This is a genomic window from Paraburkholderia sp. FT54, assembly GCF_031585635.1.
GTDB lineage: Bacteria > Pseudomonadota > Gammaproteobacteria > Burkholderiales > Burkholderiaceae > Paraburkholderia.
The window spans coordinates 2,288,418-2,344,967 of the sequence record NZ_CP134196.1; the positions used below are offsets into that span (position 1 = coordinate 2,288,418).

Here is a 56,550-nt window from a genome sequence, read left to right on the forward strand (position 1 = left end):
TCGTCGATGCGCAATGGACCTTCGTGCGCGGCGGCGCGGCGCTGATCGACGAGCCGCTCTACCGCTACCCCGCCGTCGCGTATCAGGCGCAGGTGCACGCCGCCGTCAACATCGGCCTCGCGCGTGCGGCGCTCGATCTGCTGACAGGCATGTCCGGCTCGACCAAAACCACTACCGGCGCGCCGCGCCTCGCCGACCGTGGCTATTACCGTTCGGGGCTCGCGAAAGCGGAGGCCAACTGGCGCAGCGCCCGCGCGTTCTTCTACGAATCCGCCGAGGCCGCATGGCAAACGCTGATCGACGGCGATCCGGTCTCGCAGGAACAGGCCAATCTGTTGCGTCTGAGCGCGACGCATGCCGCGCAGATCGGCGCGGAAGTGGTGATGCAGGCGTATCAGATGGCGGGCGTCGCCGCGATTTATCGCGAGAACCGGTTGCAGCGTCTCGTGCGGGATTCGATCGTCGTGACGCAGCACGCGTTTCTGGGCGAAGGCACGTATGACGCATCCGGCGCGTTGTTCGCCGGCGTGCCGCCGGTCACGCCTTTTCCGTGACGCAGCGCGCCCTGCCCCTTGCCATGCAAAAGGAAAAGATCGTGACGACCGAAGACACCAGAAAGCGTTTCCGCGATGCGATGGCGTGCCTGCCGGCCGCCGTCAACATCATCACCACGGACGGACCCGGCGGCCGCTGCGGCATCACGGCAAGCGCGGTGTGCTCGGTGACCGACGCGCCGCCGACCATGCTCGTCTGTATCAATCAGGCCAGCTATGTGCATGACGTACTGCATCGCAACCGCAGCGTGTGCATCAACGTGCTGGCCGCCGAGTGCCAGGAACTCGCGCGTGATTTCGCCGGCATGACAGCGTGCTCGATGGACGAGCGCTTCGGACGCCACGCATGGACGGACGGCGCGTCGTCGGCGCCGGTGCTTGCGGATGCGATCGCCAGTCTCGAAGGCGAGATCGTCGACATCAAGACGGTCGGCTCGCACTCGGTCATGTTCGCGCAGATCCGCCACATTGCGCTGCGCTCGGATGGCGACGGACTCATCTATTTCGGCCGGCAGTTTCACCGTCTGACACGTCCGCAAGCGGTGGTGCCGTCGGTTGCCGCGCAAGGCGCGAGGTGAGCGTGGAAGTCTGCTTCTTTCTAATTGGGCACGGTGCGACTGGGCTTGAAACACGATCTCTCGATCTGTCGGGCTTCCACGCAGCATCACGCGATACAGAAGGATTACGCCGTTTCGTGATCCACGTGCCCGCGAAATCGGACGACTGCGATCCTCTGTCGAAGACCGACGCTTCCGCGCGACCTCGCTGCGTGCTGCAATGGTATTTCGACGACCTCGGACTGCTCGAACAGGCACTGCAACCAGAAGGTACGATGCATGACATAGTGGACGGATCTGCTAGCACGGGGCTCGCCTTCACGCAGCAAGCCATGGCAGTCAGGAGCTTCGCAACCCCGGATCCAGTCGACCTCGACACTCCCACCGAACGCTGCACCTACCTCGTCAGCTACGAAGGCGAAGCGCAAGACTTCAACGCGTGGCTCTCGCATTACCTCGCGCATCACCCACCGCTGATGGCGCAATTGCCCGGCATTCGCGAGCTGGAAATCTATACGCGGCTCGATTACCGCTCTGGTCTCGGCATCGAACGCGCCACGGCCATGCAACGCAACAAAGTCGTCTTCGATCATGCCGCTTCGCTAAGGGCTGCGCTGGCGTCGCCGATTCGCGCCAGCATGAAGCGGGACTTCAACGCCTTTCCGCCCTACAGCGGCGCGACGCTGCATTTCCCTATGCGCAGCATTTACGGTAATCTGAAACCCAAATAAACGCCCGCCCTCGCCGCGATCCGAACGTCATGACCAAGTCGCACCCCGGCATTACGGATTTGAACCTGCTGCGCGTGTTTCTGGCCATCTCCGATCTGCGCAGCCTGACCGCCGCGGGCGAGCGTCTCGGACTCACTCAACCGGCGGTCAGCCACGCCTTGCGCCGGCTACGCATCTTGTTCGACGACCCGCTGTTCGTTCGCACGCCCACCGGCATGGTGCCCACCGACGCCGCCTTGCGCTTGCACACGCCGCTCACGCAGGCGTTCGGGATCATCAACCTCGCGGTCCAGCAAATCGCCAAGTTCGATCCCGCCACGGCGCAGCGCGCGTTTCGCGTGTCCATGTCGGATATGTCGGAGTTCTATTTTCTGCCGCCGCTTCTTTCCATGCTCGACCGCAGCGCGCGCGGCATTCGCCTGGAGATTGCGAACGTCTCCGTCGACTCGGTGAGCTCCGCGATGCGCAGCGGCGAGATCGATCTTGCGCTCGGCTATGTGCCCGGTCTCGATCCGGGTTGCGTGAGCAAGACGCTCTTCGTCGACGAGCATGTTTGCGTGGTGCGGGCCGGCCACCCGCTGCGCAAACAGAAGCCGACCAAAGAAGACCTGGCGAGCCTGCGTTACGTGTATGCCAGCACGAACGCGACCGGCCACCGCATGGTGGAACAGTGGCTCGAAGAGTTGAATCTGCGCCGGGATATCGTGCTGCGCCTGCCGCATTTCGTGGTGGCGCCGGAGATCGTCCAGCATACCGACCTCGCCGTGATTTTCCCGCGCAGTATCGCGCAGCGCTTTAACCGCAACAAAGCCTTTCGCATTCTGCCCTTGCCCTTCGCGCTGCCGCCCATCGAAATTCAGGTCCATTCGCATTCGCAATTTTCGGCTGATCCAGGCATTGCCTGGCTGCTCAATGAGATTTACGACATGTTCCACCAACCATCGGTTAGCGATAAGACGCGAGCGGGAACACCGCTATGAACATCAGAGCGCTGCAGTGCTTCGTGATTCTCGCGGAGGAGCTCAATTTCAGCCGCGCCGCCGAGCGCCTGCATATCGCGCAGCCCGCGCTGAGCCAGCAGATCCGTTCACTCGAAGAACGGCTCGGCACGCAACTGGTCGATCGGGCACGACGTCCGCTGAGTCTGACCGAAGCGGGTCATTATCTGTGCAACGAGGCACGCCAGATACTCGGTTCGCTGGAACAGGTGACGCTCGTCGCCCAGGAAATCGGCGTCGGCCGGCGCGGCTGGCTGAGCGTCGGTTTCACCCGTTCGTCGATGTACAGCGTTTTGCCGCCCGCGCTCAAGGCATTTCACAAGGCGTTTCCGCAAGTCGAACTCAAACTCTTCGAGATGCTCACCGAGGAACAGGCCGATGCGCTGCGCGACATGCGCATTCACATCGGCATCGGCCGGCAGCCGCTGATGGTCGAGGGTTGCACCTCGTTTGCGCTGCTGCGCGAGCGCGTCGTGGCCGCGCTCGAACCCAGCCACCCGCTTGCAGCGCACAAGAAAGTCAGCATTGCCGATCTCGCCGATACGCCGCTGATTCTCTATCCGAAACATCAGAACGCCCAGTTCAAACGCTCGGTGCAATCGCTCTATCGCGATGCGGGCATCACGCCGCTCGTCGCGCACGAGGCTTATGAAATCCAGACCGCGATCGCCCTGGTTGCGGCAGGGCTGGGCGTGACGTTCATCGGCGAATCGGTGGCGCGGCACGGACGCACCGACGTGGTTTACCGCCACCTTACGGGGCCGGGCTCGTCGTATCGCTCCACGCTTGCGGCCACCTATCGCACGGACGACGCCTCGCCGCATCTGCGGGCCTTTCTCGCTTGCCTTCCCGCGCCGCTCAAAGACGGCACACTATAAGCAAAAAATTATAGAAGCATAAGCAAGCGGTCTTGGACTCCCTCTCCATGCGTTCTTATCATTGACCTCACACATGATTAGAACGCAGCCATGGCTACGGCCGTCGCCGCAAGGTAGGAGACAGGATGACCACGATCAACGAAGCCGTAACCATGCGAAAAGTCTACGGGCGCCTCATGCCTCTGCTCTTCGCCATGATGTTCTTCAACTATCTCGACCGGATCAATATCGGTTTCGCCGCGCTGGACATGAACAAGCAGCTCGGTTTCAGTCCGGCCGTGTTCGGCTTCGCGGGCAGCATCTTCTTCGTCGGCTACATGCTGCTGGAGGTGCCGAGCAACCTGCTGCTGCATCGCGTCGGCGCACGCCGCTGGATCGCCCGCATTCTTCTGACGTGGGGCGCGGTCGCCGCGGCCACGGCCTTCGTGTTCAACGATTCGAGCTTCTACGTGCTGCGCTTTCTGCTCGGCGTCATGGAAGCGGGTTTTCTGCCGGGCGTCGCGGTCTATCTGACGAAATGGTTTCCCGTGCGTTACCGCGCGCGTGCGGTTGGGGGCTACATCATCGCCGGTTCGTTTTCGGCGGTGCTGGGCGGCCCGATCTCGACCGCGTTGATGACCTACGCGAACGGCATTCTCGGCTTGCAGGGCTGGCAGTGGATGTTCATCCTCGAAGGCGTGCCGGCCATGCTGCTCGGTCTGTTGACCCTGCGCATCATGACCGAACGCCCCGCAGACGCCGACTGGCTGTCCGACGACGAAAAGCGCTGGCTCGAGACGACGCTCGCCGCCGAGCGCGAGGCCGTGGGCGGCAACACGCATTTCCCGCTGCTGCGCGTGGCGGGCGACATTCGCGTATGGAGCCTTGCGTGCCTGTTCGGTTGCGCGCTGGTCGGCATTTATGGCCTCTTTCTCTGGCTGCCGCAGATCGTCAAGAGTCTCGGCCATCTGAGCAATCTCGAAGTCGGTTTTCTGTCAGCCGCGCCGCCCTTGCTCGGCGTGTTGGGCACCTTCCTCATCAGCCGCAGTTCCGACCGCACCGGCGACCGCAAGAAGCACCTCGCATTCGTGTACGGCATGAGCGCGCTGGCCATTGCCGGCAGCGCGTATGCGCCGAACCCGGTGATCGCTTATGTGCTGCTGTGCGTGACCGGTTTGTTCATCTATGCGGGCAACCCGCTGTTCTGGAGCCTCGCGTCCTCATTCAGAACCGGCGCGGCGGGCGCCGCGACGATCGCGCTGATCAACACCATTGCGCAGTTCGGCGGACTGGTCGGTCCGTGGAGCATCGGTCTCGTGCGCAACGCGACCGGCAACTTCAAGCTGGCCTTGCTGACGATCGCGGCCTTTCTGATTGTCGCGACGATCATCGCGCTGGTCATGCGAGTCGCACCGGCCGAAGACGAGGCGAGCTCGCTCGCCACCGGCGACGCCGCGCCGCGCGCCTGAGAAACGACGCATCCAGACAGACAGGTTGAAAAAACAGCGGACTGAATCTGCACGCGCGCGATGTGCGCGCGCAAGGACAACTCACAGGATTTGCACGCCATGATCATCGATTGCCACGGTCACTACACGACCTCACCGCGCCAGCACGAAGCCTGGCGCACGCAGCAGATCGCCGCGCTGAAGGACGGCGGCACGCCGCCACCGCGGCCCGTGATTACCGACGACGAGATTCGCGAGAGCATCGAAGGCGGCCAGTTGCGAATTCAGCGCGAACGCGGGACCGACCTCACGATCTTCTCGCCGCGCGCCGCCGGCATGGGCCATCACCTCGCCACCGCCGAAGCCAACGCGCTCTGGTCGAGCGCATGCAACGACCTCGTGCATCGCGTGTGCGAACTGTTTCCGCGCAACTTCGTCGGTGTGTGCCAGTTGCCGCAGGCGCCTGGCGTGGCGCCCGCGAACTGCATCGCCGAATTGCGGCGCTGTGTCGAGGAGTTCGGCTTTATCGGTTGCAATCTGAATCCGGATCCGTCCGGCGGCCACTGGTCCGGCTTGCCGCTCACGGACCGCTCCTGGTATCCGCTCTATGAAGCGATGGTGGAACTCGACGTGCCGGCGATGATCCACGTCTCGTCGTCGTGCAATCCGAATTTCCATGCGACGGGCGCGCATTACATCAACGGCGACACGTCGGCGTTCATGCAGTTGCTGCAGGCCGATCTGTTCGCCGACTTTCCGACGCTGCGCTTCATCATCCCTCATGGCGGCGGCGCCGTGCCGTATCACTGGGGACGCTATCGCGGACTCGCGCAGGACATGAAGCGCCCACTGCTCAGCGAATACCTGCTGAAGAACGTGTTCTTCGACACCTGCGTGTATCACCAGCCCGGCGCCGAATTGCTCGCCAAGGTCATTCCAGTCGACAACATCCTGTTCGCGTCGGAGACCATCGGCGCGGTACAGGGCATCGATCCGGAGACCGGCCACTACTACGACGACACGCGCCGCTATATCGACGCGATCGAATGGCTCAGCGACGCGGACCGCCAGCGTATCTACGAAGACAACGCGCGCGCCGTGTATGGGCGGCTCTCGCGTCAACTCAATCGGCAACTCGCAGCCCAAGGGGCACAAGGAGCAACGGTATGAATCCAATCGGATGGCGCGAATACGACTCCGCGCCGCAGGCCGATCCGGCCACGCTCGCAGCATTGCGTGAACTGGCCGTCTCGCTGCTGAGCGACAACATGGCGCGCGCGAGCGGCATGGTGGGCTTGCGGCCTTATCATCAGCCGCGACCCATGGCCGGCACTGCCGTCACGGTCCACACGCGGCCGGGCGACAACCTCGCGATTCATCGCGCGTTCGACTTTTGCCGGCCCGGCGACGTGCTGGTGATCGACGGCGCGGGCGATCTCACGCAGGCGCTGATGGGCGACATCATGGCAAGCTTCGCGGAGAGTCTCGGCGTGCAGGGCCTCGTGATCGACGGCGCGATCCGTGACGTCGGCGCGCTGCGTCAGCGTGAGTTTCCGGTGTACGCGCGCGGCGTGACGCATCGCGGGCCGTACAAGAACGGACCGGGCGAAATCAACGTGCCCGTCACGGTCGGCGGCATGGTGGTGCATCCCGGAGATATCATTGTCGGCGACGAAGACGGCTTGCTCGCGATCGCGCCCGCCGACGTGGCAGCGGTGATCGAAGGCGCGCGCCGCCAGCACGCGAAGGAGGCGGCGGCGTTGAAGTCGATTGCCGAAGGCAAGTTCGACCGCTCGTGGGTCGTTCCGCAAAGGGAACGGATGATGAACAACTGACTGTGGACTTCATGGCGCACTATCTGAACGCTGCAACGCTCCTCGAACTCGCGCGCGACGCGCAGACGCGCGCCACCGCGCCCTGCACGTGTACAAAAACACCGTTGGACGGCTGGCAATCGCAGCCTTTGTCGCTCGATGAAGCGCAGTTCGAGGAAATCGGCACGTTGTTGCCGGAGGACGATCCGGAGCCGACGTTCAGCGAGTATCTGCCGGGAAAAACCAGCTACTGGGCGGCGGATGCGCCGATCGCGCCGCGGTACTTCCCGTATAACCGCTGCGCCGTGTGGCAATGCTCGTTGTGCGGGCGGCTTTATCTGCGTTACGTGGAAGGCGGCGGGTATTTCGTCGACCGCAGGATCCGTGCGGTGCAGGCGGCGTTGATCGAGGATGTGCCTTTGCCGGTGTGATGGTGCGGGCCAACGTGCGCCGCCTAATGCCCCGGCCTCAACGCCGCATACGCACCAGGCGTGATCCCATAAGCCCGCTTGAACAGCCGGTTGAGATGGCTCTGATCGTAGAACCCCACAGCCGCAGCGGCCGTCGCCGCATTGTGGCCTCCCGCAAGCATGCGCTTCGCCGCCAGCAACCTCACCTGTGTCGCGTAGGCGTGCGGCGGCAGTCCGAACGCCTTGCAGAAGGCGCGGGTGAGGTAATAGCGGCTTAGCCCGACCAGCTCCGCCAGTTCGTCGACCGAGATGTCGCGTTCGTAATTGGCGGCGACGTACTCGCGCACCTGCTCCATCTTGCGCGCTTCGCGCCGGGGTTCGCCCGACTCCTCACCTGAGCGCCCATGGCGCCCGACCAGCATCCCCATCGCAGCCCACCAGTTCGCCTGCCGCTCCATCAGCGAGACGGCGCCCTGTTGGTCCAGGCTCGCATGTGCCTTGACCAGCAGGCCCGCGAGGTGCGGATCCTGATACAGCCCGGGCGGAATCAGCAGCGGTTTGTCGGCGCGCGCGTCGGGAGAAAAGACCGCGCTGAGCGCGCCGAGCCCTTCCATGTCCAGATAGATCGCGCGATAAATCCATTCGCGGCCTTCCCAGACTTCGCCGCTATGGTATTCGCCCGGCCCGAAAACCAGCACGCTGCCGGGCCCGGCAATCTCGCTGCCCGCGCGCGTATGACATTGACCCGCGCCGGTCTCCGTCATGACGATTACGAGCTCGTCGTGCAGATGCCGGTCGAACTTGTGATTGCCATAGCGGGCACTTGCGAGACACGCGCCGTCGAGCGCGCCATCGCGCCAGCAGACCACTTCCGGCTCGCATTTATTCGCTGTCTCCATAGCTCGCGCCTCCATGCCCTTCAAACCAGCTCGATTCTGACCCGGCGATTGCGGCGCCCCTTGTTCTCTATCTTCGCAATGCGGATGGGCCGGGACTGCGCGGTGTTGGTCAGATGCGTGCCGCCGCACGCCTGCCGGTCCAGATCGCCGATCTCGACGATGCGCACCGTGCCGTCCGGCGTCGGCGGCGGCGCCACTGAAAGGCTGCGGATCAGACCTTGCGTGGCTTTCGCTTCGTCGGCACCGACATAGTAGACGCGCACTTCCATCGCGCTGCGGATCACCTCGTTGACGGGCGCTTCGAGCAGCCGCAGCGCGTCGTTATCCGCGTCGGGCAGATCGAAGTCCATGCGCGCGGTGCCGTCGGCGTTGATCTGCGCGCCGGTCACGAGCGCGCCCGCAAAGCGCTGATACACCAGCGCGTTGAGAATATGCGTCCCGGTATGGAGCTGGGCCACCGTGGCGCGCCGCGCCGCGTCGATGGCCACGTGCACGTTGCCGGCCAGTTCGAGCGGTTCGTCGAGCAGATGCCAGGTAACGTCGCCTTCTGTCACGACACCCGAGATGCGGACCGTGCCGCGCGCGTGCGTCAGCGTGGCCGCGTCCGACACCTGACCGCCGCCGCCTGGATGCAAGGCGGAACGGCCCAGCACGACCGCGCCGGGCCTGGCGGCGATCACGGCCGTTTCAAAGTCCAGCAGGTCCGGCTGCTCATGGCAAAGATAATGCGGCACCTTGATGTCCTCGCAGGAATTGACTGAATACGCCTAGGATACCCAGTCCCGTGGGAGACCGTCTTGGTTAAAAATGCCCTGCGGCGGCGGATCGGGGACGCACCGGGCCAACTCACGTTGGCGAATGTGGCAAAGCCACTGCCGCAAGCCGTCCGGGCAAGGCCCATCGTTCGGGAAATCCAGTATCCTGAACGTCTCGCTGAACGCATCCGACAGATCCGGCTCCTCTCCATGAATCTATCCTTTGAAGTCCTGCAGGTGCTCGATGCGATCGATCGAACCGGCACGTTCGCGAGCGCCGCCGAAACGCTGCACAAAGTGCCGTCCTCGCTGAGCTATTTGGTTCAGAAACTCGAACTCGATCTCGGCGTCAAGCTGTTCGACCGCACCGGCCGGCGCGCCACGCTGACGCACGCGGGGCGTGTGGTGGTCGAGGAAGGCCGCCGTCTGCTGGAAGCGGCGGAAGCGCTCGAATTCAAGGCGAAGCGAATCGAGCACGGCTGGGAGTCCGAACTGCGCATCGCCGTCGACGAGATCATTCCGTTCGACCTGCTCTGGCATCACGTCAGCGAGTTCTACAAGCTCAAGCTGGACACGAAGCTGCATCTGTCGAAAGAAGTGCTGGGCGGCTCGTGGGATGCGCTGCTCACTCGCCGCGCGGACCTGATCGTCGGCGCGGCGGGCGATCCGCCGCCCATTCCCAATCTGATCGCGAAACCGATCGGCTCGCTGCGGCATGTGTTCGTGGTCGCGCCGGACCATCCGCTGGCGTCGATACCAGGACCGCTCACGCTCGATATCGTCGCGCGCCATCGGGCGGTCGCGATCGGCGATACGTCACGCAAGCTCGCGCCGCGCACGATCGCGCTCGCCGTCAATCAGGAAGTGCTCACGGTGCCGACGCTCGAAGCCAAACTCGCCGCGCAGATCAAAGGCCTGGCGGCGGGCACGATTCCCGAATGCCTCGCCGTCGATGCGCTGAGCCAGGGCGAACTGGTACAAAAGGAAGTGATCGGCATGCGCGAAGTCACGCATTTCTATCTGGCGTGGCGCGACGACGAAAGCGGCAAGGCGCTGCAATGGTGGGTCGAGCAGTTGAACCGGCCGGACCTGATCGACGACGTGGTGCAACAGCGGATGCTGCACGGTTGAGGTTCGGCTAGCAGACTTGCCTGATCTCGTCCGGCGGCGGTTCGTCCAACGAAGCCGCGGCGGCATCCGCATTCATGCGCATGCGCGTCTCGATGCCGGCGCAAGGACGGCCCGGCGCGCACGCCTCGGTCGCGACGCGCAGCAATTCTTCGGCGGCTTTGAAATCGTCCCAATCGTGGCCCTCGGTGAGTCTCGCGCAGGCGGCCTTCACCAGATGCAGCGCCTCCGCGCTCCGGCCTTGCGCATGCCAAAGCCGCCCGAGGCTCGTCGCGGCCCGCAGTTGCAACGAGCGGCAACCCTGCGCCAACGATTCCTCGAGTGCCGCGCTCAGACTCGCCTGTGCATGTGTCACCGCATCGCCGAATGGTGGCTGGCCGGTGCACTCCATCAGCAGCAGTTCGGCGTGTACGCGTCTGAGTTCGGCGGCATACCACTGGTCGCCGGTGTGGTCGCCTTGCGCCAGCGCCTCGATCACCACGGCAATGCCCTCCTTCGGCTGCCCGGCACGGCCGAGCGCAAGGCTGTATTGCGCGGCGAGCATGGCGCGCGGCGCGGCGTATTCGAGCGCTTCGAGATCGTCCAACGCGGCGCGAAAGCTCTTCACACGCTGCGCACTGGTGTCGTCCAGCGAGTGCAGGTATTCGTCGAAGCAGCGGCAGCACGCATGCGACACACGCAGTCCGACGCGCGCCGACATGTCCCGTAACAGCGCGATGGCCTGAGCCGCCCGCCTTCGCTGGCCCGCCAGCAGCGCCAGCGGAATTTCCGCCTCGACCAGCACGTAGCACGTGACCATCGCCTGTTCCTGCCGGCATGCTTCGGCAACGCATGCCTCAGCGATCCTGAGCGCCTGATCGCGGGCGCCCTGCAAGCCGAGCAGGCGGGCAAACGTGGCGCGACCAACCACGCCGTGATCGATGAAATGCCCGAGCGGCAGCCGATGTTGCAAGCAGCCGGTGTGCTGCAAGAACTGATCGAGCGAGGCGCGCGCCTCCTGCTGATCGCCAGCGTAATGCGAGGCGATGCCGAGCAAGCGACAGGCGAGAATCCCGTTGGCCGTATCGCCCGTCTGCGCGGCGAGCGACGCGAAGCGCTGCGCGAACCCCAGCGCATTGCGCGCCGCGCCGGACGACTGACTCGCGTTCCACATGCCCCACAACGCGCGCGCTTCGAACGTCTGATCGCCTGACGCGATCGCGAGCGCCAGCACTTCGGCCCAGATGCCGAGCGTTTCGCGATTCGGTCCGTTCACATAGACGAGCGCCGCACCGAGCACGGCCAGCAGTTGCATGCGCACATGCAGGTGGCGGGGCGAGCGCGATCCCTGATGGGTCGTCTCAACGGCGTCGAGCGCGCGCCGTGCCCAGACGCAGCATTCGTCGACCAGCGAGAGTTCATAAAGCAACGATACGAACTTTACCGCCAGCGTTTCTCCCAGCGCAGCGTCGCCTTTGGGCGACAGCGCCCACGCCAGCGCGGCTCGCAAATCGTCGAGTTGCTCGCGCGTGCGGTGACGCCGACGGTCCGGGTCGACGCGCGCGGCGCCTGCTTCATGCGCTTGATGTGCTTGATGTGTGTCGCTCGACGAATCGCGTTCGAGCAGATCCAAAAAATAGCGCGCGTGATTGAGCGTGACGAGGCGCCGCTCGCCGTTGTCGTCGAGCTTTTGCAGCGCGTAGGCACGCGTGGTTTCCAGTAGCCGATAGCTCGCCTTGCCGCGCTGCGCCTGCATCACCACCAGCGATTTTTCGACGAGCCCGGATAGCGCCGCAATCACATCGGATTCGAGCAACCCGTCGTCGCTCACCATGGCGATCGCCGAGTCGATCGTGAAGCTGTTGACGAAGACACCGAGCCGGCGCAACGTCGCGCGCTCCGCATCGTCGAGCAAGGCGTGGCTCCAGTCGAGCGTCGCCTTCAAGGTCTGGTGGCGCGGCAACGCGGTGCGATTGCCACCCGTCAGCATGTTGAAGCGGTCGTCGAGATGATCGGCGAGCGTCTCGATACCGAGTATCGCGGCGCGCGCCGCCGCCAGTTCGATTGCCAACGGAATGCCGTCGAGGCGGCGGCACACGGTGCCGGTCAGATGGATGCTTCTGTCGTCGGACGAAAAACGCGCGTCGATCGCGCGGGCGCGTGACAGGAACAGCTGGACGGCGCTGCGTTGCAAAACATGCTGGCTCTGATCGTCGCGAGCGGGCACGTCGAGCGACGCCACCCAGTACAGGTGTTCGTCCACGACACGCAGCGGCTCGCGGCTGGTCGCGAGAATCCGGATGGCCGGACTCACGTTCAATAGCGCTTCGGCCAGTTCGGCGGCGGGACCGAGCACATGCTCGCAGTTGTCCAGCACGAACAGCACGCGCCGTTCGCCGAGCTCCTTGCTGACGCGCGCCAGCGTAAGCGGCCCGCTCGCCGTGCTCACGCCGACGCTATTGGCGAACATGGCGAGCACGCTGTTCGCGTCCACGGCGCACGCAAGCGGCACGAGATAGACACCTTCCGGGAAGTGCGCCAGCAAGCTGCGTGCGATCTCGATGGCCAAACGGGTCTTGCCGATCCCGCCGGAACCGACGAGCGTGACATGACGCGTTGAAGCGAGCGCCTGCGCAACGTCGCTGAGCGCCTGCTCCCGGCCGATCAGCGACGAGCTATTGGCAGGCAGATTGTGGGGGACGCTGTGAACGGATGCGATGTCTTCGGCGGTGTCGCGCACGGTCTTGTCCGGCGGCTGTTGCGCGCAGGCCTCTCTGGATATCAGCCGGTAGCCTCTGCCCGACACGGTCTGTATCAGGTTGCGGCTCTCGCCCAGCACCTTGCGCAAGGCGGACATATGCACCTGAAGATTGTTTTCTTCGACGATGGTGTCCGGCCATACCTGTTCGAGCATGACGCTCTTCGACACCAGCGCGCCGTTCGCGTCGATCAGCACCGCCAGCATGTCGAATGCGCGGCTGCCGATGCGCACAGGCTGTCCGTCGAGAAACAGTTCTCGGCTGGCGAGGTCCACCTGAAGCGGGCCAATGCGGATCATTGCCTGGGTATCCAAAATGCAGCGGGACGGGGAACCACTGAGAACGACCGCTCAGCGTTGTGTCCCCGCAGTCTAGATCAATCGCGAGTACGCATGCGCGGAAAAAACTGATCCTATTGTTCAATTTTTTTGTACTGCGGATCGTCGCACCGCTCAATGGGCGGTGCACGGCAATCGATGTGTCCGACGAACGCTCGAGTACTTCGATCTGAATATGTCGCGACGGCGCATGGTGCTGCCCCCGAAGCGTTTGCGGATCGAACCGGATCACTCTTCCGACACGCCTCGCCGATCATGCGGTGCCGCTACCGCATCACCAGCCGAACTTGAGTTCGGCGCCTACATAGTCGGAATTGCGCGCACCGAGGTCGCGCAGCGACGGTCCGACCTGGAAATGCACGGCTTCGAGCGCGGCGGCGAGATTCGCGGCGACCGCCCAGTCGGCGCGCAACTGCGTATAGAAACCTGTCCAGCGGCTGCCATGTCCGGCGGTCCCCGGCACGACCGCCGAGCCTTGCTGATACACCGCGTCCGCGGTGGTCTCGCGCCATTGCAGCCCCACACCCGCGAGCAGCGACAGCTTGCTGTTCGGTTTGACGATGAGCGACGGTTTGACGTGAATCACGTTCGAGTAGCCCGTATAGCCGGCGAGCGCGAAGTAGTAGCCGTTCGGAAAGAGCGGATTGAAGGTGCCGATGCGGCCGTCTCCAGGATGCGTGTCGCCCGAGGCCGCATCCACCTGCAGACCGAGACGCGGGGTCCACGGCAGCGAAGCCAGCGTGTAGCCGGCGAGCGTGCCCACCGCCCACGCGCCGATCGTCTTGTTGCCGACATGCCCCGACTGATACATCGCCTCCGCATCCCAGTCGATGTGATTGACCGAACCTGCGTAACGCGCGTCGAAGACATCGCGATGTTCGTCGCCGGTGGCGTCGAGAAAGCGCGCATTGCTGCGGTTGTAGCGCGAGTAATAGGCGGACAGATCGCCCGGACCCACTGCCTTGCGCTCCACCCGCACGCCGCTGAACGTCAGGTCGCGATTGGAAACGTCGTCGAAATCCGAGGTGTCGCGGTACTGCACCGGCTGCGTTGCATACGCGATCCAGCGCCATGGGCCGGTTTCATAGTCGGCCCAGATGGCGTCGAAGGCCTGGCGCACGTTCGGGCCGTCACGCACGGAGATGAAGCGCTGCAAGTCGAACGCCATCTCCTGCCGGCCGACGCGAAACTTGAAGGTCCCAGGTCCGAGCGGCTCGGTGATGGCGACGAATGCCTGACGCAGGTCGAGCGGATTCTTGTCGACCGGTGAGACGTTGTCCTTGCCGAAAGGCCGCGCGTCCTCGAACTGCGTGAAGATCTGCACGTGCGGGCCGAGCCGCACATCCGCGTGGACTTCCAGACGTTGCAGCACGTATGTGTCGTCGCGGCCCGAGCCGAGGCCGAAGAGAGGCGCGTCGTTCATTTCGAGCCGCTCGCGCAGCACCATGCCGAGCGAGACGTATGCGTCGGGATTGCCGAACAGCGGAATGTATTTCAGCGAGTCGAAGGGCCGTTTCGGCACGCACGGATTGGCGAGCGCCGACCAGTTTTCCTGCCAGCGATTGAACATGACAGCCGGCCGCGCGCATGAAGTGCTTGCCGCCGTTGCTGCCGTGCTGCTGGTGGTGCCGGTCGAGCTGGTATCGTCGGCGCCGCCGAGCGCGGTGTCCGCCGCCGACACCGGCAGCGCGGCCGCCAGTCCCGTGCTGATCAACAGCGCGCGGGCGGCGCGCAGCGTCCAGCGCCGCCGCGACCGCTCGCGCGGCTGTGGCGTCTGCAACGTCTCTATGACGCCTGCTTTACTGGCCATCGTGCACTTCGGCGATGTACCCGCCCGGGAATTCCAGCACGGCGCTCTTGCCCGCTTCGCTGCTGTACGGCTGCGATAACACCTTCGCGCCGGCCGCTTGCGCGCGCTCGAGCGTTTGCGCCAGATCGTCGACGGCATAGCCGGTCGTTTCACGTCCGAACGGGAACGGCAGCTTGCCGTCCGTGACGAACACCACCATGCGGCCGAAGCCCGAACTGATCCGGATCTCGCGGATCGTCTCGCCAGGCCGGCCGATCACGCCGCCATCCGCACGCGGGTTGTCCGACACCACCTTGCCATGCGAAAAGTGCACCCAGCGGCGCACGAAGTTGTTGGCCTCATAACGGGACACGTACACGCGATTGTCCGGCACGCTGTGCAACGGCGCGTAGTTCGGCGCCTTGGTGTGCCAATAGAGCTGCATCGTCAGCCCGCCCGGCCATTGGACGATCGCGTCCTTGCCGATCGGATCGTCGAAGCTATCGACGAGCACGTCGGCGCCCGCCGCGCGCGCCGCCTTCACCGCCTGGTCGATGTTGGAGACCAGATAGCCGGTCCGCTCACTGCCGAACGGATAGGGAATCGGCGTTTCGAAGCCGAACACCGACAGCATGCCGACCGGCGTCTGCACGTATTGCGACGCGGTCTTGCTCGGCGTCGGCGTCACGGTAAACACCGCGCGCGGCGATGCCTTGCCGCCGAACGTGGCGAGGAAGCTGGTGACGAACGCGTCGAGATCCGCCGACGCGACATACACGTGAGTCGTGTCGTACTGGGCGCCCACCGAGACATCGGGCATTCGCGCCGCGAGCGCGCTCTTGCCGTTCGAGACTTCCGGCGGGCCGTTATCGGCGAACGCGGACGAGACCGGCGCGAGGCCGATCAGCAAGGCTGCGCAGAAAGTCGCAATGGAACTGAAACGTCGAAGCGAAGTGAACATGTGATTACCCGATGGTGTTAGCAATTTCCGATTGGACGGCTTGCAGGATCAGCCGCCCTCTTTGGTCGCGCCGGGCGTGGCCGGCTTTTGCGCCGATGTGCTCTGCTGCGGGTTGGCGACCTGGACCGTGGCCGTCTGCGCGAAAAACTGTGCCTTGACGACCGGGATCGCGTGCTCGCCCAGCACCATCCCGAGCAGGCCGGCGAGCGCGATCAGCGGCGGCGCGGGCGACTGCACCTTGAGCAGCCAGTAGAGAAGTCCAACGCCGAAGCCGACGCCCAATGAAATGATGTAGCCCATTCTGATTTCCTTTCAATGCTCACTTGCGGCGAACCGCGTCCTTAATTCGCCCAGTCCGAACCCAGCACCAGCCCGCAGAAATTCAGCCGGCGATAGTTCGGGTCCCACCGGTCCAGCACGTCGGCATTCACGGTGCCGAAGGTCGTCTCGGGACGATGCTCCATGCCGCGCGCGTAGGCTTCGATGATCTTCTTCTTGAAGCCGGTTTCGCGCGGGCAGGCCTGCACGATCTCGTCGCGCTGTTGCGCGGTGAATTCGTCGTAGCGGGCACCGCGAAGATCCATCTGCACGCCGGCGCTCACCAGCGCGACGAGCGGCGACAAATGTTCAGGAATGCCCGGCGTGGTGTGCAACGCGATCGCCGCCCAGACCTCGTCGATCGCGCCAGCGGCGGCGCCGTACCGCAGCATGAAATCGCGCGCCGCATTCGCGCTGTCCACTTCGTAGCGATACGGGGAACGCTGATGTTGCATAGTCAAACCGATGTTGTGAAACATCGCGCACACGTACAGCAGCTCCGCGTCGAAGGTCAACTTGTCGCGCAAGCCGGTCAGCGCGCCGAACAGAAAGGCCCTGAGCGCGTGATGAAACATCAGGCCGGACTCCGTGGCCCGGATCTGAGCGGTTGCCGCCCGCGCCAACGGACTGTCGGGAATGTCGACTCCCGCAATGGTCTTCTTCATGTCATCTTCTTCCTATCCGACATCCGCTTGCGGGCGCGCATCGCCGACCGACTGTTCAGGGTCGACATGAAGGTTTTCGCATGCCTCGTGGCACGAAGCCGTGGATGTCAGAATGCGAAACAGCTACAGCCCAGCGCGCCCCAGAAGCCGTTCGAATCGCTGACCGGCACGTTCCTGCGCCATGCCCAGCCGTGCGCGTGAGCATGCACGCCGCACAGATTGACGCAGCCGTCCACGCAGGCCACCGCGGTCGGCTTGTAACGGCTGTAGCCGCCGAATTCCGCAACCGGCGACCACGACGGGCTCACGGGCAAGTCGGGCGGTGCGAGCGGCGCGAACTCGTCGTCCGCGTAGATGACCTTGCCGCCCACCACCGTCAGCACCGATTCGAGGAACCTGATGCGGCTTTCGTCGACGGTGAAGTAGTCTTCGCTGAGCACCGCGAAGTCCGCGAACTGACCGGGCAGCAGCGCGCCTTTGCGATCTTCTTCATTCGAGAACCACGCGCTGCCCACCGTATAGCGGCGCAATGCCTCCATCCGGTCCAGCCTGTTCTCGCTCGAATACATCGACGTGCCACCCACCGTCTTGCCCGACACCATCCAGTACAGCGAGACGAACGGATTGAAACTCGCGACGCGCGTCGCATCCGTGCCCGCGCCGACCGGCAGGCCGGCATCGAGCATGTGGCGGATCGGCGGCGTACGCTTGACCGCCTCTTCGCCGTATTGATGAATGAAGTACTCGCCCTGATACGCCATGCGATGCTGGATCGCAATGCCGCCGCCGAGCGCGCGCACGCGCTCGATATTTTTCTGCGTGATGGTCTCGCAGTGATCGAAGAACCAGCGCAACCCGTTGAACGGAATCTCGGCGTTCACGCGTTCGAACACGTTCAGGAAGCGTTCGATCGATTCGTTGTAGGTCGCATGCAGACGGAACGGCCAGCGGTTCGCCACCAGCAGCTTGACGACCGCTTCGAGTTCGTTCTCCAGCGCGTCGGGTAGATCGGGGCGCGGTTCCAGAAAGTCTTCGAAGTCCGCCGCGGAAAACACCAGCATTTCGCCGGCGCCGTTCACCCGCAGGAAGTCGTCGCCTTCGCCGGGCTTCGTCATCTTCACCCACCTGGCGAAGTCTTCGATTTCCTTTTTGGCGTTCTGCGTGAACAGGTTGTAGGCGATCCGCACGGTCAGCTCGCCGTGCTTCGCCATGTCCATGATGACGGCGTAGTCGTCGGGATAGGCCTGATAGCCGCCGCCTGCGTCGATGGCGCTCGTCACGCCGAGGCGGTTCAGTTCGCGCATGAAATGGCGCGTTGAATTACGCTGATCCTCGGGCGCGAGCTTCGGACCTTTCGCGAGCGTCGCGTACAGAAGCCCAGCGTTCGGCCGCGCGATCAGCATGCCCGTCGGGTTGCCGCGCTTGTCGCGCTGGATCTCGCCGCCGGGAGGATTGGGCGTGTCTTTCGTATAGCCGACCGCGCGCAATGCCGCTGCATTCAGAAGCGCGCTGTCGTACAGATGCAGGATGAACACCGGCGTATCCGGCGCAATCGCATTGATTTCTTCGAGCGTCGGTCCGCGCCGCTCGGCAAACTGGAATTCATTCCAGCCGCCCACCACGCGCACCCATTGAGGCGCCGGCGTGCGGGCCACCTGCTTGCGCAACATGTCGAGCGCATCCGCGAGCGACGGCACGCCGTCCCAGCGCAACTCCATATTGAAGTTCAGCCCGCCGCGAATGATGTGCAGGTGCGAGTCGTTCAGGCCCGGAATGACGGTGCGGCCTTGCAGATCGACGTGCCGCGTGGCGTCGTTGGCATGCCGCATCACGGCGTCGCGCGAGCCCGCGGCGACGATGCGGCCGTGCGCGACGGCGAGCGCATCGGCGAAGGAGCGCTTGTCGTCCTGCGTGGCGATCTTGCCGTTGAAGAAGACAATCTCGGCCGGCGTCGGCGCGGAAGGTGTGGAAGTCATGACGATCCTCATGGGAAAGCGCTCCGGTTTGCACGCGCGGAGCTATTTCCGGGCAAGCCCGGAAATCGGAAAACAGGGAAGCCTGAAAGCGCACGGTCGGCGCGCGCCTTCCATCGAGCATTCGATCAGGTGTTGCGGCCGGCGCGAAGGTATGGGGGATGCCGGCGCCCTGTCGCCGAACGGCGCGGCATCCATCCATACGGTTTGGCCGGCGTCATGTCATGCTGGTCGTGGCGGATCAGCCCGCTTCGCTCGCGTGCTCGCCGAGAATCGACTTGGCGTAACGCACGCCGATACCGTAAGCGCTGTGCGCCTTCAGGATGTCCATGCAGCCTTCGTACGTTTCGCTGCGTCCCCAGTCGCGTTGCAGTTCGAACATGTACTGGAACGAGGTCATGGGCACCGCGCCGGCCTGGATGATGCGTTGCACCGCGCGTTCGTGCGCTTCGGTGGTGATGTCGCCGCAGGCGTCGGTCGGCACGTAGATTTCGTAGCCTTCGTTGATCATCTGGATGGTCGGGAACGACACGCACACTTCCGTCCACAGCCCGGCGATCACGATCTTCTTACGGCCGGTTGCCTCGATGGCCTTGCGGAAATTCACGTCTTCCCACGAGTTCATCGACGTGCGGTCGATCGGCGTGTACTCGGGAAAGACCGATTGCACTTCCGGCACCATGTCGCCGCTGAACGATTTAGCGGCCACCGTGGTCAGGATCGTCGGCACCTTGAAGAGCTTCGAGGCCTTCGCGATCGCCTGGACGTTGTGCAGGATGGTGGTGCGCTCATGCGACATCGTTCCAAAGAACATCTGCGGCTGATAGTCGATCAGGGCAACCGCACATGAATCAGGGGTCAAGAGTTCTTTAGGCATTACGGGCTCCGTATTGAATGGACAAAGCAGTCTGAGAGACGTGCCGTGCTCGCTCGGGCAGCGAGTGAAACTGAACCCGAGTCTATCGACGGCGCTTTGCGGAGTCCTTGTCGAAGTCCTTAATCGTTATTAAAAAATTAACCAATGAAGGCTTGAATCGCGGCGCGCGGCGAACGCGTCCCTTCAGAATTTTTTATATTTTTTTCGCGGGACTTTTTTTGTGCGGCATTTCTGCCCTTCGTCTGCCAGATTGCGCTTGCCTTGATGTTGCAGCCGGAATCCCGCAATGCGCGAGCGCTTCGTGCATTGCATCGTTCCATGCGGAATTCAGATAGCCCCCTGAGCAGCAGCGCGCGCCGCATGAACACTTGAGCGAACGCGACGCGTAAGCGGCGACGAGCAACGCACGGGGCAATGGCGCGAGGCGTTCGATTCGATCTGCGACGCATGCGGGCGGCCTATCCGTTCCCGTCAGTGTCGATACGGACGCCACGCCTTGGTGGAGTATGCCTAACGATGACATACCGCCGCGCTCGATGGCGTGGTGCAGCGCCTCGCGCAAGCCGGCGGCAGGGTTCTCGTGTATAGCTCGCGCATGGCAAGGCCTCGTGGCCCGTCTGGAGCGGCCATGAAAATAAAACCCCGCCTCGCGGGGCACCGTCAGATGTTCAGTGAACGATTCGAGTGCACGCCGATATGCGGCGTGCATGGATCGCGCCCCTTTTTAGGAATTGCCCGATTTTCGCTCGCAGGGGCTTCCACCGATGCTTCGGGCTGGCACGGCAAAAGCCGCCGCGCTAGCGCCGGTCGCCTCACCGGACGGCCGTTTTCGTCTATTTCTCGGAGTTGTGGAAATGTCGGATCAGGAACGTAAGGGAACGCTCTATCGCTTCGCAACCGTTGGCACGCGCACCGGGCGCGGCGGGCGTGTATCTACCGGCCAGGCCGGTAAGCTGGCTGGCCTTCCTCTCGCGTGTGTCGGCGATGTCGTGACGTACCGCGACGGCGTGGAAGCAGTGATTATGGACGGCGCAGGGTGCGCAGCGACGTACGAAGGTGCCCCCTTCGCGCTTGTTGGCAGCAGCCTGAGCAACGGCGACCGCATCATCGAAACACTTTGTGCCGAATTGAACGCGGGCATTTTCCTTGAAGATGGTCAACAGATCTTTGTCCCCGTGAATGAACACGGCAACGTGATTCAACTCCAGTAGCGTGAGCAAGCATGCGTATCCCTATTGTGCGTCATGGCGACGAAACAACTACGCGCGGAAAGGTCCTCGCATTTACTGCGACCATTCACGACGATGGCCGGAAGATCGCGCTCCACGGCGACCAGGCAACGTGCGGAAACTGCAAGGGCTTATGGAAGATCATCGGCACTGGCGAAGGCGCCGGAGAAAATGGACGCGCAGCCGTTATCAACGGCGATCATGTTCTATGTCCTTGCGGTAAGAATCGCGTTTTCGCAGGCGCGGACGCAGGAATGTTCTTGCACATCGACACCGGCACTGCGAGCGCCGCGCCACACAAAGCCGCACCGGTAGAGCAGTACGACGAGCAATTTACTCTGCTCGATGATGCACGCCGGCCGCTCGCGCATGTGCGTTACCGGATCGTTGTTGACGGCAAACGAATGATAACGGGGACCACAAGCGCGAACGGGCAGACCGAGCGCGTGGCCACACATGGAGCATCGAGCCTACAACTTCAATTAGAGAATTGAGAATGCCAGATGATACCGAATGGGTAACGGTTCACGATACAGCAGTAACAAACACCAATCCAGATTCAATGGGTTCACGTCTCAATCAATACAACGCCAATTTGCCAAAATATGACTAATCAAGAATTTAGGAAAGTCATCATCAGGGTAAGAGATGCAGCAGTTACGCTAGTGAAAGAGCGTATAGCAGCGCTCGCGAAATGGGACGCTCAGGAAAGAGCGCGAGCCGCATGGTATTTTGGCCGGGCTGACGAAGAAATTAGAAGCGCGCTGGCGACTGGTCTACCTCGACTGCTATCCGCCGTCCAGGAGCTTGTGCCCGAGAAGATTATTCGATGGGATGCCACCTTGAACAAGAATCTTACATGTGCCGTCGTACCCGACAGCGGCCAGAATCGTGCTGGCGTGTGCAAGCCGGATTCACAAAATAGAGTTATCGCGATCTATAGTGCATTTTGCACGGATTCTAACGGTGAGCTGTGGCATAGTGCAAAGGTGAAAACCTTGATTCACGAATGCACACATTACACCGATACCTTTAACTCCGACGATATTATGTACGGCAATACGGAAAGCGGGATGTAAGCATTCGCCATAGGCAACTCAGACAAGGCCATACGGAACGCCGATAGCATTGCGGGGTATATTGCAACCTTTGATAGGGAAGTTGCAAGATGAAAAAGCAATTCCTTGCATTCCTGCTTTTCGTCACCGCAGCGTCTGCACCTTGGCTTTCGGCGGCAGCCCTCGCGTGTACAATCAATGAATCAGTGGAAACACGATTGCCATTTAACGCTATCGATCTATCGAATGCGGATCGATTGTCGATCTTCAGTACGGTGCTCGAAGCACGCAAGTGGCCTGACGTTGACATCCAGGCTGTAATCATTGCGGGTGCATATGCCGGGGAAAAGAATGGCGAAAAATTGAAAAATGAGCGCGGCGCACTTGTTAAAGCATATCTTATCCAGTTAGGTATCAAGCCACAGAATATCCTGATTGAACCCAAGACGCTGACTGACGAAATGGTAAAGAACGAAGACGGCACGTTAAACCTGCATCAGATCGCAATCGAACTAGTCCCTTTGTGCAAAGATGGTTGCGAACGGCTTTGCAACGATCCGCGCGTGACGCCAACAAGCAAGACAATCAAGTAAGCTTAATCTCCTTTAGGCATAGCCTCGCTTCGGCGGGGCTTTTTGCATTGACGGAGGAAAATTAGATAAATTTGCCTCAGTCACGCCACGCTGTCTGTATGCACTGCGCTCGTCAATCCAAGTGTGAGCGCTTGCAGCTTAAGCCTCGCGGAGTATTCGCCGATCGAATTCAATCGCGTTTCGCTTTCGGGCAATGTTGTTGCAAAGTCGCAAACACTTCATGCAAGGCCGCACTAAACGAAAGCTCGGCATGGGCTGTGTTCGCGCCTCACCTTTCCAACTCAGCAAACAACCAGTCCTGAAAGCTGCGCAGCTTCGGCAAATCAGCACGCGACTTCAACAGATTCAGCGTATAGCCATTCACGCTGAGTCCATCCACGCCGAACGGCGCGACGAGCCGCCCGGTTTCCAGTTCGCGTTGCGCGAGCAGCAGGCTCTCCAGACACACGCCCAGGCCGTCGACCGCGGCGCTCAACGCCATGAACGAGCGGTCGAAACGCGGGCCACGTCCAATATCGATCCGTGTCTTGCGATGCAAACGCATCCAGTCCCGCCAGCCGACCAGACAACCCTCGCTGTGAATCAGCGGATGGTGCTGCAAGTCCGCGACGCTGCGCAGCGGATAGTCGCCGGACATGAGCGCCGGCGCGCACAACGGCACGATCGTCTCCGGCGGCAACTCCAGCACCAGCGTGCCCGCCGGTTGCAGCTTGCGCGGACCGTAGCGGATGTCGATATCGACCGCTTCCGAAATCAGGTCCGCCGCTTCCGATGACGCATTCAAACGCACGTCGATATCGGTATGCGCCGCGCTGAAGCGCGCGATGCGCGGCATCAGCCATTGGGTCGCAAAACTCGGCGTGCAGTGAATGGTGAGGATGTCGCTCTTCGCCACCCGCCCGATCTCTCGCGTGGCCGCGTCGATGTGCGCGAACGCCGAAGTGATTTCCTCTGCGTATTGCCGCCCCGAGTCCGTCAACAGCACCGTGCGATGCAGCCGATGGAACAGACGAATGCTCAATTGCTCTTCGAGCAGCTTGATTTGATGGCTGATTGCCGAGGGCGTGACGAACAGTTCGTCTGCTGCAAGCGCGAACGACGAGAGCCGGGCGGCCGCTTCGAAGGCTTGTATCGACTTGAGCGTGACGCGATTGTGCATGGCAGCATCCACGTGAATTCAATTCATCTATCGACCCATCTTAATTCGTTTGAGCGCTGGTTGGCGTGCGATTACGCTTGTCATCACTGGCTGCGGCGTCGATGCGGCCGAGACAAAAGACCCAAAAGACTTTGGAGACAACAGTGAACATCAGCGAAACCGCGCCATATCCCGAACTCGCGGAGCACGCCTACCAGATCCGCCGCAACGCGCTGCGCATGGGTGAAGTGCAAGGGCAAGGCTATATCGGCCAGGCGCTCGACATTGCCGACGTGCTGGCGGTCGCTTACTTCCGCGCCATGCGTTATCGCGCCGACGATCCCGACTGGGAAGGCCGCGACCGCTTCCTGCTCTCCAACGGCCACTACGCGATCGCCTTGTACGCGGCGCTGATCGAAGCCGGCATCATCGCCGACGAAGAACTGGAGACCTACGGCAGCGACGACAGCCGCCTGCCGATGTCCGGGATGGCGAGCTACACGCCCGGCATGGAGATGTCCGGCGGCTCGCTCGGCCAGGGGCTGACGATCGCCGTGGGCCGCTGCCTCGGTCTGAAGCGCAAGGGTTCGGACGCCACCGTCTACACGCTGTTCTCGGACGGCGAACTCGACGAAGGCGCGGTCTGGGAAGGACTGATGTCCGCCGCGCACTGGAAGCTCGACAACCTGATCGCGATGATCGACGTCAACAACCAGCAAGCCGACGGGCCGTCTTCCGCGGTCATGGCGTTCGAGCCGCTGGTCGACAAGCTGCTGGCGTTCGGCTGGTTCGTGCAGCGCGTGGACGGTAACGATCTCGCGGCGGTGGTCGCCGCGTTCGATGCGGCGCGCGCGCATCCTGAAGCGCAGCCGCGGATCATCGTCTGCGATACGCGCATGGGCTGCGGCGTGCCGTTTCTCGAAGCACGCGAGAAGAACCACTTTATCCGCGTCGATGCGCACGAGTGGCAACTCGCGCTGCAGGCGCTCGAAGCCGGGAGAACCGTATGAGCGCCGCCGCACCGAAACCGCGTCTGAAGACTTCGGCGATGATCGCCTCGATCGCCGGCGAAGGCCAGATCACCCGCTCCGCTCCGTTCGGCCACGCGCTGGTGGAGCTGGCGCGCAACCGGCCCGAGGTGGTCGGCATGACCGCCGACCTCGGCAAATACACCGACCTGCATCTGTTCGCGAAGGAATACCCCGAGCGCTTCTATCAGATGGGCATGGCCGAGCAGCTGCTGATGGGCGCCGCCGCCGGCATGGCGCACGAAGGCGCGCAGCCGTTCGTCACCACTTACGCGGTGTTCGCCGCGCGCCGCGCCTACGACTTCATCCACCAGGCAATCGCCGAGGACAACCTCGACGTCAAGCTGGTGTGCGCGCTGCCCGGCCTCACGACCGGCTACGGCCCGAGTCACCAGGCGGCCGAAGACCTCGCCCTGTTCCGCGCGATGCCGAACCTCACGGTGATCGACCCGTGCGACGCGCTCGAAATCGAACAGATGGTGCCGGCGATTGCCGACCATCGCGGCCCGGTGTACGCGCGGCTGCTGCGCGGCAACGTGCCGGTCGTGCTCGACGAATACGACTATCAGTTCGAACTCGGCAAGGCGAAGCTGCTGCGCGACGGCACCGAAGTGCTGATCATCTCGTCCGGGATCATGACGATGCGCGCGCTCGAAACGGCCAAGGCGCTCGCCGCCGACCGCATCGACGTGGGCGTGCTGCATGTGCCGACCATCAAGCCGCTCGACGCCGTGACGCTGTTGCGCGAAGCGCGCCGGCCGGGGCGCCTCGTGATCGTAGCGGAGAACCATACGGTGATAGGCGGGCTCGGCGAGGCGGTGGCCGCCGTGCTGCTGACCAACGGCGTCACGCCGCCCTTCCGTCAGATCGGCCTGCCCGACGCCTTTCTCGATGCCGGCGCGCTGCCGACGCTGCACGACCGCTACGGCATTTCCACCGAGGCGATGTGCGGCACCATCAAAGGCTGGCTGCGCTAGGCGTCGATCTGATTGGCGAAAACAAGCGTAGTCACCAATAGCAAAGCAAGCAGCAAACCATAAGCATCACATTCAGGAGATCCGCATCATGTCAGAGTCACGTCTTCTCGACGGCAAGGTCGCCGTCATTTCCGGCGGCGCATCGCCGCGCGGCATCGGCATGGCGACCGCACGCAAATTCGCCGCTCATGGCGCGCGCATCGCCATTTTCGATCTCGACGAAAAGGCCGCCATAGAAGCCGCCGCGTCGATCGGGCCGGAGCATCGCGGCTATGTGTGCAACGTCACCGACCGCGCTGCCTGTCAGGCCGCTGTCGAACGCACCGTCGCCGATTTCGGTTCGATCGATATCCTGATCAACAACGCCGGCATTACTCAAGCGGCCAAATTCCTCGACATCGACCCGCAAAGCTGGGACCGCATTCTCGACGTCAACCTGCGCGGCGTGCTGTATCTGTCGCAAGCGGTCGTGCCGCAAATGAAGAAACAGAAAAGCGGCTCGATCGGCTGCATGTCGTCGGTGTCGGCGCAGCGCGGCGGCGGCATTCTTGGCGGCCCGCATTATTCGGCGGCCAAGGCCGGCGTGCTCGGCCTCGCGAAAGCGATGGCGCGCGAACTCGGCAACGACGGCATTCGCGTGAACTGCGTGACGCCGGGCCTGATCCAGACCGACATCAACGCCGGCAAGATCAGCGACGACAAGCGCGTCGAGATTCTCGCGGGCATTCCGCTGAATCGCCTGGGCGTACCCGACGATGTGGCCGGCGCGTTCCTGTTCCTCGCGTCGGAGCTGTCCTCGTATATCACCGGCGCGGTGATCGACGTGAACGGCGGCATGCTGATTCACGGTTGATCCGTTCCGGCCTGGACGGGGGCCGCATGGCGGGAGGCCAGCGGCGGCGATGGAGGCCACAGTAGTAGAGAGTAAACGGACGCGGCGCGCGACACGTGCAGCCGCCGCGCTCGAGATCGCAGAATAAACATAACGACACGCCATATTGGAGGAAGACACCATGACTAACCGTTCAAACGCCCCGCAGGGCATCAGCCGCCGCACCTTTCTGAAAGCCGGTGCGACCTTGTCCGCAGCCGTGCCGTTATGGAGCGTCTCGCGGCGCGCCATGGCGGCGCCCGAGTTTTCGTACAAGCTCGCCACCGGCCAGGACCCGACTCATCCGGTCAATATCCGCGCCCAGGAGGCGATCAATCACATTCGCGAAGCGACCAAAGGCCGCCTCGACATCAAGCTGTTTCCGCAGAACCAGCTCGGCTCCGATACCGATCTGCTCTCGCAGGTGCGCAACGGCGGCGTGGAGTTCTTCAACCAGGCCTCGTCGATCCTCGCGACGCTCGCGCCCGCCGCGGGCATCGTCAACACCGGCTTCGCGTTCAAGGACTACGACGCGGTGTGGAAAGCCATGGACGGCGACCTCGGCAATTACATTCGCGCGCAGATCGGCAAGTCCGGCATCGTGTCGGTCAGCAAGGTGTGGGACAACGGCTTCCGCCAGATCAGTTCGTCCACGCGCGCGCTGCGTGCGCCGGCCGACCTGAAAGGCTTCAAGATCCGCGTGCCGCAAGCACCGATGCTGACCTCGCTGTTCAAGGCGCTCGACGCGGGCCCTGCGCCGATCAACTTCAACGAACTGTATTCGGCCTTGCAAACGGGCGTGGTGGAAGGCCAGGAGAATCCGCTGCCGATCATCGCCACCGCCAAGCTCTACGAAGTGCAGAAGTACATCAGCCTCACCTCGCATGTGTGGGACGGTTACTGGATTCTCGGCAACCGCGCCGCGTGGGAACGGCTGCCGGCGGATATCCGCGCCATCGTCACACGCGAATTCGAAAAGGCCGCGATGCTGCAACGCGCGGACATCGCGAAACTGAGCAGTTCCCTGCGCGACGATCTGAAAACCAAGGGCATCACCTTCATCGACGTGGACCGCGAGGCGTTCCGCGGCGCGCTGGCCAAGACGAGCTTCTACCACGACTGGAAGAGCAAATACGGCGACGAAGCCTGGGGTCTGCTGGAGAAGTCCGTCGGAAAACTGGGGTAATGCGATGATCTCGATCTCTTATTCGCACGAGCGGCAGCACCGCTTCGCCTGTGCGCTCGACTCCGCGCTCGGGCATCTGGTGGAGATTCCCGCTGCCTTGCTGGTGCTGGCGGAAATCGTCGTGCTGCTGGCCGGCGTGACGAGCCGCTATATCCTGCACGCGCCGCTCGTCTGGTCCGACGAACTGGCCTCCATGTTGTTCCTCTGGCTCGCCATGCTCGGCGCCGTGATTGCCTTGCGGCGCGGCGAGCATATGCGGATGACGGCGCTGGTCGGCATGGCGCCGCCAGGTGTGCGCGCGTTTCTCGACGTGGTGGCGATCGCCGCGCCGATCGCATTTCTTGCGATGGTGATCGGCCCGGCAATCAGCTTCGCGCAGGACGAGTCGTTCATCACCACGCCCGCGCTCGAACTGTCGAATTCGTGGCGCGCCGCCGCGTTGCCGATCGGCTCGGCGCTGATGCTGCTGGTCGCCGTGGTGCGGCTCGCGCGCATGGGCAACTGGCGCCTCGTGCTAGGCGCGCTCGCGACGGTCGGCGCGCTGGTCGGCATCTTCATCGCCCTGGGGCCGATCTTGCGCGACCTCGGCAACGTGAACCTGCTGATTTTCTTCGTCGGCCTCGTGGCGCTCGGCGTGCTGAGCGGCGTGCCCATCGCGTTTTCGTTCGGACTCGCCACCTTCGGCTACCTCGCGCTGACCACGAATACACCGATGCCGGTGGTGGTCGGCCGGATGGACGAAGGCATGTCGCATCTGATCCTGCTCTCCGTGCCGCTCTTCGTGTTCCTCGGCCAGCTGATCGAGATGACCGGCATGGCCGCGGCGATGATCGCGTTTCTCGCGAGCCTGCTCGGTCACGTGCGCGGCGGTCTCTCGTACGTGCTGGTCGGCGCGATGTATCTGGTGTCCGGCATCTCGGGATCGAAAGCCGCCGACATGGCGGCAGTCGCGCCAGTGTTGTTTCCGGAGATGAAAGCGCGCGGCGCGAAACCCGGTGACCTGGTCGCGCTGCTCGCCGCGACCGGCGCGCAGACCGAGACGATTCCACCTAGCCTCGTGCTGATCACGCTCGGCTCGGTGACCGGCGTGTCGATCTCGGCGCTCTTCACGGGTGGCATGCTGCCGGGCATCGTGCTGGCGATCACGCTGTGCATCGTCGTGCAGTGGCGCTATCGTCGCGAAGACATGTCGGGCGTCAAGCGTGCGACCCGCGGCGAGATTCTGCGCAAGCTGGTGATCGCGTTTCCCGCTATCGCGCTGCCGTTCGTGATTCGCGCGGCGGTGGTCGAAGGCATCGCGACGGCGACCGAAGTCTCCACCATCGGCATTGCGTATGCGGTGCTGGCCGGCTTGCTGATCTATCGCCGCTTCGAGTGGCAACGGCTCAAGCCGATGCTGATCGATACGGCCACGCTGTCCGGCGCGATCCTGCTGATCATCGGCGCGGCTACCGCAATGGCGTGGGCATTGACGCAATCCGGCTTCTCAGGACAGCTCGCGCAGGCATTGGGCGGCTTGCCGGGCGGCGCGGCGATGTTCATGGCGGCGTCGATCTGCATGTTCGTGATTCTCGGCAGCGTCCTCGAAGGCATTCCCGCCATCGTGCTGTTCGGCCCGCTGATGTTTCCGATCGCGCGGGCCATGCATATCCACGACGTGCATTATGCGATGGTCGTGATCCTCTCGATGGGCGTGGGCCTGTTCGCGCCGCCGTTCGGCGTGGGCTACTACTCCGCTTGCGCGGTGAGCCGCATCCATCCGGACGAAGGCATGAAGCCGATTCTCGGCTACATCGCCGCGTTGATGGTCGGGCTGATCGTCGTGGCTGCGGTGCCGTGGATTTCGACGGGCTTTCTGCATTGAGTCTGTGACGCGCGAGGCATGAGCCCTCATGTCTCGCGCGATGTTCTTCCGCCCGCTTCGGGCCCGTTCATTCGATTTGTCTGTTGCCGCCGCCGCGCATGATGCAGCGGCGTAGAGGAGCCTTTTGCCATGTCCACCACAGAAGCCGCGTCTGCTGCACCGAACGCTTCGTCCGCTTCGATCACGCCGTTGCCGCGAGTTACGCTGGCCTCCGCGCAAACCGGCGCGCAAGCGGCGCCCTTGCCCGATGCGATCCGCTTCCTCTCCATCGACGCGATTCTGCGCGCCGGCGAAGGCCACCAGGGCGTGCCGCTCGGCATGGCCGAAATCGCCACCGCGTTGTTCACCCGTCACCTGAAATTCAATCCCGCCGATCCGACCTGGCCCGATCGCGACCGCTTCGTGCTGTCGAACGGCCACGGTTCGCTGCTGCTGTATGCACTGCTGTATCTCACCGGCTATGACGCGATCGGACTCGAACAGATCAAGACCTTCCGCGAACTCGGCTCACATTGCGCGGGCCATCCCGAGTACGAACCGGCACACGGTATCGAGGCCACCACCGGCCCGCTCGGCCAGGGCATCGCCAACGCGTTCGGCATGGCCATCGCCGAAGCGTATCTCGCGGCGAAATTCGGCGGCGAACTCGTCGACCACTATACGTATGCATTCGTCGGCGACGGTTGTCTGCAGGAAGGCATCGGCCAGGAGATGATTTCGCTCGCCGGGCATCTGCAACTGGGCAAGCTGATCCTCTGCTGGGACGATAACCAGATCACCGACGACGGCAGCACTTCTCTGTCGATCAGCGAAGACGTCTGCGCGCGCTTTCGCGTCGGCGGCTGGCATGTGGTCGAAGTGGACGGGCACGATCTCGAAGCGGTGTCGGCGGCGCTGACGATCGCCCGCATGGATCCGCGCCCTTCGATGATCGCGTGCAAGACCGTGATCGGCCGCGGCATTGCGCGTCTGCAAGGACAGCGCGGCGGCCATAGCGGCAAGCTGTTCCAGGCGGATGCCGACGCGGCGCGCGACGCACTCGGCTGGCCGCACGCGCCGTTCGAGATACCCGCGGAGATTCTCGGCGCATGGCGCGCGGCCGGACGGCGTAGCGAGCCGCAGTATTACGCATGGCACGAACGTCTCGCCGCGTTGCCCGCCGCGCAACGCGACGAGTTCGAGCGGGTCCAGGCCGGCCATCTTCCGCAAGGCTGGCGCGACGTGCTCGACGACTACCGCAAGCGCGCCATGGAACGCGGCGAACCGCAGCCCGGCATCACTGTATCCGGCGAGATCAGCGATTTGCTCGCACCTGCACTGCAAGAGCGCATGGTCGGTTGCGCGGATCTCGAAGCGCCCACCGGCCACAAGCGCCAGTTGCATGCTTTTACTGCTGAGGATCGCAGCGGCGCCTACGTTCACTGCGGCGTGCGCGAACATCTGATGGGCGCGATGGCCAACGGCATGGCCGCGCACGGCGGCGTGATCGCGACCAGCGTCACCTATCTGGCGTTCTCCGACTATCAGCGTCCGGCCATGCGCATGGCGGCGCTGATGGGCCTGCCGGTGCACTTCGTGTTCAGCCACGATTCAATCGGCGTCGGCAAAAATGGACCGACGCATCAACCCGTCGAAATTCTCGCCTCGCTGCGCGCGATGCCGAACATGCGCGTACTGCGTCCCGCCGATGCCGTCGAAGCCGCCGAGTGCTGGGCGCTCGCGCTCGAACATCGGCGCGGTCCGAGCACACTGGTGTTCGCGCGCCAGGCTTTACCGTTGGTGCGCCCGGAACATAGCGCCGAATCGCTCTCGCAACGCGGCGCTTATGTGCTGGCCGAAGCCGAGGGCAGAGCGCGCGCCGTGACGCTGCTCGCAACCGGTTCCGAAGTCGCGTTGGCCTTGCAGGCGCGCCGCCAGTTGCAGGACGAAGGCATCGCGACGGCGGTAGTGTCCATGCCGTGCTGGGAAATCTTCGACGAACAGGACGACGCCTATCGCGCGGCAGTGCTCGGCTCGGGCACCGTGCGGGTTGGCGTGGAAGCGGCGTTGCGTTTCGGCTGGGACCGCTATCTCGGCGAACGCGGCGGTTTTGTCGGCATGACGGGCTTTGGCGCGTCCGCCTCGGCGGAGACGCTGTACGAGCACTTCGGCATCACCGCGCAGCATATCGTCGCTGAAGCGAAGCGGCATCTGTCAATCATTGGGACATGACCATGCATAAGATCGTTTTTCTGGACCGCACGACCCTCGCGCCGCAAATCGTATTGCGCGAGCCGCGCTTCGAGCATCAGCTGATCGAGCACGACCGCACTACGCCGGATCAGGTGATCAAGCGTCTGGCCGGTGCGTCGATTGCGATCACCAACAAGGTGGCGCTAACGGCCGAAGTGCTGGAGCAGTTGCCGGAGCTGAAGCTCGTCGCGGTGGCAGCGACCGGCACGGATTGCGTCGACAAGGCGGCAGCTCAGCGGCTCGGCATTGCGGTGAGCAACATTCGCGGCTATGCGATCAACACCGTGCCCGAGCATACGTTCGCGTTGATCCTCGCGCTGCGGCGCAATCTGGTCGCCTATCGCGACGACGTGCTCGCCGGCGAGTGGCAAAAATCCGGTCAATTCTGTTTCTTCACGCATGCGATTCACGATCTGGCCGGCGCGCGGCTCGGCATCATCGGCGAAGGGGTGTTGGGGCAGCGCGTGGCGGAACTCGGCAAAGCCTTCGGCATGCAACCCATGTTCGCCGCGCACAAGGGACGCGAAGGGCTCGGCCCGCTGTACACGCCATGGGACGAAGTGCTCGCGACCAGCGACATCATCACCGTGCACAGTCCGCTCACGCCGCAAACGCGCAACATGCTCGCCATGCCCGAATTCCGCGCGATGAAGCGCCGGCCGTTGATCATCAACACGGCGCGCGGCGGACTCGTGGATGAAGCCGCGCTCGTCCAGGCGCTCGACGAAGGGCTGATCAGCGGCGCGGGTTTCGACGTGACCGCGGGCGAGCCGCCCGCCGACGACAACCCGCTCTTGCGCGCCGCCGGCCGCCCGAATGTGATTCTGACGCCGCATGTGGCGTGGGCGTCGGACGAGGCGCAGCAGAGCCTGGCGAATCAGTTGATGGACAACATCGAAAACTTCGTCGACGGTGCGCCGATGAATCTGGTGAGTGGCGCATATTGAGGTGAATAGCCGCGCCGACTCATCGTCCGGCGCGGCTGCCTGCATCTGACGCGGCCTTAACTCTTGCGGAAAATCGGCGCGCCCCACGGCGCCCCGATCGTGCCGCCATCCACGACGATCTCCGCGGCCGTCATTCCCGACGCATCGCTGGAAGCAAGAAACAGCACCGCTGCCGCGACTTCTTCCGGCGTAGCGAGGCGCTCCATGGGAATGCGCGGTGCGAAGGCCTGTTCCGTTCCGTCGAGCGTCGCGCCTTCGCGCGCGCCACGTGTCCAGATCGGCGTGCGCGTGCCGCCGGGGATCACTGTATTCACGCGAATACCACGCTGCACCAGCTCCGTTGCGAAGACCTTCGCCATGCCCGTGATGCCGGCCTTGGTGGCGGAGTATGCCGACGAGCCGGGGGAACCGAGTTCGCGCATCACTGAGCCGTTCAATACGACTGCGCCACCCGCGCTCATCAACGGCAGCGCCGCTTGCACCGTCAGAAAGACCGCCGTCAGATTGGTGCGAAGAATCGCCTCGAACGCCGCGGCTGTCGTGCCGCCGAGCGGCGTCGGACCGGAGATGCCGGCGTTGGCGAACACGATATCGAGCGATCCGAATTTGCTCTTGATCTGTTCGAACAGCGCGCCGATTTCGGCTTCGTCGTCCAGATTGGCCCGCACGCCCAGCGCGTTTTCGCCGAGTTCGGACACGGCCTGATCCAGCTTCGCACCGTCGCGGCCGGTGATCACCACTCGCGCGCCTTCGGCAATCAGCAGTTTCGCCGTGACGAAACCAATGCCGCTATTCCCACCGGTAATCAACGCTGTTTTTCCCGTGAAACGCATCACCTCTCTCCTGGATTGCGCCGCCAACGTGCCGGAAATGACGGCCGTGCGACGCCTGCAACGGTTAAGCGGCCAGAAACGCCGCCGCGTGTGGACATCCGTGAAGGAGGTCCCCATCGAATAATCTGCATGTTGATCATCATGCACATTTTCAGTATTATGCTCGTCATGCAGATTGTCAAGAGGGTGACGGAAATGGGCTACTCGCAGGCGCAAAAAGCAGAAAGCCGTCAGCGTGTGCTGGAAACAGCGGCGCGGCAGATTCGCGAAGACGGCATCGAGGCGCTCGGGGTGGCGGACTGCATGCGGCGCGCCGGTCTCACACACGGCGCGTTTTACGGCCACTTCGAGTCGCGTGACGCGTTGATCGTCGAGGCGCTGGAATATGCCGTCGCGCAAAGCGAAAAACGTATCGCCGCCACCGTTGCGGCGGCGAATGCGAACGGGTCGGCGCAGAAAGAACCGTTGCGTGCGATCGCCGACATGTTCCTCAGCGAGAAACACCTCAAGAATCCAGGCAACGGCTGCGCGTTATGCGCGCTTGCCGGTGAGGCGCGGCACGCGGCGCCGGAGGTTCGCGACCGTCTGACGCAATACGTGCACAAGCTGGCGTCCCGCATCGCGGCGATGCTGGCGGGCGGTAGCGAAAGCCTGGCGCTCGGCATTGTCGCGACCATCGTCGGCGCGGTGACGCTGGCGCGTGCCGTCGACGACCCCAAACTTGCCAGATCGATTCTCGCCGGCTCGCTCGATCTGATCGTGGCGCAAGGCGGGGACGCTTAGCGGAACCAGCCCCGCCCTACCAACGCCCTACCCGATCGCCAATCCCGCGTCGGCCAGCGAGCGCCGCAGCCCGAGCTTCGGATACGCGCGATCGACCGCGCGCACGTCGGCGCGCGTTTCCTCGATGATCCAGTCGCGCACGTCGGCCGCGGCCGGGCGCAGCGCGCGGCTCTCCGGCCACACCAGACAGCAGCGCCGGTTCGTGACGATCAGTTCCTCTTCGGCTGGCTGAAGCGCGCCCTCCATCAGCCAGTGCGACACCACGTTCAGCCAGCCGAGCGCGACGCCCTGGCCGAGCAACGCAGCCTGCACGACGATCGCGTAGTCGTTGAAGCTCAGCATGCTCGCGGCGTGCCGCCCGTGTGCCGCGAACGTTTCAAAGCGGTCATGCCAGCCGCGCTCGCCGTCGTCCATGACGATCACCGTGTCGCCGTGCGCGCGGCCCGCCTCGGTAGCCGCGATCTCGTCATAGCGCCGGCTGCACACCGGCAGCAACGTCTCCGGCATGACCAGCATGCTGTTCTCGCCGATCTCGTCCTCGCGCCGGAAGCGCATGCCGAGGTCGACGTCGACGAGCGGCCCGCCGATGCGCCCCGAGATCAACTGGAACCGCAAGTCGACGTTCGGGAATGCCTGATTCAGCCGGTTTATGCGCGGCATCAGCCAGTGCGTGGTGAAGGCCGTGGACACCGACAGCGTGACCGACTCCACACCCGTGGCGCGCGCCTCGATCTCGCGGATCGCGCCTTCGATGCCATTGAAGCCCTCGGAAATCTTCCGGTAGAGGATCTTGCCGTTCTCGGTCAGCTCGATGCCGCCACGCACGCGCTCGAACAAACGCACGCCGAGATGGTCTTCCATGCGCGCCAGCATGCGGCTCACGGCCGGCTGGCTCACATATAGCTCCTGCGCCGCGCGCGTGAAGTTGCCGCAGCGCGCGGCAGCTTCGAACACGAACAGCGCATTGGCGCTCGGCAGTTTTTTGCGGAGATTGGGCATGACCTGATGTTATGCCCTCTCCAACAATTTGGGAATTGCCGCCAAAAAGGGCGCGGCCTATATTTTCCCTAACGCAGGCTTCTTCAGCGAGACAGGACGCAATGGACGCACGAGCGAAAACAGGTGTGTCGATCCGATCGGCAGCGAAGCGTTATGGCCAGATGGTGGCCCTCGACGACGTTTCACTCGACATCGCCCCCGGCGAATTCGTCTCGCTGCTCGGCCCTTCGGGTTCGGGCAAGACCACCTGCTCGACATTCTCGGCGGCTTCGTGCAGCCGAGTTCGGGCGCGGTCTGGGTCGGCGAGCGCGACATTACATTTGCGCCGCCGCACAAACGCGATATCGGCATCGTGTTTCAGAACTACGCGCTGTTTCCGCATATGAGCGTCGGCGAGAACGTGGCGTTTCCGTTGCGCGCGCGCCGTCAGCCGAAAGCGACGTGGGCGAAAAAAGTCGCCGACGCGCTCGCGACGGTCGAACTCTCGGGCTACGAAAGCCGCGGCATCGGCCAGCTTTCCGGCGGCCAGCGGCGCACAGATCAGCGTGACGCTCGACCCGCAGGACACGATCGTCGTGCCCGCCTGATTTTCTCCGCCCACGCGTGGGGCACTCCCTCTCCGATTCACCGCACACTGCAAAAGGATGATTTTATGAAGCTCACCGATTTCAAGGTCCTGACGTTCGACGTCGTCGGCACACTCATCGACTTCGAGCGCGGCATGCTCGCCTCGGTGCGACGCATTGGCGGCCCGAAAGCGAATGACCTGACCGACGACCAGATCTTCGAGCCGTACATGCGCGGCCGCGCCAACTATCCGGGCCGTTCGAGCCACGAAATGGCGAACGTCTATCTCTCGCTCGCGAAAGAACTCGGTCTGCCCGACGACGCGCAATCGGCTGCCGCCTTCCAGCGCGACGTGCTCGAATGGCCGGCGTTCGCGGATTCGGTCGCGGCGCTCAAGCGTCTGCGCAAACACTTCCGCCTCGTCGCGATGACCAACGCGGACCGCGTGGCGCTCTCGGCCTACGCGCACACGCTCGGCGATCCGTTCGACGACACCGTCTGCTGCGACGAAACCGGCGTCGCTAAACCGGACCCGCAATTCTTCGCATACAACCGCGGCCGTCAGGCGGCGTTCGGCTACAAGTTCGGCGAAATCCTGCACACCGCGCAAAGCCAGTATCACGACATCGGCGTCGCCACGAAGCTCGGCTACGCGACCTGCTGGATCGAACGACGTCAGAACGTGAAGGGCTTCGGCGCGACGCCCGTGCCGGAAACCGTGACCACGCCGACGTTCAAGTTCGCCACGCTCGCCGCGCTCGCGGATGCCGTCGAAACCGAAGCGCGCCTCGCGGCCTGAGCCAGCCGATGCTCGCGCCGAGGCCGACTGGGTTCGCACGAATCTCGGCGATACCTCGATGACCGTGCAATCGCGTAGCGACATCGAACACGAGACGGGTTCGGATCTCACGGCGGCGACCTCGGCGTATCAGCGCAAACTCGTGCCGTTTCGCAGCGCGATGATCGCCACCGAACGCCTTCCCGCCGAACTCGACGCGCGTCTGATGGTCGAGCGCCGCAGTAGCTGATGGCTAGCTGACGAGGAGTGTCAAAACGGTGTCAAAACGTGTGGAGAAAACCGCATGAATTGCATCGCAAAACGCCGCCCAAAATGTTTTTTGGCAGTCGATTATCATGATTCGATCACCTCACTCGAACGACGCGGTGTTGGATATGACGAATACAGGCAAGGCGTTGATAATCGCGCTGGTTGTGGTGGATGTGGCATTCATTTCTTACCAGCTTCTTGCTAAAAGCGACCGCTCACAGGCAGCGCCAGACGCGGTGACGGCCGACTCCGTCACCACGGCGGCGGTCGATCCGCGAGTGGGCGGCACGAATGTGACCGCGGGCAACGTGGTTCCCACTTCGCCGTCCGCGAACAGTACGGGCGAGATCGCGGGCGCACCGTTGCCGTCTAAAGCGGGTCCCGTCGCCAACGACGCGCAAACAGATGCGCGGCCACAAGGACAGCGGCACAAACAGCCGGGCCGCGCACCCGCATCGGCGCAGACGCGCGAGTCCGTTGCGGCGAAGGCAAACGCAGCGCAGCCGCTCGACCGCGCGCGCGACGATCTGAGCCGGCACGGCTCGAATGCCGTCGCGGCGGCCATGACGGAACAGCTCGTCAGGGAGTCTTCCAAACCCGATCCGTCCTTGCCGCTGCCGTCACCGATGCAAGCCGCGCCGACCAGCCAGGACCACCGCGGTTCGAACCCGGTCGCCGCTGCGATGACGCAGCAACTGGTGAGAGAATCCGCACGCGTCAATCCGGCCTCGCAGGCACCGACATCGAGTAGCACGCCGTAAGATTGCAGTCCGAAATAACTCCCCTAGCCTGTTTGGACGCAGCCATGCTGACAATCGACGACATCCGGACAGTACCGCTCTTTGCAACACTCTCCGAAGACGAACTCGACCATCTCGCGCACACGTGCGCGGACCTGCATCTGTGCGCAGGTGAATTCGCGGTCCATGAAGGCGGCGAGCGTGCACTGTATGTCGTTCTCACCGGCAAGATGGAAGTCATCAAAACGTTCGACGGTGTCGAGCGCACGTTAGGCTGGCGCCTGCCCGGCGCGATCTTCGGTGAAGTGCCGCTTGCACTGAGTTCGCCGTTTCCGGGCGCTTACCGCGCCGCGGAACCGTCGCGTGTCATGCGTGTGGACGCTCAGCGTTATTACGTGCTGGCCGCCGCATCGCCGGACGTGGCGCTCAAGATGGGCGCCCTCGCACGTGAGCGCATCGGCGGATTGCAAGGGCTCTCAGCCGAGCCGCCGAAGCCTCGCGTGACGATGGTCGGCAGCCGCTGGGACGACGCCTGTACAGCGCTGCGGCATTTTCTCGCGCGCAACCAGATCAGCCACGACTGGATGACGCCCGACGCGCCCGAACTGGCGACGCGTTGGCCTGGAACCTGTCCGACAGAGCAGGAGTGCCCGTCGTTGCGTTTGGTCGACGGCACTGTACTGAACCGGCCAGAGACCCGCGAGCTTGCCGGCCTGCTGGGTCTGCAAACGCAGCCTCGCCTCGCCGAATACGACACGATGATCATAGGCGGCGGCCCGGCCGGTCTCGCCGCGGCGGTGTACGGCGCATCGGAAGGTTTGCGCACTATCGTGCTGGAGCGTGAAGCGCCCGGCGGACAAGCCGGCACTTCTTCACGTATCGAGAACTACCTCGGCTTTCCCAACGGTGTCTCCGGAGACGAACTCGCGAGCCGCGCGCTGCAGCAGGCAAGGCGGCTCGGCGCGGAGATTCTGGTGACACGGTCGGTCGACCGGATCGATGTGCAGGAGCGTAGCGTTCACCTCGACGGCGGCGACGTCATCCGGACGCGAACGATCATTCTGGCGACGGGCGTCACGTGGCGGCGTCTCTCGATCGAAGGCTTCGACCGGTTTATCGGTAAGGGTATTTACTATGGCGCGTCGCGCAGCGAAGCGAACGCGACGCATGGACTCGACGTGTATCTGATCGGCGGCGGCAATTCGGCTGGCCAGGCGGCGTTGTACTTTGCGAATCATGCGCGCATGGTGACGCTCGTTCTGCGTGGCGATTCGCTCGACAAGAGCATGTCGCGCTACCTGATCGAGCAACTGCGCGGCAAGTCGAACGTCGCGGTGCAACTGCGATCGGAAATCGTGGGCGCGTATGGCGACACCCATCTGACCGCGATCGACGTGCGCGATGCGGCGAGCACGGAAGTACGCCGGCACGATTGCGGGGCATTGTTCGTGTTCATTGGCGCCGACGCGCAGACCGGGTGGTTACCCGAAGAAATCGCACGCGATGCGCGCGGCTATGTGCTCACCGGCGACGACGTCGTCAAGGCCGGACGCTGGTCACATGACCGGGATCCCTACCTGCTCGAATCCAGTGTGCCCGGCGTGTTTGCCTGCGGTGATGTGCGGCTCAGTCCGGTCAAACGTGTCGCTTCCGCGGTCGGCGAAGGTAGCATGGCAATCGCGTTCGCCCACAAATATCTTCAGCAAGACGCCCGATAGTGCTGGATTCCGCAGCGTGCTTTTGCCCGCTCTCGGAAGCGCGCCGACAGCTGCACGGCACCACCGCCACATTGTCTATTCTTCAGCTGAATACTTAGATTTCCCAATCACCGAGGATTGACTAAAAAACAGGCTTCTATTCGCCCGATTGAAACCCGACCCGCCGGCGCACACTGAGATCGTGCCAATTGCGCAAGGAGCCTGCGATGTCTACCCGCCACGATAAAGATAACGAGTTTGAAATCGGCCTGCCGGCCGCTTCGACGACAGAATGGACCAGCCCGATGCCGGGCGCCGACGCCGAAACGATGCGCGGGTTGCACCTTGCATCGGAAAGCGTGCTGTGCCTCGCGACGCAAACTTACGACGCCGCCGCGCGCGGCGACGCGGCGGGAGCGCAAGCAGCGCGCGCGTCGCTCGAACAGCAACTGGCACTGGCCACGCGCCTGATCGACGAGCTTCTGTTGGACGGCAGCGGCCCGCATACGACACACTGACCGTCCCACGGGCCGGTCAGCATCAATCGCAGTCTCAACATCTGAAAACTGACATGAGCGCTCTGACGGTAATTTTCTGCATCTGGGCCATGGTGGCCTTCTGCGCCATCCTCTTCATTCGCGGCGCCACCGCGCGCGTGGAGCGTCCCACCAAAGCGCCGCAAAAGCGTCCGTCGCGCTTTTCGATCGCGGAGTAGCGGCAAGCAGGCGATCTCGATTCGTTCGCGACAACACGTGCGAATCGTTCGAACGTTCTCATCGGAATAGTCGTACGGCAAAAGCGGCCCGGCAGCCCATCATCACCACAGGTCGCAACGACCGGGCAGCCACCGCAGCATGAATCCGAGCGGCGCTGTGCCGTCCGGTTGTCATCTGCCCTACCCCTTATTCCATGGAGATCGTCATGCTGAAGTTTTACTTCCACCCCTCGCCGAACCCGATGAAAGTCGCGTTGATGCTCGAAGAACTGCAGATCCCGTTCGAACTGATCGCCGTCGACACGTTCAAGGGCGAGCAACATCACCCCGAGTTTCTCCGCATCAACCCGAACGCGAAAGTCCCCGCGATTACCGACGACGGCGTGACCGTGTTCGATTCGCACGCCATCCTGCTGCACCTCGCGGCGAAACACGACCAGTTCCTGCCGGCATCGGCTGACGAACGCGCGCAGGCCTTGTCGTGGCTGATGTTCGTCGCGACCGGACTGTCGCCGTTCTCGGGCCAGGCGGTGCACTTTCTGCATCACGCGCCATCGCCGCTGCCCTATGCGCGCAATCGTTATCTGAAGGAAGTGGAGCGCCACTATCGCGTGCTGGACGAGCGCCTCGCGACGTCCAACTATCTGGCCGGCGATGCTTATTCGGTCGCGGACATCGCGCTGTGGGGCTGGGCTGGCTTCGCCGGCTACATTCTCGGCGAAGCGGGTCTGAGCGCGTATCCGAACGTGAAACGCGTCGTGGACGAAATCTCCGCGCGCCCGGCCGCGGCGCGCGCACAGGCTTTGAAGGACCAGCTGACGCTGAAAGCCGAGTTCGACGAAGAAACCCGCCGCGCGCTATTTCCACAAAACGAAGACGTGGCGGCCTAAGTAAGCGTCTTCCCGTTAGACACGCCGCGCCACGCGCTGCCATCGTGCAGCAATAGCGCGGCGGTCGCGTTAGCGGTCATTTGAGGCCAAGCCGTTTGGCCAGCCGGTTCAGATTCGCCCGATCGAGACCAAGCTCGCGGGCGACGGCCGCCCAGTTCTGGTTGTGGCGCGCCAATGCGTCAAGAACCGTGGTTCGCTCGAACTCGGTGACCGCGCTGCGAAAGTCCTTCGATCCAGCCTCGCCTGTTTCAGCCGGTGCCTGGCTTTTGTCTTGCTCCGGCGCGGCTGACAGCGCGAAGTCGGCAGCGGTCAAGGTCAGGATCCGGCGGCGCTCGCGATTCGCGGCCAGTGCCTTGAGCGCGCTTCGCCCGATCAGGTGTTCGAGTTCACGCACGTTGCCCGGCCACGGATAGCGCAGCAGCATGGCTTGCGCATCCGCCGAAAGACGCAGGCTCAGAAGGCCGAGCCGCGAGCGATTCTCTTCAAGGAAAAACCCCGCCAGCAGCAACACATCGCGCCCGCGTTCGCGCAACGGCGGCACGTGTAACGGATAGACGCTGAGACGATGATAGAAGTCCGCGCGGAACCGCCCTGCGCGCACCTCTTCAGCGAGATCGCGATTCGTAGCGGCGATCAGCCGCACGTCGACCTTGTGTTCGTGGTCCGAGCCGATGCGCTGCAACTGGCCGTTCTGCAAAACCCGCAAAAGCTTGGCCTGCACGAGAAGCGGCAGTTCTCCGACTTCATCGAGAAAAATCGTTCCGCCGTCCGCCAGTTCGAATTTGCCGCGCCGGTCCGACGACGCGCCGGAGAACGCGCCCCGCACATGCCCGAACAGTTCGCTCTCGACGAGCGTATCCGGCAGCGCGGCGCAATTCAGACTGATCAGCGGCTTGTTGGCTCGCGACGAAAGCGCATGAATCGCATTGGCCACGAGTTCCTTGCCGACGCCGGTCTCGCCGGTGATCAGCACCGTCAGATCACTGCCGGCAACGACTTCGATTTCCTTGATCAGATGCGTGTGCGCCTCGCTGCTGCCGATCATCTCGCGCCGGCTCTGGCTGCTCGCCTGCCGGTAGGCCTCCGCGCGGCGCCGCTCCTCTTCGCTGCTGCGCGCCAGCGTATCGATTCGTTCGACGACGCTCACAGTGGCGGCGGCCAGGCTCAGAAACGCCTGCAGCGACGCCATGTCGATGCTGTCGAAACGCGCCGGATCCAGCGCATCGAGCGTGAGCAAACCCCACGGCTGGCCGCGAACAAACAGCGGACAGCCAAGGCAGTCGTGGACTTCGAGATGCCCGGCCACGCCTTGAACGAGCCCATCGTAGGGATCCGGCAAGTCGGAGTCGGCGGCGAAGCGCGTCGGCTCCGGCCGCGACAAAAGCTGCTCGAAGCGCGGATGGTCGCCGACACGAAAGCGCCGGCCCAGCGTATCGCTGCTCAACCCGTCGATGGCGAGAGGCACCAGCGTGTCGCCCTCCAGACGCAACAAAGCGGCTGCGTCGCCGGGAAACAGTGTGCGCAGGCTGCTGAGCAGACGCCGGTAGCGCTCGCGGTCGGACAAGTCGCGCGACAGATCGAGGATCAGCGGCGTCAGGACGTCGAGGAGCACCTCTGCAGTCAGATTGACTCCAGCAGGAGTCTGTTCGACTAAGGTCGAATTGACCATCACCAAGTTCACATCGTTGATTTAACTGCATTTTATACCTGGCACGAAACATGGATAGAGAAGCGCGTCAGTCGAAGCCCGACTCGATCTCAACCAACAACCAGGACTTCCCATGCTTTCCGCCGAACACCGCGCCATCGTCAAAGCCACCGTTCCTCTTCTCGAAAGCGGAGGCGAGGCGCTGACCACGCACTTCTACGACATGCTGATCAGCGAACATCCCGAAGTGCGCCCCATGTTCAACCTCGCCAATCAGGCGAGCGGCGCGCAGCAACGCGCGCTGGCCAACGGCGTGCTGATGTACGCACGTCACATCGATCAACTCGAACAACTTGGCGGGCTGGTCTCGCAGATCATCAACAAGCACGTCGCACTCAATATCCTGCCGGAGCATTATCCGATCGTTGGACAGTGCCTGCTCAGATCCATCCGCGAAGTGCTCGGCGCGGAGATCGCCACCGATGCGGTCATCGAAGCGTGGGCCGCCGCCTATCAACAACTCGCTGATCTGTTGAGCGGACTCGAAGAGAAAATGTATGCCGAGCGTGAAGCGGCGCCGGGCGGCTGGCGCGGCACGCGGCTCTTTCGCGTCGCGCGTAAAGTGCGGGAAAGCGACGAGATCACGTCGTTCTATCTGCGCCCCGACGACAACGGCGAGTTGCTCGCGTTTCATCCGGGGCAATACATCGGCGTGCGGCTCCATATAGACGGCGAAGAAGTGCGCCGCAATTATTCTCTGTCGGCGATGTCGAACGGCCGCGAATACCGTATCAGCGTGAAGCGCGAGCCGAATGGCAAGGTGTCGAACCATCTGCACACGCGCGTCAACGAACACGATACGGTGGAACTGTTTGCGCCGGCCGGGGATTTCAAGCTCGAACACAGCGACAAGCCGCTGGTCCTGATCAGCGGCGGCGTGGGCATCACGCCCACGCTGGCGATGCTGCAAGCCGCGCTGAAGACCGATCGTCCGGTGCACTTCATTCACTCGGCGCGTCACGGCGGCGTGCATGCGTTCCGCGACATGATTGACCAGTTGGCCGCGCGTCATCCGACATTGAAGCGTTTCTATTGCTACGAACAGCGTCGCACGGAAGACGCCAACGCGCACGGCATCGGCTATCTCGACGAAACGCGCCTCGACGCGTGGCTACCCGAAACGCGCGACGTCGATGTCTATTTCCTCGGACCGGTCGCGTTCATGAAGGCCATCAAGAGGCACCTGAAGGCGATCGGCGTACCGGCGTCGCAGAGCCGTTATGAATTTTTCGGTCCGGCTTCCGCATTGGAATAAACCGCGGTTCTGTCTCACGTGCGAACAGCCGGCGCCGGCTGTTCGCACGCAACCGCCGCGTTGCAGTTACGCCCTCAGCAAAGCGTTGCGCTTGTCACCCAGGACATGCTCCTGAAGCGCGCGACCATGGCATCGACCAACTCGCGTTGCGCCTGGGCCAGCGCTATGGTGACTTCTTCGAACCCACTGCCGGGAAGCGTCGTCACATCGACTTTCTCGACGTTGCGCGAGAATGGCAACAGCACCTGCCAGATTGCAGCAATGCGCATACCGTGAAGCGCCGCGCGCACCACGAGCCGATGACGGCCTGAAGCGTGCGCCGACAGCACCTGCAAACCGCTCTCGGAAGATTCACTGGTCATGTCGTTCCCCTATATGTTGGCTGATCCGCGTTTCTCGCGGCATTCAGATGTTTGTCGATTCTTCCACTCTACTAAGACATTTTGACGATGCCGCCCAGCCGTCTCAGCAATGCGTCGGCATGTTCCCGATCGACTCTTGATATCTCGCGCTGATTCAGTATCGCCTCGATCCGTTGACGCCAATAACCCGGCTCATTGACCAGCGACGTGCAAGCCATCGAATCACCTTTTGAAGTGAATCGCTCAAGCGCTGTGACTATCGTTTCAATGTGCGAGAGATCGTTCTTAAAAGAAGCGTGACTTCCCATTGCATTCCCGGCTAACTTTTTAGGCGCCTTCGGATCGCCCCTCGAACGAGTTGGCAAGCAATGCGATACCCATGTCGTATCCGAATCGGCCGATCCGTCCTGCTTGCAGGAAAGCGAAACAACAGCCCTGAAGCGCTTGCCCCAAGGCTGCGTGAGCATTGCAGTTCGCTGATTCGTTTTATTTGGCCCGCGTCGCTGCAGGCACCGGCAACTGGCTGGCCTGTGCCATGGCAATGGCTTGCGCGGTGGCTTTGCGCATCGCGTCGTAGGCAGCGCCTGCGCTGGCAACGGCTGACTTGAACGCGGTGACCGCGAGTTCGGAACCTGTTGGAGCATTGCGTGCAAAGTCGTCGACAACCGTCTGCATTTTTGCGTTGGACTGTGCGAATCGATCTTCGAAGATCTTCAGAAACTCGGCCTGTGCGCCGTTGGCAATGTCGAGCATGTGACTGTTGTACGACAGCAGTTTCTCCGCGACCGGTTGCGCGTTGCTGACCTGATGAACAAACAATTCGACCGGTGTCTTACCGGACATCGCCATCTGCCATGCCTGTTCGCTCTCCGCGAGCGTGGCTCTGGCTGCCTGCAGGTTCAACTTGGCCAGCTCTTCAAAATACTGGAATGTTTGCTGCGCCAACGAAAATGCGACGGCAACATTGGCACTTTGCACGGAGATAAATTGCTCTGGCGTCGAAAAATACACTCTGCACTCCTTCCTTAAACGTTCATTGCTCAGACAAGAGGTATGCGAAACCAGCGGTACGCAAGCTCGAATCGTTCCGCGATGCAGCATTAGACGAAACATTCTAACTTTGTTAAATCGGCACCTGGCGCACTCTTTTGTAGGTAGTTACCCTTGAATGACGGCGTCGTATCGACTGAGGAATGACGACACTCCGATCTTCGAAAGATCAGCGGAATGTTCGCGGCGTCGCCGTACTCGCCGACCCGTCGGAAACAACGCGGAAAGGCACTGTCGGTAAGTAGATTGATCGTGCTATGGGAGCCTGAGCAGATGTGCGATGGACGATCAAATGCACGCGACCGCAATCGTCTATCGCTCGATCGAAAGGACCACTACCGACATTACGGGCTTGCCCGCGGACTCGGGCGCCGTCTATGCGATGATGCCCCACGTCGCCCGACGCCCCGGAGATCATGATGAGCAGCAAATGGTTTTCGAAGTTCTCAAGCTACCTCTCCACGATGACCGGCAGGCCCGCCACCTTTGTTCTGGCCGTCGTCATGGTGATCGTCTGGGCGACCACCGGTCCGCTCTTTCATTACAGCGATACGTGGCAGCCAGTGATCAACACGTCGACCACGATCGTCACGTTCCTGATGGTTTTCCTGATCCAGAACACCCAGAATCGCGACACGGCCGCGATGCAGATCAAGCTCGACGAGTTGATCCGCGCATTGGAAGGGGCTCACAACGCCTTGCTCGATCTTGAAGAACTCGAGGAAAAAGACTTGACCCGCTTCCGCAAACACTACGAAAAACTGGCCGAGGAAGCACGGAGCGCGCTGCGTGCCGGCGGCAACGATACCGATTCGCCCTTCGTCGACAATCGCGATGACGATGATGGTAGCGACGCGCGGCGAAGCGATAAAAATCGCGATGGCAACACGGGAGCGGCGGCGCAACGCGATTAGCCAACGCTTTGTCGGCGACGGATCGGCGCTTTGGATGGGTCGTTTGCGCGTCGTCCGGCTAGAAGCGTGCAACGTCGATCACGGCATCGGCGAATGCTTTCGGCGCTTCCTGCGGCAAGTTGTGTCCGACACCACCGCCGATGTTCCGATGCGCGTACTTGCCGGTGAACTTCTTCGCGTACGCCGCCGGCTCGGGATGCGGTGCGCCGTTCGCGTCCCCTTCCATTGTGATGGTCGGCACGGATATCGTCGGCGCCGCTGCCAGACGCTTCTCGAGGTCGTCGTACTGCGCCTCGCCCTTGACCAGCCCCAGACGCCAGCGATAGTTGTGGATCACCACCGCAACGTAGTCCGGGTTATTGAAGGATTGCGCCGAGCGCTCGAACGTCGCGTCGTCGAAATTCCATTTCGGCGATGCCGTGTGCCAGATCAGCTTGTTGAAGTCGTGCCGGTTCGCTTCATAGCCCGCATAGCCGCGTTCCGTGGCGAAGTAGAACTGATACCACCACGCCTGTTCCGCTTTCGGCGGCAACGGCGTGCGGTTCGCTTCCTGACTGCCGATCAGATAGCCGCTCACCGAGACCATCGCCTTGCATCGCTCAGGCCACAGCGCGGCAATGATATTCACCGTACGCGCACCCCAGTCGAAGCCGCCGAAAATCGCCTTGTCGATCTTCAGCGCGTCCATCAGCGCAATGATGTCGACCGCCACGACAGCCTGCTGGCCGTTGCGCGGCGTATCCGCGGACAGGAAGCGCGTCGTGCCATAACCCCGCAGATACGGCACGATGACCCGATAGCCGGCCGCTGCGAGCAAGGGCGTGACTTCAGCAAAGGCGTAAATATCGTACGGCCAGCCATGCAGCAGGATCACGACCGGTCCGTTCCGCGGACCCGCTTCGGCGTAGCCAATACTGAGCGCGCCGGCGTTGATCTGCTTCAGGTTATCGAACGAGGCGACACGTGTTCCTGAGTTCGTGCTGTTGGACTGCGCGTTGGCAAGCCCGCTCAGTCCCAGTTCCATCAGGCTGAGGCCCGCCACCGTCGTCCCGAGCAGGCGACGACGCCGAATATTGATCTGGTCAGACATGGCTAACTCTCCTTATTCCTTATGTGCGACAACGCTGAATTGAACGGCGCGTCCGCGGGACGCATCGAATGATTGAACCTGAACATCGCGAGGCGCAGCCGGCAGCAACGGCCGTCCGCAAAGCGGAGATTCGTTAGGGCTTGGCGTAAATCGCGCCGAGACCGATCACTTCAGTGTCCGACGCACGCGAGCCCGATGCGGAGCTGCCGCCCATCGCCGGGCCATATGACGACGCCGCCAAGCCGTGCTGGGCACCGAGGCGAGCCTCGGCAGCTTCGATATTCCTTGGGTACTGCGTTTCATCGCTCGCGGGGTTGTAACCGACCTTCTGCAACTCGACGAGTTGCGCGCGAACCTCGGACCGAGTAAGCGGCTGGTTCGTTTGCGCGAACGACAACGCCGGCAGAGCGACGGCAGCGGCGACGATAAGCGATTGAATGAGTTTCATGACTTTCACCTCGAGAAAATGTCTTCCACGCAAACGCCCGTTTGCGTTTCCAGTTTGCATGGCCAGTTCGGCTGGCGTGGAAGCATTAGACCGCGCGGACGTATCTGGCTTATGTCGGCAATGCCCGCTGGTGAAACGTTATGTACCGTGGTACGGCGCAGATACATTGCGATACAAAGCAGTCGGCCCTGGTGAAGTCGCTGGTCGCTTTGAGATTACCGGTCCGAATCGGGTCGCTTCAGCTTGCCAGCACAGGCTGTGGACGCAACTCAAAGCGGGACGGTCACTTACAATACTGTAGATGAACCCCTCTTCAATAGCATCGATGCGAGACGTGCTGACTTCCTGTTTCTGGAGCGGCGACGTCATGCGCAGTCGAAGCGTAAGTGACATCGTGCTGTCAGGCACGGTCGAGGTGCCTGTTCCCCCCGCTCGTGTGCTTGCGGATTGGGACAGGGAGACATCGTCGCGGATGGTCCTCGAACCCGGTGACGTCGAGGTCATGCCGTTGGCGCGAACGCAGATGCGCTGGCCGGACTACATACGCTGCGTGCGGGCCATGTCCGAGTGGACAGGCGCGCTCGGACTGCCCGCGGTGCTCGCCGCCAGCGACATTGCCCTCATGGCCTGCCGCGGCGCGAGGTATCACCATGACGGCGCGCAATACGGCGGTGCGGCCTTTTGCAACCTCTTTCTCAGCGAGGACAAGGGTCTGGATGTGCATTTCCCCGGTACGGGTCATCGCATTCCTCTCAAGCGCGGAACAGCCTTGATATTCGACACGGGCCAGCCTCATGGCGTAATTCAGCGCGGCAGCAGCGGGTTTAACGTCGCCGACTTCGCGCCGGACCGGGATTACACCCAGATATTCCTGACGTGGGAGCTGCCCATTGAAAATGCCCATGTTGCGCGCGCGCTTGAAGTCGCCTTCGACATCGCCCCTTCGACCTCGTTGCAAGCGGATGGAGAGCAAGTCTGCGTGAATGGCGAACAGGCCATCGTGTGCCCGGATTCCGGTCGTTGGTGCCGGGTTGACACGTGAGCGGCCTGAGGACGCGTTCACCAATCGTGTGCGGGTCACACGGGCGATGGGCGATGGGCGTTGAGATGGCGTGGCGCGTTAAGCGGCAACACCTTGCGTGATGGGGGCGGCGCAAACCGCATCGCACTCGTGTGCTGCGGGTGCGATCGTCCTGACCTGCGTGACCATGCTTGCCAGCGGCAAGCGCACCACGAAATCCGAGCCGCGGCCCAGACCGTCGGAAAACGCCTCGACGGTACCGCCATGGCTGGCGACGATGTCGCGGACCACGGCCAATCCTAGTCCATGACCGTTGGCACCCAATGCGCAGCCCGCAAGCCCGCGCTTGTATGGCTTGAAGATGGTGGCGAGCTCGCCCGGCGCGATGCCGATACCCTCGTCGCTCACGCTGATATAGCAGTAACGTCCGGCGCGGGACGCCGTCACCTTGATCGCATCCGCAGGCGCCGAATATTTGAGCGCATTGACCAGCAGGTTGACGAACACCTGGGTCAGCTTGCCAAAGTCGCCTTGCACGTGCAGCGGGGCGTCGCTTGCCGTCAGTTGAATGGGCGCGTGATCGGGCGCACCCGCTTCAGCGACCTGAACACAATGTGCCAGCAGATCGCCGACATCGACCGGCGCGGGATGGGCGGCAGGCTTCCCGGGCGACGAACACGACGACGCGCCCAGCGCGGCCGGTTCAAGCAAACTAGCGAACTCCGCATCGTCCGACGCCATCAATTGCTGGGCCAACTGACCGAGCAAACTGGCTTGCCGCGATAGCAGACGCGCATAGCGCGTCAACTGTTCGTCGTGGCCATACTGGGCGTTCAACAGACGCGCGACCAGACCAAGCGGTGTGATCGCATTGCGGATCTCGTGACCGATCGTTGCTTCTTTCGTTGCTTCGCTACCCTCCGCACGGAAGACTACGTTCTCCGAACGTTGCTCGCTCTGCCGCTGCGCTTGCGCGCGCGAATGCCCGGCGGCCTCGACGCGCGGCGACTCGACTTTCGCATCGTGCAGGCGCTCGATTTCCCGCATCTGCGTCGTGCGAAGTTTTTGCACGCAGTAAGTGCACAGACCGATGATCGGCCGCGCCGCGAGTTTCTCCTTCAATGAAGCTTCGTAGTCGAGCAGCGCAACCCAGTCGGTGGTTTCGTTGCAGACGGCGTCGCCGGCCACTCGCAGTCCTTCGAAGCCTCGCTCGAGCGCGTCGTTGATTGCCGCCGACCACAAGCTCACGGTGGCACCCCCGTTGAAGCCCGTGTTAGGCGAGGAGTAGATCTGCGCGCCGTCGAGAATCTGCAATTGGCCCGCGTCGATATAGTCAGCGAGTCCGGGCGCCGTTTGCGCGAGCATATATCGGGCTTTGTCGGGTCCGAGCAACGCGGGCGCGACCCACACGGCCGCTTCGCGATTCACGAGTCCGGCATGAAGGAAGTCCGCAGTGACGCTGAGCAATTCGCTACGCGATTCGTAGAAGTGACACAGATGCGAGCCCCAGGAGATGGCTCCAAGCGCGGGAAAACCGCTTTGACGAGTACCGGTGGTCATCGTTTCCCTGAAAGTGCGTGGGTCAAGAACCACAGTCGCGCCAGGTTTGACGATGTCCTGCGCGCTCGAATAGGAATCTCACGGCACCTTCCGCGTCGCTCCGGCGCTCCTGAAGAACAGCAAGCGAAACTGCCGCGCTGGTGCTCGATATTTGGGATTCAACAGGATTCGAAAAGTACGCGAGGGGAGATTCTGAATGAATAGATGTTTTCCCTAGGCATGCTTTTTGACGCGAATTAACGCGTTAGTCACATACGCGTCGATCTCGATCGCTAGAGAGGCGCGCGGACGTGTGCTCATCCAGGCGCTCGTGTCGGTCGGAAAGTGCGAAGGCGGCTATGCGCTCGCTACAAGCAGTTCCTCTGCATTGTTTGGCGGGCGCAGATCATCTGTTCTGTCCGCGAAATAACCAGGTGCTCGATGAAGCGAGCCCGCGCCACGATCGAGGCGCGAAATGGGCGCGTGAACTGCGGGTCCATATCTCCGCGGTCACGCCAGTCGTCGCCTGGGGCCAGCAGCTTAAGGCCGATCTCGTCTTCCAGCACATGAGGCGCAGAGTCGGACTCGACATGCAGCGCGCGCCACAACGCGACGCTCGCTGCTGTACTGTCCGGCGCGACGTCTCGCTTGTCGTTCATGACTTTCCATCCTGTTGGTTCGTCCTTGGCCCTGCTCGCCATCGCACGGAATCACTCGGCGCGATCCCGCAGCCCACGACGGGCTATGATGGAGAAGTGGGCGGGATCAGCCGATGACGAGGGGGACAGCGTGTCACAGACAAGCCCTGATCGCAAGACGACGTTCAGCAAACGCCTCATGTGGTTCGTTGGATTGTGGCTGCTTGGAGTCGCTGGGGCAGTGCTACTCGCGCTACCGTTTCGTCTTCTGATCGCCGCAGCTATGCACTATCAGCATTGAGACGCTCTTCGCCGGTGGCAGACCCGCTGATACCTGGTCCCTGCTTCAGGGCCGATCGAGCATTTTTGGCAACTGTCCGAGTTGTCGAAACAGCGATAGCCAGTCCTCAAGGTGCCATGTTTTTTCGATCAGATTTCCACGCATCTGATGGAAAGAGTGGATCGCGAATCTCACGTGCCTGGAACTTGCGTCAATGCCGAGCAGCTCGCCAGTTTGCGTGCCGCTGATCTCCGCGCGAACACCTATCCGGTTTCCATGAACCAGCAAGTCAAGAATTTCGACTTTCATGTCCGGAAGCGCGGTCGCAATGTCATGGAACACCTGGACCATTTGGCCGGGTCCGCGGGTGGCCCCGCGAGGCTCCGGAATGTACTGCCAGTCAGGGGTGACAACCTTCGCCAATAACTCGACGCTTTTCTGCTCAAACGCTCGATAGAGGCCTTCAACCGCTTCACGAGCGGCAACTTCGTCGATACCAGAGGTCATGATCTGTTGCTCCTGAAGGTGCAAGTCACCACGTCATGTTAGACCGAATCATCTCAAGCAGCTTCAGTGAGTGGCCGAATCGAAACGCGTCCCGAAGCAGGCGCACAGTTTCCACAAACCACCTGCTCGGTATAACATCTGTGGGCGCGATTGACGACAAACGCGCAGTCGCAACGACATAGGTTCTACTGCTGTCGGAACCCGTAACGGTTTCTCAACACTCAAGCCGATGCCCAACGAAACCCCGGAACCACAGGCAATTTGTAACGACGTCTCCCGCAGCGCGATCTTTATTGTCGCGACCATCGCGAACGACCGCGATCAGGAGGCCAAGGTGCGCGAATGGTGCGGCGACATTGCCGCCCTGGTGCGCGCGGTCGGCAAGCGGGCGCCTTCCGGTAACCTGTCATGCGTCTGCTCCTTCGGCTCGCACGCCTGGGACAGACTATTCGGTGCGCCCCGGCCCGCTCTCCTGCATCCGTTCCGGGACATCGGCGAAGGCGAACGTCGCGCGTTGGGAACGCCTGGCGATTTCCTGCTGCACATCCGCGCCGATCACATGGATCTCTGTTTCGAGCTCGCCACGCAGTTGCTCGGCGCACTCGGTGACGCGGTCACCGTGGTCGATGAAGTTCACGGGTTTCGCTACTTCGACATGCGCGACATGGTGGGCTTCGTCGACGGCACCGAGAACCCGACGGGCCGCGCGGCCGACGAATACACGCTCATCACCGAGGACCCCGGGTTCGAGGGCGGCAGCTATGTGGTGGTGCAGAAGTACCTGCATGACATGGACAGTTGGAATGCGCTTTCCGTCGAGACTCAGGAGCGCATTATCGGTCGCAGGAAACTGTCCGATGTCGAACTCGACGCAGCCGTCAAACCGTCTTCGTCGCATAGCTCGCTGACGACGATCACCGAGAACGGCAAGGAAGTGAAGATCTTGCGCGACAACATGCCATTCGGCCGCCTCGGCGCGGGCGAGTTCGGTACCTACTTTATCGGCTATGCGCGTTCGCCCGCGCCGATCGAGCAGATGCTGGAGAACATGTTCATCGGGCGGCCGCCGGGCAATTACGACCGGCTGCTCGACTATAGCCGCGCTGTGACGGGTGGCCTCTTCTTCGTGCCGTCGGCCCCCTTGCTCGAGTCGCTCGCGGACCGCGATCCGCCAGGCGTCACTACCGCTATCGAGCCATAGGCCGACACTTCTTCGCCCGCCGAGCCGCGCCACGACGGCTCGCTGAATATTGACTCTCTCAAGGGAGTCTCCCGGCATGAATAAACTGCATCGCGAGCTTGCCCCCGTTTCCAGTGCCGCCTGATCGCAGATCGAAAGCGAAGTGGCGCGCACGTTCAAACGCGGCGTAGCCGGCCGTCGCGTGGTCAACGTCAAGTCGCTGAATAAACGCCAGTCGTCGCGGGCTCAGGCACGTTGAGCACGCTCACCATCGTGCAACTGGCCGTGTCCGCGCAACCCTTCTACCGTCAGTGGTAGCCGGCGTCTCCTTCCCGCACCTTGCCGCGGAATACGCGGTACTGCATGGCGTTGTAGACGAGGATGATCGGCAGCACGATCACCGTGCCGACCAGCGCAAAGAGCTGGCTCGAATGGCTCGACGATGCTTCCCAGATCGTCAGCGATGGCGGGACGATGTTCGGCCAGATGCTGATGAGCAAGCCGCTATATCCGAGAAAGCACAGCGCAAGTGTGAGCAGGAACGGCATCGCTTCATGCTGAAGGCGAAGCGAGCGAAAAATGCCCCACACACAGGCGATCACGAGAATCGGCACCGGCATGAACCACCCAAGATTGCCGCTTCCGAACCAGCGATGCTCCACCGCCGGCAACCCAATCACGGTCCAGAGACTCACGACAAGGATCGTCCCCAGCAGCACGGCCACCAGCGGCCGCATCACCTCGCGCATCTTGCGCTGCAGTTCGCCATCCGTCTTCAGGATGAGCCAACCGCAGCCGAGCGTCGCATACGTGGTGAGCACGCCGATTCCGCAAAAGAGGCTGAACGGTGACAGCCAGTCGAATGGGTCGCCGGCGAAACGGCCATCGACAATCTTGATGCCTTGCAGCAGCGAGCCCAGCACGATGCCCTGGCAGAGCCCAGCGAGCGCGGACCCGGCAATGAAGGCGAGGTCCCAAGCATGTTGGGTCCGCGTGGCCTTCGCGCGCAATTCGAAAGCCGCCCCGCGGAAGATCAGCCCCACGACCATCAGGATCAGCGGCAGATAGTTCGCCGGCAGCAGCGTCGAATAGACGACGGGGAACGCGCCGTATAGCCCCGCGCCGCCGAGCACCAGGAACGTCTCGTTTCCGTCCCAGACCGGTGCGATGGTATTGAGCATCACCTGCCGATCGGCTTTTTCCTCGAAAAACGGAAACAGCAAGCCGATGCCGAGATCGAAGCCATCCAGCATCACATAGATGAAAACGCCGAGTCCGATGATCGCGGCCCACACAACCGGTAGATCGATTTGCATGGCGTCACTCCCGTTCCAATGCGTCCAGCGGACGATTGCGCAACACCGGATGCCTGACGGACTGGCGACCGTCGACATGTTCCTCCGGTCCGCGCTTCATCATCTTGAGCATGTAGTACACCCCCATACCGAATACCAGGAAGTACACCAGCACAAAGATCAGCAATGAAACACCCGCTTGCTGGGCACTGATCGGCGAGAGTGAATCTTCAGTGCGCAGAACACCGTAGACCGTCCACGGCTGGCGGCCCACCTCGGTCGTGACCCACCCGGCCAACAGTGCGACGATTCCCGACGGGCCCATGCACAGCACGAAAACCTGGTACCACCGCGTCTCGTAGAGACGGTCTTTCAACCTGAGCAGCAGCCCCAGCAGCGCCGTCAACAACATCAACATGCCGAGGCCCGCCATGATCCGGAAGGTCCAGAAGATGATTGGCGAATACGGGCGGTCTCTGGCGGGAAACTCCTTGAGCCCGCGGATTTCTCCGTCCCAGCTATGGGTAAGAATGAGGCTGCCCAAATGCGGTATTTGCACCGCGTAGCGCGTGACTTCCGCGTTCATGTCGGGCAGACCGACCAGATTGAGCGCCGTGCCGCCTTTCTCGGTTTCCCACAGGCCCTCTATCGCCGCGATCTTGGCGGGCTGATATTCGCGAGTGTTGAGGCCGTGCGCATCGCCGACGAAAATCTGGACCGGCGTGAGCAAAAGCAGAATCCACAGCGCCATCGAAAAACTGCGCTCGACGGGTCCGTCGCGCCGGCCATGCAGCAGATGCCACGCCCCGCACGCGGCGACGATGAAGCCCGCGACAATGAACGCGGCGATGGCCATATGCGCGAGGCGGTACGGAAACGATGGGTTGAAAATCACCTTCATCCAGTCGACCGGCACGATCCGGCCGTTCTCCATGGCGAATCCTTGCGGCGTCTGCATGAAGCTATTCGACGCGAGAATCCAGAAAGTGGAAATCAATGTGCCGGTGGCCACCATCAGCGTGGCGAAGAAGTGCGCGCGCGGACTCACGCGCTGCCAGCCGAACAGCATCACGCCGAGAAATCCGGCCTCCAGAAAGAATGCCGTCAATACTTCATAAGTCAGCAGCGGCCCTGTGACGTTGCCGGCAATGATGGAAAATCCACTCCAGTTGGTGCCGAATTCGTAAGCCATCACCACGCCTGACACCACGCCCATGCCGAACCCGACCGCGAAGATCTTCGACCAGAACAGAAACATGTCCTTGTAGACCATGTCGCCCGTCAGCAACCAGCGCCCCTCCAGCACGGCGAGGAAACTGGCCATTCCTATACTGATCGCGGGGAAAATAATGTGAAATGAAACGGTGAACGCAAACTGCAACCTGGCGAGGTGGAAGGCATCGAAGATTTCCATGATCGATCATCGGCTCCAGGTTGCACCGGCACTCGCGTAAAGATAAACGCCTCGTGTAGCTCAGGGACATCACTCAGCCGACGAACCGCGCCTCCTGTCTCCTTCTTGTAGAAGAGCTTGAGAGGCACCAGCACGTCCGTTTCCGGATAATACCCGCCGCTGCGCCAACACGCTCGCAAAGTGTCCTCGCCCGCTGCACCGCGACGCCGTCAGGACCTGGCACCTTCCGTGGACCCGGTGCTGCTCACTTCGCCGGACGACTTCTTGTCTGGCCGGCTACTGGCGCGCTTCGCCTTGGGAGGCGGCGCCTCGCTGCGAGTGAACTTCACTTCATCGCTGTCCTTAACGTAGCTGACGGAAGTGACCCTTCAGAACGCCCATCTATTCCTCACGCATTGCCTATTCGAAGAGGCGTTCTCCCGCTGGCTTCTCGATGTTGTCCATGATGATCGACGCGCCTGAATGCCCTACTTGCCGGTCTCCCGGCGGCTCTGCTCAGTAACAGTGAAGATAGCCTCCGGTATGACCTCGAGCCGCTCTTTGGGGATAGGCTGGCCGCTTTCATCGGAGAGACCGTAGGTGCCTTCGTCGATCTTGCGCAGCGCGCGCTGGATATCCGCAACGCGCTGGTCGTTCACATCGTG

Annotated in this window: 54 protein-coding genes and 5 pseudogenes (2 of these 59 running past the window's edge); 35 read left to right on the top strand and 24 right to left on the bottom strand. The window is 62.7% G+C overall.

The features are described 5' to 3' along the window. From RI103_RS29830 to RI103_RS29870, 9 genes are all read left to right on the top strand, one after another. Positions 1 to 554, top strand: partial view of an acyl-CoA dehydrogenase family protein gene (locus RI103_RS29830; RefSeq protein WP_310816221.1) — the 3' end only. 664 nt of this gene lie to the left of the window's left edge; the window shows 554 of its 1,218 coding nt (coding positions 665-1,218); its start codon lies beyond the left edge, outside the window; it ends in the stop codon at positions 552 to 554. Positions 555 to 577: 23 nt separating this feature from the next. Then, positions 578 to 1,132 (top strand): 4-hydroxyphenylacetate 3-monooxygenase, reductase component, encoded by a 555-nt coding sequence (hpaC, locus tag RI103_RS29835; protein WP_310816222.1) that lies wholly within the window; start codon positions 578 to 580, stop codon positions 1,130 to 1,132. 2 nt (positions 1,133 to 1,134) lie between these two features. Then, positions 1,135 to 1,842: an EthD family reductase gene (locus tag RI103_RS29840; protein WP_310816223.1), complete on the top strand. Its 708-nt coding sequence runs from the start codon at positions 1,135 to 1,137 to the stop codon at positions 1,840 to 1,842. A 29-nt stretch (positions 1,843 to 1,871) separates the two neighbouring features. Next, positions 1,872 to 2,822, top strand: coding sequence for a LysR family transcriptional regulator (locus tag RI103_RS29845; protein WP_310816224.1), 951 nt, complete (start codon positions 1,872 to 1,874; stop codon positions 2,820 to 2,822). Further along, entirely contained in the window at positions 2,819 to 3,718 is a 900-nt protein-coding gene (locus RI103_RS29850; protein WP_310816225.1) for a LysR family transcriptional regulator, read from the top strand. The genes RI103_RS29845 and RI103_RS29850 overlap by 4 nt, the downstream gene beginning before the upstream one ends. Positions 3,719 to 3,843: 125 nt before the next feature. Continuing rightward, a complete protein-coding gene (locus RI103_RS29855; RefSeq protein WP_310816227.1) occupies positions 3,844 to 5,166 on the top strand; it encodes an MFS transporter in 1,323 nt (440 codons plus the stop codon). 99 nt (positions 5,167 to 5,265) lie between these two features. After that, on the top strand, positions 5,266 to 6,315 hold the full coding sequence (locus RI103_RS29860; RefSeq protein WP_310816228.1) for an amidohydrolase family protein: 1,050 nt from the start codon (positions 5,266 to 5,268) through the stop codon (positions 6,313 to 6,315). Further along, positions 6,312 to 6,980, top strand: a complete 669-nt coding sequence (locus tag RI103_RS29865) for an RraA family protein (protein WP_310816229.1) — start codon at positions 6,312 to 6,314, stop codon at positions 6,978 to 6,980. The genes RI103_RS29860 and RI103_RS29865 overlap by 4 nt, the downstream gene beginning before the upstream one ends. 11 nt (positions 6,981 to 6,991) lie before the next feature. Next, positions 6,992 to 7,390, top strand: coding sequence for a hypothetical protein (locus RI103_RS29870; protein WP_310816230.1), 399 nt, complete (start codon positions 6,992 to 6,994; stop codon positions 7,388 to 7,390). A 23-nt stretch (positions 7,391 to 7,413) separates the two neighbouring features. Here RI103_RS29870 and RI103_RS29875 read toward each other — a convergent pair whose 3' ends face one another. Beyond that, positions 7,414 to 8,268 (bottom strand): AraC family transcriptional regulator, encoded by an 855-nt coding sequence (locus RI103_RS29875; protein WP_310816231.1) that lies wholly within the window; start codon positions 8,266 to 8,268, stop codon positions 7,414 to 7,416. Positions 8,269 to 8,288: 20 nt separating this feature from the next. Next, a complete protein-coding gene (locus tag RI103_RS29880; protein WP_310816233.1) occupies positions 8,289 to 9,002 on the bottom strand; it encodes an alanyl-tRNA editing protein in 714 nt (237 codons plus the stop codon). 231 nt (positions 9,003 to 9,233) lie between these two features. Here RI103_RS29880 and RI103_RS29885 point away from each other — a divergent pair, with 231 nt between their 5' ends. Continuing rightward, positions 9,234 to 10,154, top strand: coding sequence for a LysR family transcriptional regulator (locus RI103_RS29885; RefSeq protein ID WP_310816235.1), 921 nt, complete (start codon positions 9,234 to 9,236; stop codon positions 10,152 to 10,154). 7 nt (positions 10,155 to 10,161) lie between these two features. On the opposite strand, the gene RI103_RS29890 is transcribed toward RI103_RS29885, so the two are convergent. The 7 genes from RI103_RS29890 to RI103_RS29920 form a co-directional block, all read right to left on the bottom strand. Beyond that, complete coding sequence (locus RI103_RS29890; RefSeq protein ID WP_310816236.1) at positions 10,162 to 13,188, bottom strand: winged helix-turn-helix domain-containing protein; 3,027 nt, start codon at positions 13,186 to 13,188, stop codon at positions 10,162 to 10,164. A gap of 313 nt (positions 13,189 to 13,501) precedes the next feature. Continuing rightward, the gene (locus RI103_RS29895; protein ID WP_310816238.1) at positions 13,502 to 15,037 is read right to left on the bottom strand and encodes an alginate export family protein; all 1,536 of its coding nucleotides are present in this window, start codon (positions 15,035 to 15,037) and stop codon (positions 13,502 to 13,504) included. Then, positions 15,027 to 15,977, bottom strand: a complete 951-nt coding sequence (locus tag RI103_RS29900) for a glyoxalase (RefSeq protein ID WP_310816239.1) — start codon at positions 15,975 to 15,977, stop codon at positions 15,027 to 15,029. The genes RI103_RS29895 and RI103_RS29900 overlap by 11 nt, the downstream gene beginning before the upstream one ends. Before the next feature lie 48 nt (positions 15,978 to 16,025). Then, positions 16,026 to 16,277 (bottom strand): DUF1427 family protein, encoded by a 252-nt coding sequence (locus RI103_RS29905; RefSeq protein WP_310816241.1) that lies wholly within the window; start codon positions 16,275 to 16,277, stop codon positions 16,026 to 16,028. A gap of 41 nt (positions 16,278 to 16,318) precedes the next feature. Beyond that, entirely contained in the window at positions 16,319 to 16,960 is a 642-nt protein-coding gene (locus tag RI103_RS29910) for an HD domain-containing protein (RefSeq protein ID WP_310816243.1), read from the bottom strand. 107 nt (positions 16,961 to 17,067) lie between these two features. Further along, positions 17,068 to 18,936: an amidohydrolase gene (locus tag RI103_RS29915; RefSeq protein WP_310816244.1), complete on the bottom strand. Its 1,869-nt coding sequence runs from the start codon at positions 18,934 to 18,936 to the stop codon at positions 17,068 to 17,070. A gap of 238 nt (positions 18,937 to 19,174) precedes the next feature. Next, positions 19,175 to 19,810, bottom strand: coding sequence for a hydrolase (locus RI103_RS29920; protein ID WP_310816246.1), 636 nt, complete (start codon positions 19,808 to 19,810; stop codon positions 19,175 to 19,177). 854 nt (positions 19,811 to 20,664) lie between these two features. Here RI103_RS29920 and RI103_RS29925 point away from each other — a divergent pair. The 4 genes from RI103_RS29925 (at position 20,665) to RI103_RS29940 (ending at position 22,690) form a co-directional block, all read left to right on the top strand. After that, positions 20,665 to 21,021 carry a PAAR domain-containing protein gene (locus RI103_RS29925; protein WP_310816248.1) on the top strand — a complete coding sequence of 119 codons (357 nt, stop codon included), beginning with the start codon at positions 20,665 to 20,667 and terminating at the stop codon, positions 21,019 to 21,021. 11 nt (positions 21,022 to 21,032) lie between these two features. Further along, on the top strand, positions 21,033 to 21,533 hold the full coding sequence (locus tag RI103_RS29930; protein ID WP_310816249.1) for a PAAR domain-containing protein: 501 nt from the start codon (positions 21,033 to 21,035) through the stop codon (positions 21,531 to 21,533). Between the two features lie 111 nt (positions 21,534 to 21,644). Next, positions 21,645 to 22,118 carry a hypothetical protein gene (locus tag RI103_RS29935; RefSeq protein WP_310816250.1) on the top strand — a complete coding sequence of 158 codons (474 nt, stop codon included), beginning with the start codon at positions 21,645 to 21,647 and terminating at the stop codon, positions 22,116 to 22,118. Positions 22,119 to 22,207: 89 nt separating this feature from the next. Continuing rightward, the gene (locus RI103_RS29940; protein ID WP_310816251.1) at positions 22,208 to 22,690 is read left to right on the top strand and encodes a hypothetical protein; all 483 of its coding nucleotides are present in this window, start codon (positions 22,208 to 22,210) and stop codon (positions 22,688 to 22,690) included. Positions 22,691 to 22,958: 268 nt separating this feature from the next. Here RI103_RS29940 and gcvA read toward each other — a convergent pair whose 3' ends face one another. After that, positions 22,959 to 23,849, bottom strand: coding sequence for a transcriptional regulator GcvA (gene gcvA, locus RI103_RS29945; RefSeq protein ID WP_310816253.1), 891 nt, complete (start codon positions 23,847 to 23,849; stop codon positions 22,959 to 22,961). Between the two features lie 143 nt (positions 23,850 to 23,992). Between gcvA and RI103_RS29950 the strand changes: the two genes are divergently transcribed. From RI103_RS29950 to RI103_RS29980, 7 genes are all read left to right on the top strand, one after another. Then, positions 23,993 to 24,838 carry a transketolase gene (locus RI103_RS29950; protein ID WP_409077002.1) on the top strand — a complete coding sequence of 282 codons (846 nt, stop codon included), beginning with the start codon at positions 23,993 to 23,995 and terminating at the stop codon, positions 24,836 to 24,838. After that, positions 24,835 to 25,833, top strand: coding sequence for a transketolase family protein (locus RI103_RS29955; protein ID WP_310816256.1), 999 nt, complete (start codon positions 24,835 to 24,837; stop codon positions 25,831 to 25,833). The genes RI103_RS29950 and RI103_RS29955 overlap by 4 nt, the downstream gene beginning before the upstream one ends. A gap of 88 nt (positions 25,834 to 25,921) precedes the next feature. Beyond that, positions 25,922 to 26,686 (top strand): SDR family NAD(P)-dependent oxidoreductase, encoded by a 765-nt coding sequence (locus RI103_RS29960; RefSeq protein ID WP_310816257.1) that lies wholly within the window; start codon positions 25,922 to 25,924, stop codon positions 26,684 to 26,686. Between the two features lie 160 nt (positions 26,687 to 26,846). Continuing rightward, complete coding sequence (locus tag RI103_RS29965; RefSeq protein ID WP_310816259.1) at positions 26,847 to 27,890, top strand: DctP family TRAP transporter solute-binding subunit; 1,044 nt, start codon at positions 26,847 to 26,849, stop codon at positions 27,888 to 27,890. 4 nt (positions 27,891 to 27,894) lie between these two features. Then, the gene (locus RI103_RS29970; RefSeq protein WP_310816260.1) at positions 27,895 to 29,754 is read left to right on the top strand and encodes a TRAP transporter large permease subunit; all 1,860 of its coding nucleotides are present in this window, start codon (positions 27,895 to 27,897) and stop codon (positions 29,752 to 29,754) included. 129 nt (positions 29,755 to 29,883) lie between these two features. Continuing rightward, entirely contained in the window at positions 29,884 to 31,965 is a 2,082-nt protein-coding gene (tkt, locus tag RI103_RS29975) for a transketolase (protein ID WP_310816261.1), read from the top strand. Positions 31,966 to 31,967: 2 nt separating this feature from the next. Next, entirely contained in the window at positions 31,968 to 32,933 is a 966-nt protein-coding gene (locus RI103_RS29980; protein WP_310816262.1) for a D-2-hydroxyacid dehydrogenase, read from the top strand. Positions 32,934 to 32,989: 56 nt separating this feature from the next. Here RI103_RS29980 and RI103_RS29985 read toward each other — a convergent pair whose 3' ends face one another. Continuing rightward, complete coding sequence (locus RI103_RS29985) at positions 32,990 to 33,766, bottom strand: SDR family oxidoreductase (RefSeq protein ID WP_310816263.1); 777 nt, start codon at positions 33,764 to 33,766, stop codon at positions 32,990 to 32,992. Between the two features lie 129 nt (positions 33,767 to 33,895). On the opposite strand from RI103_RS29985, the gene RI103_RS29990 reads away from it, so the two are divergent. Next, the gene (locus tag RI103_RS29990; protein ID WP_310816264.1) at positions 33,896 to 34,549 is read left to right on the top strand and encodes a TetR/AcrR family transcriptional regulator; all 654 of its coding nucleotides are present in this window, start codon (positions 33,896 to 33,898) and stop codon (positions 34,547 to 34,549) included. Positions 34,550 to 34,576: 27 nt separating this feature from the next. Here the strand turns inward: RI103_RS29990 and RI103_RS29995 are convergent, their stop codons facing one another. Then, positions 34,577 to 35,548 (bottom strand): LysR substrate-binding domain-containing protein, encoded by a 972-nt coding sequence (locus RI103_RS29995; protein WP_310816265.1) that lies wholly within the window; start codon positions 35,546 to 35,548, stop codon positions 34,577 to 34,579. A 28-nt stretch (positions 35,549 to 35,576) separates the two neighbouring features. Here RI103_RS29995 and RI103_RS30000 point away from each other — a divergent pair. The 8 genes and pseudogenes from RI103_RS30000 to RI103_RS30035 all read left to right on the top strand — a co-directional run. After that, a pseudogene (locus RI103_RS30000) lies at positions 35,577 to 36,023 on the top strand (ATP-binding cassette domain-containing protein); the annotation flags it as partial. Between the two features lie 177 nt (positions 36,024 to 36,200). Further along, the gene (locus tag RI103_RS30005) at positions 36,201 to 36,914 is read left to right on the top strand and encodes an HAD-IA family hydrolase (protein WP_310818606.1); all 714 of its coding nucleotides are present in this window, start codon (positions 36,201 to 36,203) and stop codon (positions 36,912 to 36,914) included. Between the two features lie 16 nt (positions 36,915 to 36,930). After that, positions 36,931 to 37,137, top strand: a pseudogene (locus RI103_RS30010) (FAD-dependent oxidoreductase); the annotation flags it as partial. A gap of 151 nt (positions 37,138 to 37,288) precedes the next feature. Further along, complete coding sequence (locus RI103_RS30015; RefSeq protein ID WP_310816267.1) at positions 37,289 to 37,924, top strand: hypothetical protein; 636 nt, start codon at positions 37,289 to 37,291, stop codon at positions 37,922 to 37,924. 44 nt (positions 37,925 to 37,968) lie between these two features. Continuing rightward, a complete protein-coding gene (locus tag RI103_RS30020; RefSeq protein WP_310816268.1) occupies positions 37,969 to 39,621 on the top strand; it encodes an FAD-dependent oxidoreductase in 1,653 nt (550 codons plus the stop codon). A gap of 206 nt (positions 39,622 to 39,827) precedes the next feature. Beyond that, positions 39,828 to 40,118 carry a hypothetical protein gene (locus RI103_RS30025; protein ID WP_310816269.1) on the top strand — a complete coding sequence of 97 codons (291 nt, stop codon included), beginning with the start codon at positions 39,828 to 39,830 and terminating at the stop codon, positions 40,116 to 40,118. A 53-nt stretch (positions 40,119 to 40,171) separates the two neighbouring features. Beyond that, positions 40,172 to 40,315 carry a hypothetical protein gene (locus RI103_RS30030; RefSeq protein WP_310816270.1) on the top strand — a complete coding sequence of 48 codons (144 nt, stop codon included), beginning with the start codon at positions 40,172 to 40,174 and terminating at the stop codon, positions 40,313 to 40,315. A gap of 206 nt (positions 40,316 to 40,521) precedes the next feature. Further along, positions 40,522 to 41,205: a glutathione S-transferase N-terminal domain-containing protein gene (locus RI103_RS30035; protein ID WP_310816271.1), complete on the top strand. Its 684-nt coding sequence runs from the start codon at positions 40,522 to 40,524 to the stop codon at positions 41,203 to 41,205. 76 nt (positions 41,206 to 41,281) lie between these two features. Here the strand turns inward: RI103_RS30035 and norR are convergent, their stop codons facing one another. Beyond that, positions 41,282 to 42,874, bottom strand: coding sequence for a nitric oxide reductase transcriptional regulator NorR (gene norR / locus RI103_RS30040; protein ID WP_310816273.1), 1,593 nt, complete (start codon positions 42,872 to 42,874; stop codon positions 41,282 to 41,284). 112 nt (positions 42,875 to 42,986) lie between these two features. Here norR and hmpA point away from each other — a divergent pair, with 112 nt between their 5' ends. After that, positions 42,987 to 44,168 (top strand): NO-inducible flavohemoprotein, encoded by a 1,182-nt coding sequence (hmpA, locus tag RI103_RS30045; RefSeq protein ID WP_310816275.1) that lies wholly within the window; start codon positions 42,987 to 42,989, stop codon positions 44,166 to 44,168. Positions 44,169 to 44,242: 74 nt separating this feature from the next. On the opposite strand, the gene RI103_RS30050 is transcribed toward hmpA, so the two are convergent. From RI103_RS30050 to RI103_RS30060, 3 genes are all read right to left on the bottom strand, one after another. Continuing rightward, entirely contained in the window at positions 44,243 to 44,530 is a 288-nt protein-coding gene (locus tag RI103_RS30050; protein WP_310816277.1) for a hypothetical protein, read from the bottom strand. 71 nt (positions 44,531 to 44,601) lie between these two features. Then, the gene (locus RI103_RS30055; protein ID WP_310816278.1) at positions 44,602 to 44,997 is read right to left on the bottom strand and encodes a hypothetical protein; all 396 of its coding nucleotides are present in this window, start codon (positions 44,995 to 44,997) and stop codon (positions 44,602 to 44,604) included. A 19-nt stretch (positions 44,998 to 45,016) separates the two neighbouring features. Next, the gene (locus RI103_RS30060; protein WP_310816279.1) at positions 45,017 to 45,541 is read right to left on the bottom strand and encodes a phasin family protein; all 525 of its coding nucleotides are present in this window, start codon (positions 45,539 to 45,541) and stop codon (positions 45,017 to 45,019) included. A gap of 455 nt (positions 45,542 to 45,996) precedes the next feature. On the opposite strand from RI103_RS30060, the gene RI103_RS30065 reads away from it, so the two are divergent. After that, the gene (locus RI103_RS30065; RefSeq protein ID WP_409077003.1) at positions 45,997 to 46,494 is read left to right on the top strand and encodes a low affinity iron permease family protein; all 498 of its coding nucleotides are present in this window, start codon (positions 45,997 to 45,999) and stop codon (positions 46,492 to 46,494) included. A gap of 58 nt (positions 46,495 to 46,552) precedes the next feature. On the opposite strand, the gene RI103_RS30070 is transcribed toward RI103_RS30065, so the two are convergent. Both RI103_RS30070 and RI103_RS30075 read right to left on the bottom strand, forming a co-directional pair. Continuing rightward, positions 46,553 to 47,584 carry an alpha/beta hydrolase gene (locus RI103_RS30070; RefSeq protein ID WP_310816280.1) on the bottom strand — a complete coding sequence of 344 codons (1,032 nt, stop codon included), beginning with the start codon at positions 47,582 to 47,584 and terminating at the stop codon, positions 46,553 to 46,555. A 133-nt stretch (positions 47,585 to 47,717) separates the two neighbouring features. Then, complete coding sequence (locus tag RI103_RS30075) at positions 47,718 to 48,032, bottom strand: DUF4148 domain-containing protein (protein ID WP_310816282.1); 315 nt, start codon at positions 48,030 to 48,032, stop codon at positions 47,718 to 47,720. 325 nt (positions 48,033 to 48,357) lie between these two features. On the opposite strand from RI103_RS30075, the gene RI103_RS30080 reads away from it, so the two are divergent. Beyond that, entirely contained in the window at positions 48,358 to 49,074 is a 717-nt protein-coding gene (locus RI103_RS30080; RefSeq protein WP_310816283.1) for a hypothetical protein, read from the top strand. A gap of 78 nt (positions 49,075 to 49,152) precedes the next feature. Here the strand turns inward: RI103_RS30080 and RI103_RS30085 are convergent, their stop codons facing one another. From RI103_RS30085 to RI103_RS30095, 3 genes and pseudogenes are all read right to left on the bottom strand, one after another. Next, positions 49,153 to 50,613 carry an MEDS domain-containing protein gene (locus RI103_RS30085; RefSeq protein WP_310816284.1) on the bottom strand — a complete coding sequence of 487 codons (1,461 nt, stop codon included), beginning with the start codon at positions 50,611 to 50,613 and terminating at the stop codon, positions 49,153 to 49,155. Between the two features lie 398 nt (positions 50,614 to 51,011). Beyond that, a pseudogene (locus RI103_RS30090) lies at positions 51,012 to 51,251 on the bottom strand (class I SAM-dependent methyltransferase); the annotation flags it as partial. 325 nt (positions 51,252 to 51,576) lie between these two features. After that, positions 51,577 to 52,017, bottom strand: coding sequence for an ester cyclase (locus RI103_RS30095; protein ID WP_310816286.1), 441 nt, complete (start codon positions 52,015 to 52,017; stop codon positions 51,577 to 51,579). Positions 52,018 to 52,246: 229 nt separating this feature from the next. On the opposite strand from RI103_RS30095, the pseudogene RI103_RS30100 reads away from it, so the two are divergent. Beyond that, positions 52,247 to 53,302: pseudogene (locus tag RI103_RS30100) on the top strand (Dyp-type peroxidase). Then, positions 53,295 to 53,414: pseudogene (locus RI103_RS30105) on the top strand (encapsulin); the annotation flags it as partial. The pseudogenes RI103_RS30100 and RI103_RS30105, both read left to right, overlap by 8 nt. Positions 53,415 to 53,505: 91 nt before the next feature. On the opposite strand, the gene cydB reads toward RI103_RS30105, so the two are convergent. The 3 genes from cydB to RI103_RS30120 form a co-directional block, all read right to left on the bottom strand. Then, positions 53,506 to 54,513 (bottom strand): cytochrome d ubiquinol oxidase subunit II, encoded by a 1,008-nt coding sequence (gene cydB, locus RI103_RS30110; RefSeq protein WP_310816287.1) that lies wholly within the window; start codon positions 54,511 to 54,513, stop codon positions 53,506 to 53,508. A 4-nt stretch (positions 54,514 to 54,517) separates the two neighbouring features. Next, positions 54,518 to 55,906, bottom strand: coding sequence for a cytochrome ubiquinol oxidase subunit I (locus RI103_RS30115; RefSeq protein ID WP_310816288.1), 1,389 nt, complete (start codon positions 55,904 to 55,906; stop codon positions 54,518 to 54,520). 467 nt (positions 55,907 to 56,373) lie between these two features. Further along, on the bottom strand, positions 56,374 to 56,550 hold the final stretch of the coding sequence (locus RI103_RS30120; protein ID WP_310816290.1) for a TraR/DksA family transcriptional regulator. It continues 204 nt past the right edge of the window; the window shows 177 of its 381 coding nt (coding positions 205-381); its start codon lies off the right edge, out of view — the gene reads right to left on this strand; it ends in the stop codon at positions 56,374 to 56,376.

Bases quoted from the DNA above. Each gene is read 5' to 3' on its own strand.
- RI103_RS29860 (WP_310816228.1), top strand. From the start codon at position 5,266: ATGATCATCGATTGCCACGGTCACTACACGACCTCACCGCGCCAGCAC.
- RI103_RS30055 (WP_310816278.1), bottom strand. From the start codon at position 44,997: ATGCTCACGCAGCCTTGGGGCAAGCGCTTCAGGGCTGTTGTTTCGCTT.
- RI103_RS30115 (WP_310816288.1), bottom strand. From the start codon at position 55,906: ATGGAAATCTTCGATGCCTTCCACCTCGCCAGGTTGCAGTTTGCGTTC.
- RI103_RS29965 (WP_310816259.1), top strand. From the start codon at position 26,847: ATGACTAACCGTTCAAACGCCCCGCAGGGCATCAGCCGCCGCACCTTT.
- RI103_RS30030 (WP_310816270.1), top strand. From the start codon at position 40,172: ATGAGCGCTCTGACGGTAATTTTCTGCATCTGGGCCATGGTGGCCTTC.
- RI103_RS30020 (WP_310816268.1), top strand. From the start codon at position 37,969: ATGCTGACAATCGACGACATCCGGACAGTACCGCTCTTTGCAACACTC.
- RI103_RS29925 (WP_310816248.1), top strand. From the start codon at position 20,665: ATGTCGGATCAGGAACGTAAGGGAACGCTCTATCGCTTCGCAACCGTT.
- RI103_RS29895 (WP_310816238.1), bottom strand. From the start codon at position 15,037: ATGGCCAGTAAAGCAGGCGTCATAGAGACGTTGCAGACGCCACAGCCG.
- cydB (WP_310816287.1), bottom strand. From the start codon at position 54,513: ATGCAAATCGATCTACCGGTTGTGTGGGCCGCGATCATCGGACTCGGC.
- RI103_RS29995 (WP_310816265.1), bottom strand. From the start codon at position 35,548: ATGCCCAATCTCCGCAAAAAACTGCCGAGCGCCAATGCGCTGTTCGTG.
- RI103_RS30035 (WP_310816271.1), top strand. From the start codon at position 40,522: ATGCTGAAGTTTTACTTCCACCCCTCGCCGAACCCGATGAAAGTCGCG.
- RI103_RS29990 (WP_310816264.1), top strand. From the start codon at position 33,896: ATGTTGATCATCATGCACATTTTCAGTATTATGCTCGTCATGCAGATT.
- hmpA (WP_310816275.1), top strand. From the start codon at position 42,987: ATGCTTTCCGCCGAACACCGCGCCATCGTCAAAGCCACCGTTCCTCTT.
- RI103_RS29910 (WP_310816243.1), bottom strand. From the start codon at position 16,960: ATGAAGAAGACCATTGCGGGAGTCGACATTCCCGACAGTCCGTTGGCG.
- RI103_RS29855 (WP_310816227.1), top strand. From the start codon at position 3,844: ATGACCACGATCAACGAAGCCGTAACCATGCGAAAAGTCTACGGGCGC.
- RI103_RS29985 (WP_310816263.1), bottom strand. From the start codon at position 33,766: ATGCGTTTCACGGGAAAAACAGCGTTGATTACCGGTGGGAATAGCGGC.
- RI103_RS30085 (WP_310816284.1), bottom strand. From the start codon at position 50,613: ATGACCACCGGTACTCGTCAAAGCGGTTTTCCCGCGCTTGGAGCCATC.
- RI103_RS30075 (WP_310816282.1), bottom strand. From the start codon at position 48,032: ATGAAACTCATTCAATCGCTTATCGTCGCCGCTGCCGTCGCTCTGCCG.
- gcvA (WP_310816253.1), bottom strand. From the start codon at position 23,849: ATGCACAATCGCGTCACGCTCAAGTCGATACAAGCCTTCGAAGCGGCC.
- RI103_RS30005 (WP_310818606.1), top strand. From the start codon at position 36,201: ATGAAGCTCACCGATTTCAAGGTCCTGACGTTCGACGTCGTCGGCACA.
- hpaC (WP_310816222.1), top strand. From the start codon at position 578: ATGCAAAAGGAAAAGATCGTGACGACCGAAGACACCAGAAAGCGTTTC.
- RI103_RS30095 (WP_310816286.1), bottom strand. From the start codon at position 52,017: ATGACCTCTGGTATCGACGAAGTTGCCGCTCGTGAAGCGGTTGAAGGC.
- RI103_RS30080 (WP_310816283.1), top strand. From the start codon at position 48,358: ATGCGAGACGTGCTGACTTCCTGTTTCTGGAGCGGCGACGTCATGCGC.
- RI103_RS29845 (WP_310816224.1), top strand. From the start codon at position 1,872: ATGACCAAGTCGCACCCCGGCATTACGGATTTGAACCTGCTGCGCGTG.
- RI103_RS29980 (WP_310816262.1), top strand. From the start codon at position 31,968: ATGCATAAGATCGTTTTTCTGGACCGCACGACCCTCGCGCCGCAAATC.
- RI103_RS29850 (WP_310816225.1), top strand. From the start codon at position 2,819: ATGAACATCAGAGCGCTGCAGTGCTTCGTGATTCTCGCGGAGGAGCTC.
- RI103_RS29870 (WP_310816230.1), top strand. From the start codon at position 6,992: ATGGCGCACTATCTGAACGCTGCAACGCTCCTCGAACTCGCGCGCGAC.
- RI103_RS30070 (WP_310816280.1), bottom strand. From the start codon at position 47,584: ATGTCTGACCAGATCAATATTCGGCGTCGTCGCCTGCTCGGGACGACG.
- RI103_RS29920 (WP_310816246.1), bottom strand. From the start codon at position 19,810: ATGCCTAAAGAACTCTTGACCCCTGATTCATGTGCGGTTGCCCTGATC.
- RI103_RS30025 (WP_310816269.1), top strand. From the start codon at position 39,828: ATGTCTACCCGCCACGATAAAGATAACGAGTTTGAAATCGGCCTGCCG.
- RI103_RS29930 (WP_310816249.1), top strand. From the start codon at position 21,033: ATGCGTATCCCTATTGTGCGTCATGGCGACGAAACAACTACGCGCGGA.
- RI103_RS29940 (WP_310816251.1), top strand. From the start codon at position 22,208: ATGAAAAAGCAATTCCTTGCATTCCTGCTTTTCGTCACCGCAGCGTCT.
- RI103_RS30065 (WP_409077003.1), top strand. From the start codon at position 45,997: ATGATGAGCAGCAAATGGTTTTCGAAGTTCTCAAGCTACCTCTCCACG.
- RI103_RS29865 (WP_310816229.1), top strand. From the start codon at position 6,312: ATGAATCCAATCGGATGGCGCGAATACGACTCCGCGCCGCAGGCCGAT.
- RI103_RS29875 (WP_310816231.1), bottom strand. From the start codon at position 8,268: ATGGAGACAGCGAATAAATGCGAGCCGGAAGTGGTCTGCTGGCGCGAT.
- RI103_RS29915 (WP_310816244.1), bottom strand. From the start codon at position 18,936: ATGACTTCCACACCTTCCGCGCCGACGCCGGCCGAGATTGTCTTCTTC.
- RI103_RS29955 (WP_310816256.1), top strand. From the start codon at position 24,835: ATGAGCGCCGCCGCACCGAAACCGCGTCTGAAGACTTCGGCGATGATC.
- norR (WP_310816273.1), bottom strand. From the start codon at position 42,874: ATGGTCAATTCGACCTTAGTCGAACAGACTCCTGCTGGAGTCAATCTG.
- RI103_RS30015 (WP_310816267.1), top strand. From the start codon at position 37,289: ATGACGAATACAGGCAAGGCGTTGATAATCGCGCTGGTTGTGGTGGAT.
- RI103_RS29970 (WP_310816260.1), top strand. From the start codon at position 27,895: ATGATCTCGATCTCTTATTCGCACGAGCGGCAGCACCGCTTCGCCTGT.
- RI103_RS30050 (WP_310816277.1), bottom strand. From the start codon at position 44,530: ATGACCAGTGAATCTTCCGAGAGCGGTTTGCAGGTGCTGTCGGCGCAC.
- tkt (WP_310816261.1), top strand. From the start codon at position 29,884: ATGTCCACCACAGAAGCCGCGTCTGCTGCACCGAACGCTTCGTCCGCT.
- RI103_RS29890 (WP_310816236.1), bottom strand. From the start codon at position 13,188: ATGATCCGCATTGGCCCGCTTCAGGTGGACCTCGCCAGCCGAGAACTG.
- RI103_RS29960 (WP_310816257.1), top strand. From the start codon at position 25,922: ATGTCAGAGTCACGTCTTCTCGACGGCAAGGTCGCCGTCATTTCCGGC.
- RI103_RS29905 (WP_310816241.1), bottom strand. From the start codon at position 16,277: ATGGGCTACATCATTTCATTGGGCGTCGGCTTCGGCGTTGGACTTCTC.
- RI103_RS29885 (WP_310816235.1), top strand. From the start codon at position 9,234: ATGAATCTATCCTTTGAAGTCCTGCAGGTGCTCGATGCGATCGATCGA.
- RI103_RS29935 (WP_310816250.1), top strand. From the start codon at position 21,645: ATGACTAATCAAGAATTTAGGAAAGTCATCATCAGGGTAAGAGATGCA.
- RI103_RS29900 (WP_310816239.1), bottom strand. From the start codon at position 15,977: ATGTTCACTTCGCTTCGACGTTTCAGTTCCATTGCGACTTTCTGCGCA.